The following is a 54,866-nucleotide window of genomic DNA, read 5'->3' on the forward strand; positions in this document are numbered from 1 at the left end:
AAGCCCTCTATCAGCAAGCCATCGATGCAGGCAGCACCGATGCGATGGTCCAACTGATGAGAATGCGCGAGGCAGCCGGGGACAGTGATGGTGCCGAAGCCCTCGCACAGCGGGCTGCCAACGATGGCAACACCGACGGGCTGCTAGACCTGGCGGTGATGCGTGGATGGGACCGCGCCGAAGCCCTTTACCGGCAAGCTGTTGAGGCGGGCAGTACCGAAGCCGTGGTTCGTCTGGCGATGATGCGGGAGCTCGAAGGGGACCTCGACGAGGCCGAAGTCCTTTACCAGCGTGCCGTTGAAATCGGCGACGCCAACGCCCTGGCTTTGGTGGCGGTGATAAAGGAAAAGGTCGGGGACCGCCATGGCGCCGATGCCTTTGCCGAACGCGCCCTCGAAGCAGGCTCCACCGGCCTTTTGGGTGTCCTATCCCAACTTGCCTGGGAGCGGGAGGAGGCTGGCGACCTCGACGGTGCCGAAGCGCTCTACCGAAGAGCCGTCGCTTCCGGGGATAGCGACGCCTTGTTCGACCTGGCGCTGGAACGAGAGCAGGCAGGTGATCGCGCAAGCGCTGAAGCGCTCTATCGGCAAGCCGCCGACATCGGCGACAGTCGGGTGAACGCCATTGGACACCGCTGGTGGCCGCATGGGCTTGACCCAGATGGCACACCCACAGCCCGGTGGTAGGTCAAGCATGAAGGGCGCACGACCGTACTGATTGGACTGGACAACAAACGCCCCCCCGGGCTGCCGGCCGGGGGGTTCAACTGGATTGGCTGACCCGAATCGAAATGGCGCCCTCAGCTTGGGAAGCTACGCCACAGCGGGAGCCAGTCCGCACGCAGTCCGCAGGACACCCGTTCACGACCGCCGCACCCCCTCGCCAGCCATCAGCAAAAGGCCAGGTCAGCGCCCCAGAGGGACAATCCCCGCAGGTCACCGACCTGGCCGATTACTAGGAGACCAAGAAGGCTTGATCTCCGGTCGGGCCGACTGACCTGCGCTGCCGCAGGTCGCGTCGCCCGCACCTGACCGCACCCGGACCGCGTGACGCCGGCCCTTCGAGCCGGGCGGGGGCGGGCTATGCGCCGTCGCCGCTCTCGCGCAATGAGTGGATCATGCTCTGCAGGATCCGGAACGCGCCGGCCTGCTCGGGTTCGGTCAGCCCCGCCAGCATCCTGACCTCGACGGACCGGACCGCCGCGGTCGCCTTCTCCAGGCTCTGTCGGCCGCGTGGTGTGAGGCGAGCGGGAAGAACCTTTCCGACGGGCGCCTCCGCGGGCCTGGTCACGTAACCGTCCCGTTCCAGGGTCTGGAGCAGTACGTTCATCGACTGCCGCGTCACGAACGCCCCCCGCGCGAGCTCGGAGTTCGACAAGCCCGGCCGTTGGGCCAGCAGTTCGAGGCAGGAGTAGTGCGTCACGCTCATCCCGAGGGGCCGCAACACCTCCTCCATGGCGGCGCGCAGGGCGCTCGACGCCTCTTTCAGCAGGTAGCCCAGCGATTTGTCCAGGTCGATGCCGACACCCTTTTGACTCATGTCAGGATTCTGACATAGCGTGGCGCGTGTCAGGAATCTGACACGAAGAGAAGGAGCACGCCCATGCCCGCCACCGGCCCCGACTTCCTCTCGCTCCAGGCGCGCGACCTCGCCGCTTCACAGGCGTTCTACGAGCAGTACCTCGGCCTCGTCCGCTCACGGACCGGACCTCCGCATGCCGTCGTCTTCGACACGAAGCCGATCTCTTTCGCGCTCCGCGACGTCGTCCCCGGCACCGACCTCGCCTCCGCCGCCCAGCCCGGAATCGGCGCCGCGATCTGGCTCCACGCCACCGACGTCCAGGCCATCCACGACGCTCTCGCCGCTGACGGCCACACCATCGTCTCCGCACCGGTCGACGGCCCCTTCGGCCGGACCTTCACCTTCGCCGACCCCGACGGCTACCACGTCACCCTCCACGACCGCGCCTGATCCGCCCGGCGCCGGCACTCGGCCGGCTGCGGGCGCGGGAGCCGCGACGTGACGGCTAGAACGTGATGACGGTGGCCTGTTCGAGCGTGAAGCGCAGGAACTCGTCGCGCGCCACCCGCAGGTTGAGCCCGCGTCGTACGAGTTCGGCTTCGACTCCGTCGGCGCGCGCCGCGTTGACGCACGCACCGACGGCGACGCCTGCGGCGATCAACTCGTCGATCTGGCGGTTGTAGGTGACGCCCGCCTCGGAGGCGCCGCCGTCGGTCAGGCGGCGCTGGGCAGGCCCGAAGCACAGGACCTCGACCACGCAGTCGTGGTCCGACGCGACCTCGTGGATGCGCTGGGCCACGCGCGTCCCCGTAGTGATCGAGTGGTCGTCGTCGTGGAACACGTGAATGACCGTCTTGGGCATCTGCCGCCTCTTCCGTTCGTTCGATCCGGTCGCCGAGCAGGCCGACCGTAAACCCGATATCGATAGGCGAGACGATACGTCTTACATTTCGGAACGAGCGGTGGGGCTCGGGGTCCGGCCGCGGCCTGGGTCGCGAGCGACCAGAGACGCGAGGCCCCTGTGGCCTCGCGTCTTCGGTCCATGGGGCTGCGGACAGCGCGCCCACGCCCCCACCGTCATTCCCGCGCGCCGCCCCGCGCCCGCCGCGGCCCCAGGAACGCTCCGGCCAGCAGGGCTCCCGCCAGGACCAGGGCGGAGTTGACCAGGATGGCGAGCGAGACTCCGGAGAGGACGCCGTCGGGGCCCGCGTCGCCGAGGGCGGACATCCGGGCCGTGGCGATCGCGCTCATGACCGGGATGCCCATGGTGATGCCGACCTGCTGCGTCATCGTGGCAAGACCGGTGGCCAGGCCCTGCTCGTCGTCGGGGAGGCCGGAGGTGGCCGTGACCATGAAGCCGACGATCATCAGCATGTTGCCGATGCCCCCGATGAACGTGGCCGCCAGCAGCAGCCAGATCCACGCCCCCGAGGTGCCGAGCGCCACCAGGGAGAGCGTGGCGACGGCTTGGACGAGGCCGCCGGTCACGATGGTCGCCCGGTTGCCGAAGCGGCCGACGGCCCGGCCGCCGAGCGTGCCGCCGATCACCGTCCCGACGCCCAGGACACCGAAGGCGAGACCCGTCGCCAGCGGCGAGTAGCCGAGGACTTCCTGGAGGTAGAGCGTCAGCAGGAAGACCAGCGAGGTCTCGGTGACGAAGGCGATCAGACCGGTGGCGTTGCCCCAGATGACGCTGCGGCGCTTGAGGATGCGTACGGGAACGAGCGGCGCGGCGGCCCTCTTCTCGACGAACCAGAAGGCGATGAGCAGGGCGGCGCCGGCGAGCAGTGCGGTCAGGGTGGTCGGCGTGGTCCAGCCGGTCGCGCCGGCCTGGGTCAGTCCGTAGACGAGGAGCAGCAGCCCGCCGGTGACGGTCGCGGCGCCCGGGATGTCGAGCCGGGGGCGGCCGGCGGGGCGCGAGTCGGTGATGACGGACGGGGCGAGGGCGACGACGAGGGCGGCGACGGGGACGTTGACGAAGAAGGCCCAGCGCCAGGAGAGCAGATCGGTGAGGAGTCCGCCGAGGATGGCGCCCGCGGTGAAGCCCGCGGACATCAGGGCGCCGTTGAGGCCGAGGGCGCGTTCGCGCAGGGGGCCCTCCTTGAACGCGGTGGTCAGCAGGGCGAGTCCGGCCGGGGTGACGGCGGCCGTGGCGAGCCCCTGGAGGACCCGGGCGGTGAGCAGAACCTCGGGAGAGGTCGCCAGTCCGCCGAGCGCCGAGGAGAGGCCGAGGACGACCATGCCGCCCACGAAGAGGCGCTTGCGGCCCACGAGGTCGGCGATGCGGCCGAACAGGAGGGTGAAGCCCGCGGCGGCCAGGGCGAAGGCGGTGGCGATCCACTGAAGGTTCGGGAGCGAGAAGCCGAGTCCTTCGCCGACGACGGGCAGCGCGACGTTCAGGATCGAGAAGTCCACGGCGATCATGAACTGCGCGCCGAGGAGAAGGGCGAGGACGAGCTTCTGCCGTCCGGTCATACGGGAGTCGGCGTGCGGGGTCCCGGCCTGTTCGACAGGGGGGTGGAGTGCGGGCCGGCTGGGTGCGGACATGGTCGTCCTTCCTCGGACGGAGGTTTTAACGGGTCTCTGGTCCCGTTAAGATGGAATGACCGTAGCAGAGGATCGCTCATTAATGGAACTGGAGACCCGTTATGACGTCGGAGAGCCCTGAGAACGTGGAACCCGGTACGGTCCGGCCCGGCGGACGCACCGCCCGGGTCCGCGAATCCGTCCTGCGTGCGGCGGGTGACGCCCTCGCCGAGCAGGGCTTCGACCGGCTCGACCTCGCCGATGTCGCACGCCGCGCGGAGGTGGGCAAGACGACCGTCTACCGGCGTTGGTCCACCACCACCGGCCTGATCGCCGACCTCCTCGACGACATGGCCGCGCAGTCCTCACCGCGCGCCCGGACCGGCTCGCTGTCCGAAGACCTCCGGGCCAACGCCCGGCTCGTGCTGTCGACGCTCACCGACCCGCGCCAGGGCGCCCTGTTCCGCTCCGTGATCGCCGCGGCCACGTGCGACGCGCGCACGGCGCAGGCTCTGCACCGGTTCTACGCGGTCCGCATCCAGGAGTGGGCGGGCTGCGTCACCGAGGCCGTGGAACGCGGCGAACTGCCCGTCGGCACCGACGCGGACGAGGTGATCCGCGCCGTCTCCGCCCCCCTCTACTACCGGCTGCTGGCCAGCGGCGACCCGCTCGACGAGGCGGCCGCCGACCGGGCCGCCGAGGCCGCCGTCGTGGCGGCGAAGGCCGGTACGTACGTGCGCTGAAGTCAGCCCGCCCGCAACCGGGCAGCCCAGGGGTGGCCCGCGCCCTCGGCCAGGGTGATCGTCTCCGTCAGCCAGGCGCGCCCGTCCTCGCCGAGAACGGGCAGAGCGGCCTCGAAGTCCTGCTCGTCCTTGGGGCGGCGGGACCTCGCCTTGTAGAGGAGCTGGACCTCGGGTGCGAGGTAGGGGACGCCGTCGTCGGAGACCCTGCCGAGCCGCTCCAGCGGAAGGCGGATCCTCGGGTCGCGGCGGAACACCCAGTCGCCGTCCTCCGCGTCGTCGAGCATGAACTGCACCCGCCACGGTTCGCCCGCGCCCGGCCGGCACCAGATGTCATGCACCTGTGGCGGCAGGAGCTCGCCGGGAAGCCACGGCCGCAGCGTGCCGGGCGGATCGGCGGCCCACCACTGACCGTCCGGCAGCAGCCGCTGAACCGCGAGCTGGTCGCCGCGCAGCAGGAGCACGTCGATGTCGCCGTGGTCCCGGTAGGCGCGGCCCACGGCCAGTTCGACCGCGTACCCGCCCGCGATCCACCACGGCGCGCCCAGGGGGGAGAGCAGGCGTACGGCTTCGGGGAGGGACATCGGCTCCCAGGGACCCCAGGGAGTCTCCGTGCGCATCGGGGGCATGAGGGCTCCCGCCGGTTCGGTTCGTCGGTTGTCGGGTCGTCGGTTGACGGATCGCGCCCGCTGACGGGGGCGCCTGCTGCCGGGCGGACGGCTGACGGCCCCACGGCTGCGGTTCGTCGGCTGTCGGCACGGACACCGGTTCGTCGGCTGCCGCTTCGCCGGCCGCGGAACCCGGCCCGGGGCCCCGTGGTTCCGCGGCCCCGGCCCCCTTCGGAGCGGAGGTTCAGCCGCCGGTGAGGAGGTGGCGGTAGCTGTCCGGGTGTTCGTGGAGGTACGTGGCCAGGCTCATGGGGGGCCTGCCCGTGAGGGTGGCCACGGCATCCGAGACGGTGGCCATCTCCCCGGCCGCGATGGCCTCGTACGAGGTCACCCAGCCGGCCACCTCCCAGTCCGGCGCGCCGTAACCGGACCGCGAGGCGTAGGCCTCCTCCCGCGTCTCCGGCACATAGGTGATGGCCCGTCCGGTGACCCGGCTCAGCTCCTCGGCGGCCTCGGCGAGGGTGAACGCCTCGGGCCCGGTCAGTTCGTGCGTCTTCCCGTCGTGCGTGGGGCCGGAGGGGTCGGCGCCGGACAGCAGGACGGCGGTCGCCGCGTCGGCGATGTCCTCGTGGGCCACCGCGGCGACCCTGCCGTCACCGGCCGGTCCCCGCAGGACACCGTCGGCGCCGGTCATCGCCGGCAGGCCGGCCAGATACCAGCTGTCGCGCAGGAAGGTGTGCCGGACGCCGGAGACCCGGATGTGGGCCTCGGTGTCCCAGTGGTCCCGGGCGAAGGTGAACGTCGCGTCGGGCGCTGCGCCGAGGAAGGAGACGTACACGATCCGTTCGACGCCCGCCGCTACCGCCGCGTCCACGGCCGTCGTGTGCTCGTGCACCCGGTCCGGACTCTCGTGCGCGGAGACGAGGAACAGGGTGTGCGCCCCGGCCAGGGCCCGGCGCATGGCCTCCCCGTCCCCGTACGGGGCGGCCGGTGCGGCGTCGGCGCCGGGCAGTCCGGGCAGCCGGGACGGGTCGCGGCCGAGGAGCCGTACGGGAACGCCCGCCCGGGTCAGCCGCCTCGCGACCCGGCCGCCGAGCGCCCCGCTCGCTCCGGTGACGGCGGTGAGGGGACCGTTCGAGGCTCCGCCGGAACTCTGTGTGCGGTCGGTGGGGTTCATGCGGGGTCGCCTTCCTCGTGCGGCCAGGGGCGCACTTCCACGACCGCCTCGACCGGAACCGGTCCGTAGATGTGCGGGAACTCCTCGCCGCCGGGCGGGAGCGACTCGTAACGCACGGGGGCGGCCAGCCGATCGGTGTCGATGACGAGCACCACCAGGTCCTGGTCACCGGCCCCGGCCCGGCTCCCGGGGCCGTACAGGAACTCGGCCACACCGGCGAGCTGGTGCGGCAGTGAGCAGTGGATGAAGCCCTCCTCGTGCAGGGTGCGGCCGCGGGTGGACATCTCGTACGTCCCGATCCCGCGAGCCGCCTCCCACAACGGGCGTTCCGTCAGGTGCAGCAGTTCGGCCATGCGTCAAAACTAAGGGCTGACCCGCGATTCCCGGTGGATCAGCGCGCGGCTTCGGATGCGGTGCATCGCAAGGCGGAGAGGCGCCCCCACACGGGACGCGTGCGGGCGCTCCGGCCACACGGGGAGGCGCCGGGGCCCTCGTCGTGGGCCCGCCCGGAGTGGCGGGACAGCCCTCAGCCGCGCCGGCGCGCCCTGCGGGCCACCAGCGTGGCCGCCGTGCCGGCGATCAGCAGGGCCGCCCCGATCCCGCCGATCACCCATTCACCCCCGCGCGAACCCGTGTCCGGGAGCCGCCCTCCGGGGGCCGTCCATGAGGCGCCGCCCCGCTCCGCCGGGTCGGACTTCCCGGGGGCGACGATCCTTTCCCCCGCATCGGAGGCGACCGCCGTGACCAGGTAGCCGCCGTCGACGGACAGCGGATCGGCGGCGGCCATGGTGGGCGCCAGGGCTCCCACCATGGCCGTCGCCGCCACGACCGTCGCGGCCACGTGGCTCCTTTTGCCCCTTGTGCGCTTGTTTGATCCCATGCTGCGCAATATGCAGCGTGAGGGGAACCCGGGAGGCGTGCCACGCCGGGAAGCCGGACCGTTCCGCCGGCCACCGTCATCAGACCGTGTTCCTCCGGCGGCAGGCGGTGGTCAGCCCGCCAGCAGCTTCGCCTCGGTCGCCGGGTCGATGCCCTTCAGCGGCCGGTCGGCGCGCTGCGGGGCGGTACCGCCGATCTCGCGGAGCCAGGCCCAGGTGTCGGCGACCGTCTCCTCGACCGGCCGGCAGCGCAGCCCCGCTCCGTACGCCCGGCGGACGTCGCCCTGGTGGAGAGCGTCGTACAGCTCCCCCGGCGGCAGCCAGACCGGCAGGTCCGTCCAGGGTTCGACGCCCGCCGCGAGGATCCGGCCGGCGTCCGTCCAGCGCAGCTCCGCATCGGAACCGGTGGCGCGCACGCAGGCGTTCAACAGCCCGCCCATCGTGGTGTGACCGGGGCGGCTGACCAGGTTGTACGGGCCGTGCAGCCCCTCCTCGGAGGCGTCGAGCAGCCATCCGGCGAGGTCGCGGACGTCGATGTACTGCAAGTCCACGCCCGGTGTGCCGGGCGCGAGCACCGGGCCTCCGCGGGCGATCCTGGTCAGCCACCACGGCAGTCTGCCGACGTTCTCCCAGGGGCCGATGATCAGCCCCGCGCGCCCCAGGAGCGCCCGGTCCCCGAAGGCGTCCAGCACGGCCAGTTCACCGCCGCGTTTGGCCAGGGCGTACGGGACGTCGCCGTCGGCGTCCGGTGACGCCCCCTCCACCAGCGGGCCGTCCTCGGGCAGGCCGGCCGGGGTCGGGTAGGCGTACACCGACCGGCTGGAGACGTACGTGTACCGCGCGGCCCGGCCGGACAGCAGCCGGGCCGCGTCCCGTACGGCCGAAGGCGCACCGCTCCACGTGTCGACGACCAGGTCCCAGGTGTACGACCCGTCGCCCGGCTCCGCGACCCCGGCGAGCGCGGCGAGGCCGCCCTCCGCGGTGCGGTCGCCGAGCAGTTCGGCCACTCCGGGCGGCGGTGCGTGACGGCCGCGATGGAACACCGTGGTCTCCCAGCCACGCGCGAGCGCCGCCTCGGTGACGGCCCTGCCGACGAATTCGGTACCACCCAGGATCAGAAGCCTCATGCCCCGAACTCTGCCCGCTCGCGTCCCGGTCCGGGCCGGTCCTCGCTCTCGGCTGAACAACGCGGCGGTACCGCGGCAACGACGGACCGGCCCGACGGTGCCGAGCCGTCAAGCCGGCCGGGGCGGCACATCGGGCGACGGGACCGCCCGCCGGGTGCGGTCAGGCCGTTTCGAGCGGGAACGCGCCTCGGTGGCCGGTGCCCGCGCCCGCCTCCGGCCGGGGCTCGAACTCGCGGCAGCTCCAGATCTCCTGGACGAATCCGCTGCGCCGGTCCCACAGGTCGAGGACATCGTCCTCGCCGGCCGCCCCGCGGTAGGCGTCCTTGGCTCCCCGGAAGCAGGCGAGACCGCCGGAGAGTCCGCGACCGGGAGCCGGGAAGTAGTCCGAGAAGGCGCACGCGATGCACGTCTGGAGCCGGATCCCGGGCGGGAGCGACCGCTGGACGGTGGCGAGTGCGGCGCCGAAGTCGCTCTCGGCCCGGTGGGACCTGAAGGACGCGCCGCCGTACCGCAGCTCAAGGGAGAGGTACGGGTCCGGCCGGCGCAACGACAACAGGCAGCTCAGCGTGGCCTGGTGGACCTCGCCGTCCGCGGTGACGGGGAACGGCAGGTCCCACTCCAGGACGCAGTCGTTGAGCATCCCGTCGGCGAGGGCGAACATCCCGCTCTCCGGCGGCATGCCCGCGACCGGGCACAGGCCGTCGAAGCTCTCGCCCTCGAAATCGACTCCCCTGACGCGAAGGCGGAGTTGCTGTCCGTCGGTGGTGAGGATGACGGCATCGGAGCCCTGTCGGTCCCGGTACCACCCTGCCCACGACTCATCTGTCATGGGCAGGGACTGTAGCCCGTGGCTCGGACACTCCCGGTGCCGCCCTCCGCTTAGCCGCTCCACCCCTGTGACCTCGGCCTATCCCATCCCTTCCCTTCCTCCCGTTCCCTTCCGTTCCGTTCCCTTCTCCCCGTTCGGTTCCCTTCCGTTCGATTCCGTTCCGCTCAGTGAGTCCTGCGGGTGACGAACTCCGCCAGGGCGAGGAGATCGCCCGCCGCGGACAGGTCGGGCACGGCCCGCGACAGGTGGTGCACCGCGCGCGCCATCCGGTCCGCGGCGCAGACCTGCGCCCAGTCGCGGCCGCCCGCCCGGTCCACGGCCTCGGACGCACGGCTCACCTCGCCCACGGTGTTCATGGGGCCCCGGTAGAGCGCGGAGAGTTCCGCCGCCGCCGGGGTGCCCGAGGTCAGCGCGGCGACCACGGGCAGCGACTTCTTGTGTGCGGCGAGGTCCGCGCCGACCGGCTTGCCGGTCTGGGCCGGGTCACCCCAGATGCCGATCAGGTCGTCGATGAGCTGGAAGGCGAGCCCGGCCTCCCGGCCGAAACCGTCCATCGCTCCGACGGCACGCTCGTCCACGCCCGCGTAGAGCGCCCCCAGGGCGCAGGCGCAGCCGAGCAGCGCTCCCGTCTTCGCCGTCGCCATGGCGAGGCATTCGTCCAACGAGACCTCGTCCGGACCGCGTTCCTCGAAGGCGCAGTCCGCCTGCTGGCCCGCGCACAGTTCGATGACGCACGTGGAGAGCCGGGCCGAGGCGCAGGCCGAGACCGTGCGGGCGTCCTCGGCGAGGAGACGCTGGGCGAGAGCGAGCATGGCGTCACCCGCGATGACCGCGTCGGGGATGCCGAAGACCGTCCAGGCCGTGGCCCGGTGGCGCCGGGTGCGGTCCTCGTCGATGACGTCGTCGTGCAACAGGGTGAAGTTGTGGGCCAGTTCCACGGCGACGGCCGCCCGCACGGCGTCCCTCGGGTCACCGCCGAGCGCCCGGGCGGCGGCCAGGACGAGCGCGGGTCTGATCGCCTTGCCGGCGCCGCCGGCGGCAGGGCTGCCGTCCGCGTGCTCCCAGCCGAAGTGGTACATCGCGACACGCCGGATCGATCCCGGCAGTGAGGCGATCGCGGCCCTCAGATGCGGATCGACGAGGGTCCGGGTGTACTCCAGGAGCGCCGCGGCCTCGTTGCCCTCGGTGGCGGCGGCGTCGGTACGGGTCATGGTCAATCGGTCACCCCGGTCATTGCCGTCCCGGCCCCGGTGACTGTCGCCCCGGGGCCGGGACGTGGTTGCTGTGGTGCGCCGGCTGCTGCCGACGGGGTCCCGGACCCGGCGGGGCCGGGACCCCGTGGACTCACCGCCAGCGGCTGACCTCGACGTTCTCCAGGACACCGAGGGCGTCCGGGACCAGTACGGCCGCGGAGTAGTAGGCCGTCACGAGGTAGGAGATGATCGCCTGCTCGTCGATTCCCATGAAGCGGACCGAGAGGCTGGGCTCGATCTCGTCCGGGATGCCCGTCTGCTGGAGGCCGATGACGCCCTGTTCGGCTTCGCCGGTCCTCATGCAGATGATCGACGTGGTGCGGGCGTCCGTGACCGGGATCTTGTTGGACGGGAAGATCGGGACGCCGCGCCAGGCCGGCACATGGTGTCCGCCGATGTCCACGCTCTCCGGTACCAGACCCCGCTTGTTGCACTCCCGGCCGAAGGCGGCGATGGCGCGGGGGTGGGCGAGGAAGAGCTTCGATCCGCGCCGGCGCGACAGCAGTTCGTCCATGTCGTCGGGGGTGGGCGACCCGTCGTGCGGCTGGAGCCGCTGCCCGTAGTCGCAGTTGTTGAGCAGGCCGAACTCCCGGTTGTTGATCAGCTCGTACTCCTGGCGCTCACGCAGCGCCTCGACCGTGAGCCGCAACTGCTGCTCGGTCTGGTTCATCGGCTGGTTGTAGAGGTCGGCGACCCTGCTGTGGACCTTCAGAACGGTCTGCGCGACGCTCAGTTCGTACTCGCGGGGCGCCGCGTCGTAGTCCACGTACGTGTGCGGGACGACGGCCTCGCCGACATGGCCGGCGGAGAGGTCGATCTCCGCCTCGCCGTACTTGTTGGTGCGCTGGTGCGGGATGGCGAGCAGTCCGGCGAGATGGGTGCGCAGTGATTCCGCGCGCTCGGCGAGGTTGAGCACATCGGCCCGCCTCAGGGTCAGGACGGTGCACGCGGTGACAGCACGGGCCGAATACTCCCAGAGGGCGTCTCCCTCGATCAGGGAGTGGTCTCCGAAGTAGGCCCCGTCCGCGTGGACCCCGAGCACCGTCTCGTCCCCGTAGGGCCCGGTGCCGATCTTCTCGACCTTTCCGTGCGCCAGCAGGAAGACCCGGTCCGCGGCCTCTCCGGCGGTGGCCAGGAGCTGTCCTGCGGGAATGTCGCGCTGCTCGCACCGCCTGGCCAGTTCGGCCAGGACCTCCTCGTCCCCGAAGTCCCTCAGGGCCGGGAGTTCACCGAGCTCGGCGGGGATGACCGAAACCCGGTCCCCGGTCTGCACGAACGTGACCCGGCCGTCCCCGACCGAGTAGCTCAGCCGGCGGTTCACCCGGTACGTGCCGCCCTGCACCTGGACCCACGGCAGCATCTTCAGCAGCCACCGTGAGGTGATCTCCTGCATCTGCGGAGCGGACTTGGTGGTCGTCGCGAGGTTCCGCGCGGCTGCCGTGCCCAGACTCTGCTGCGGCGGCACCTGCGCGTTCTGAACCTCTTCACCAACGGACATCTGGGGTCCTCTCGATTCATCGGCTGACCTGCGAGAACAACCTTTCAGCATGGTGACTCGGCGCGCCATTACACAAAAGAGTGTGACTAATCGGGCTTTGGGCTGGGCACAACGCTGCGCGATGCCCGCCCGCCCGCTCAATTGCATCTGGAATGCGCATTCACCTACCGTGACCGTCATGCGGCTGACGAGATTCACGGACGTGGCCCTGCGCGTGCTGATGCGTCTGGCCGTCGTGGAGCACGAGGATCCGCCGACCACCCGCGAGGTGGCGGCGGCCATGCACGTGCCGTACTCCCACGCCGCGAAGGTCGTGGCCCGCCTCCAGCACCTCGGTCTGGTCGAGGCCCGGCGGGGCCGTGGCGGCGGACTCGCCCTCACCGCCGCCGGCCGCTCCGCCTCCGTCGGCGGCCTCGTCCGCGAACTGGAAGGACCGGGCGACGTCGTCGAGTGCGAAGGGGCCGCTCCCTGCCCGCTGCGGTCGGACTGCCGACTGCGCAACGCCCTGCGTGCGGCCGCCGAGGCCTTCTACGCCTCGCTCGACCCGCTCACCGTCACCGAGCTGGTCTCCTCCCCCACCGGGCCGCTGCTGATCAGCCTCAGCGGCAGGCCGCCGGCGGACGTCTGACCCACCCCCGCCACACCGGGCCCCCGGCCCGGTTCCTACACTGACTTTAAATACGCATCTCAGATACCAATTCTGAATCCGAGGAGTCACCGATGCTCTCCGAGCCGTCGACCGCCACCGTCCGTGCCACCCTCCCCGCCGTCGGGGCGGCCATCGGAGACATCGCCGACCTCTTCTACCGCAAGCTGTTCGACGCCCATCCCGAGCTGCTGCGCGACCTGTTCAACCGGGGCAACCAGGCGTCGGGCGCCCAGCGTCAGGCGCTCGCCGGCTCCATCGCCGCGTTCGCGACCCAGCTGATCGAGCACCCCGGCACCCGGCCCGACGTGATGCTCGAACGCATCGCGCACAAGCACGCCTCTCTCGGCGTCACGGCCGGCCAGTACGAGGTCGTGCACACGCACCTGTTCGCGGCCATCGCCGAGGTGCTCGGCGACGCGGTGACCCCCGAGGTCGCGGCCGCCTGGGACGAGGTCTACTGGCTGATGGCCAACGCCCTGATCGCCATCGAGGAGCGGCTGTACGCACAGCAGGGCGTCGTCGCCGGCGACGTCTGGCGCGACTGGGAGGTCGTCTCGCGCACCGAGGAGACCGCAGACGTCGCCACGTTCCGGCTCCGCCCGGCCGACGGCGCCCCCGCCCCCGCCTTCCGCCCCGGCCAGTACGTGTCCGTGCAGGTCGAACTCCCCGACGGCGCCCGCCAGATACGCCAGTACAGCCTCTCCAGCGCCCCCGGTGCGGCACTCCGCTCGTTCACCGTCAAGCGGGTGCACGGCGGCGGCGCCCCCGACGGCGAGGTCTCGCGCCTGCTGCACGCAGAGGTCCGCGCGGGCGACCGGCTCCGCGTCTCTGCCCCGTACGGCGACCTCGCGCTGAAGTCCGCCGACGCCCCGCTGCTGCTCGCCTCCGCGGGCATCGGCTGCACCCCGATGCTGTCGGTGCTGGAACACCTCGCGAACTCCGGCCACCGCGCGCCGGTGACCGTGGTGCACGGCGACCGCTCCCCCGCCGACCACGCCCTGCGGGCCGACCATGCCCTGTTCACGGCCGAACTCCCCGACGCCACGGCCCACTTCTGGTACGAGAGCCCCGAGCAGGGCCACCCGGCGGACCGCACCGGCCTGGTCGACCTGACCGGCGTCGTGATCCCGGCCGGCACCCACGCCTACCTCTGCGGTCCGCTGCCCTTCATGCGGGCCGTGCGCACCCAGCTGCTCGCCAAGGGCGTCCCCGCGGCCGACATCCACTACGAGGTGTTCGGCCCCGACCTGTGGCTCGCCCAGGGCTGAGCGGAGAGCCGGCCGGCGGTGAACCGGGGACGGTGCCCGGGGAATTGTCCGGATCGGCTCGCACACCGTCCGAACAGCGCCCCGGATGCCTCCCGTGAATGGTCCGCGACCCGGTGCGTCGGGTACAAGCGCTGTAAGGACACATCCCCCCACGCACGAAGGAGCCGGCCATGTCCTCACCCATGTCCGCGAGCACCTTTCTCGACGCCTTGAAGGACGAAGGACTCACCGTCGTCCAGGTCGGCGCCTGGCGCACCCACAACCGCAACCACAAGGGCCCCTGGGGGCCGGTCAACGGCGTGATGATCCATCACACCGTCACCCGGGGGACCGCCGCGACGGTCCGCACCTGCCGTGACGGCTACCCCTCACTGCCGGGGCCGCTGTGCCACGGCGTCATCGCCAAGGACGGCCGGGTCCACCTGGTCGGCTACGGACGGACCAACCACGCGGGGCTCGGCGACGACGACGTGTTGCGCGCCGTCGTCGCCGAGAAGCGCCTGCCGTCGGACAACGAGGCCAACACCGACGGGAACCGGCACTTCTACGGCTTCGAGTGCGAGAACCTCGGCGACGGCGAGGACCCGTGGCCCCCCGCCCAGCTCGAAGCCATCGAGAAGGCCGCGGCCGCGATCTGCCGCCACCACCACTGGACCTCCCGGTCGGTCATCGGCCACCGCGAGTGGCAGCCCGGCAAGGTCGACCCGCGGGGCTTCTCGATGACCGCGATGCGGGCGCGGATCCACGACCGCCTGAAGTAGCCCGGGACCGCTCCGGGCGCGGGCGGCCGCACCGCCCCGGACCGCTCTGCCGCGGGCGGCCACAATGGAGGCATGCCCTCCTCGCCCCCCGACGCGCTCGGCCTCTCCGGGCTGCGGCCGGTGCTCCCGTCGCCGCTGCAGCCGGCCGAGGACGAGCGCTTCGCGCGTCACGGCGTGACGCTGCTCCTCAAGCGTGACGACCTGATCCATCCGGACCTGCCGGGCAACAAATGGCGCAAGCTCGCGCCCAACCTCCGTGCCGCGGCCGGCCGCCCCGTGCTGACCTTCGGCGGGGCGTACTCCAACCATCTGCGGGCCACGGCCGCCGCGGGCCGCCTGCTGGGCTTCCGCACCATCGGCGTCGTCCGGGGCGACGAACTCGCGCACCGTCCGCTCAACCCCTCGCTCGCCCGGTGCGCGGCCGACGGCATGCACCTGCACTTCGTGGACCGCCGGACGTACCGCGACAAGGCCGATCCTCAGGTCCTGGCGGCCCTGCTGAGCGCCCACGGGGAGTGCGAGGTCATCCCGGAGGGCGGCAGCAACGCCCTGGCCGCACAGGGCTGCACAGAGCTCGGCCGTGAGCTGCGGGGAGCGGCCGACGTGGCGGCGGTGGCCTGCGGCACCGGCGGCACCCTCGCCGGTCTCGCCGCGGGCCTGGCGCCGGAACAACGCGCCCTGGGCGTCCCGGTCCTGCGCGGCGGCTTCCTGGGGGACGCGGTAGCGAACCTGCAGCGGGAGGCGTTCGGCGGCCCGGCCGGGGCGTGGTCCCTGGACGAACGCTTCCACTTCGGCGGGTACGCCCGCACCACGCCGGAGCTCCACGCCTTCGCCGACGACTTCGAGGACCGCCACGGGCTGCCGGTCGAGCGGCTCTATGTGGCCAAACTCCTGTACGCGCTCACCGCGCTGGCCGGGGAGGGCGCGTTCCCCCCGGGAACCGCCGTCGCGGCCGTGGTCACGGGGCGCCCGGACGCCGCCCCGGACACGCCCGCCGACGCTCAGCCGTCCGACTCCTCCCGGTAGGCCGCGGCCTCCTCCAGGTCGAGCCGCCTCAGCAGGGTCCGCATCATCTCGTCGTCGATGCGGCGCTCGTCCCGCAGCCGGACGAAGACCTCGCGCTCGGCCTCGATCATCTCGCCGGCCAGTCGCCGGTAGGTGTCGTCCGCCGACTCCCCCGTCACCGGATTTGCCGCACCGAGCCGTTCCCAGACGGCGTTGCGGCGGCGCTCCAGGACGGTCCGGAGGCGGTCGGTGAGCGGCTGGGGCAGGCAGTTGCGCCGGTCGGTGAGCAGTTCCTCGAGACGCGCCTCGGCGGCCGTGGACGCCTCGCTCTGGGCCTGCGCCTCCGCGAGCGTCTCGGCCTGCCGGTCGCGCCCCGGGAGCTTCAGCACGCGCACCAGGACGGGCAGCGTGAGCCCTTGGACGACGAGCGTGCCGATGACCGTGGTGAACGTCAGGAACAGCACCAGGTTGCGCGCCGGGAAGGCCTCGCCGTCGCTCGCGACGAGCGGGATGGAGAACGCGATGGCGAGCGAGACGACGCCGCGCATCCCGGCCCAGCCGACGATCAGCGGCGAGGTCCAGTTGGTCTCGGGTTCCCTCTCCCGGATGCGTTTCGACAGCAGGCGGGGCACGTAGGTCGCCGGATAGACCCAGAGGAACCGGACCACGACGACCGCGAGGAACACCGCCACCGCGTACCAGAGGGCCTCGGCGACGGCGTACGTGCCGAGCCCCTTCAGCACGAAGGGCAGCTGGAGGCCGATCAGGGCGAAGACGGCGGACTCCAGGATGAAGGCGACCATCTTCCAGACGGCGGCCTCCTGGAGCCGGGTGGCGAAGTCGACCTGCCAGGAGCGGTGACCCAGGTAGAGCGCGACGACGACCACGGCGAGGACCCCGGAGGCGTGCACGCGCTCGGCGGCGGCGTACGCGACGAACGGGATCAGGAGCGACAGGGTGTTCTGGAGCAGGGGCTCCCTGAGGTGCGTACGGAGCCAGTGCAGCGGGACCATGAGCACGAGCCCGACCCCGACGCCGCCGACCGAGGCCAGCAGGAACTCGCCGATCCCGGCGCCCCAGCTCATGCCCTCGCCCACGGCCGCCGCGAGCGCCACCTTGTAGGCGGTGATCGCGGTCGCGTCGTTCACCAGGGACTCACCCTGCAGGATCGTCGTGACCCGGGCGGGCAGCCCCACCCGGCGCGCGATCGCCGCGGCGGTGACGGCGTCCGGCGGGGCGATGACCGCACCCAGCACGAGCGCCGCGGTGAGCGGCAGGTCGGGCACGAGCCGGTACGCCAGCCAGCCCACCGCGACGGTGGCGAACAGCACGTAGCCGACGGAGAGCAGGGCGACGGGGCGGATGTTGGCCCGCAGGTCCAGGTACGAGCTGTCCACGGCGGCCGTGTACAGCAGCGGCGGCAGCAGGAGCGGCAGCACGATGTGCGCGTCCAGCGTGTACGCGGGCACTCCCGGCAGGTACGAGCCGAGGAGTCCGAGGACCACTAGAAGGAGAGGGGCCGGCACCGGGGTGCGGCGGGCGAGACCCGCCACTGCGGCACTGGCCGCGACCAGTGCCACCAGGGGCAATGCGTCCATCCCATGATCCTCTCATCCGTCGTAACCTGGCCATCATGAGCGAGTGCCCGCATGTACCGGACCTGCCGCGCCCCGAGCCCGCGCCCCTCTCCGAGACGTGTCTCGAGTGCCGGGCGGCGGGCACCCATCCCGTGCAGCTGCGACTCTGCCTGGTCTGCGGCCACGTCGGCTGCTGCGATTCGTCACCCCGCCGGGACGCCACGGCGCACTTCAAGGAGACCGGCCACGCGGTGATGCGGAGCTTCGAGGCCGGCGAAAGCTGGCGCTGGTGCTTCGAGGACGGTTCGATCGTCTGACGTCTGGGTACGTCAAACCGGCGCTTGTTGTTCGTAATTGAGCGCCGCAGACCCCTAGCCACTGTGTGTACTCATGGGCCTACCATGAGTGACAGTCATGGGATGGGGTCTCGGCGACACGGCATCATGGATCGCGATAGCGTCGCCGGACCAGAACCGAAGACGTACCGCATGGCTCCGGGCGACCCTTCCCGGATCCTCGAAGAGTTTGTGCCACCTTGGAGGTGAGGGTGTCCCAGATCGCAGGCGAGCCCGGGAATCAGGACTTCGTAGAGGTCCGGCTGCCCGCTGCGGGTGCCTACCTGTCGGTGCTGCGTACGGCCACGGCCGGCCTCGCAGCGCGTTTGGACTTCACTCTCGACGAGATCGAGGATCTCCGCATCGCGGTCGACGAGGCCTGCGCGATCCTGCTCCAGCAGGCCGTGCCCGGTTCCGTCCTCAGCTGCGTGTTCCGGCTCGTCGACGATTCTCTCGAGGTGACGGTCTCGGCCCCGACGACGGACGGCCGGGCCCCGGAGCGCGACACGTTCGCCTGGACGGTGCTCTCCGCACTGGCCGGAAAGGTCGACTCCTCGGTCGCCGACGACCGTACGGTCAGCATCAGCCTGTACAAACAGCGCGGCGCGGGACCCGGGCCGGCGTGAGCAACGGGAACGGGGACGGTCCTGTGCGGGACGAGACGATCCGACCAGGGGTGGTGCGCGCAGCAGGCATCCCGGAACAGCAGGCCCTGCCTCATCCGGTGGACGAGGCGGATCTGCCCCGTGCGGTGGACGGGGCGGAGGGGCCCGCCGGCATTACGGTCGCGGTGGAGCAGTCGCAGGCGGAGCGGGCAGGCCAGATGAGCGAGCACGGGCACCACGATCCACACGACCGCAGCGGGGCGCGGGCGTTGTTCATCGAGCTGGGCAAGCTGCCGGACGGGTCACCCGAGAAGGCGGAGCTGCGCAACCGGCTGGTGCGGATGCACCTGCCGCTGGTGGAGCACCTGGCGCGGCGGTTCCGCAACCGCGGCGAGCCGCTGGACGATCTGACCCAGGTCGCCACGATCGGTCTGATCAAGTCGGTGGACCGGTTCGACCCGGAGCGCGGCGTCGAGTTCTCGACGTACGCGACGCCCACGGTCGTCGGCGAGATCAAGCGGCACTTCCGTGACAAGGGCTGGGCGGTGCGCGTGCCGCGCCGGCTCCAGGAGCTGCGGCTCTCCCTGACCACGGCGACCGCGGAGCTCTCCCAGCAGCACGGCCGCTCGCCCACGGTGCACGAGCTGGCGGAGCGCCTCGGCATCTCCGAGGAAGAGGTCCTGGAGGGTCTGGAATCAGCCAATGCGTACAGCACGCTCTCGCTGGACGTCCCGGACACGGACGACGAGTCCCCCGCGGTCGCGGACACGCTCGGCTCCGAGGACGAGGCCCTGGAGGGCGTCGAGTACCGGGAGTCGCTCAAGCCGCTGCTGGAGGACCTGCCACCGCGAGAGAAGCGGATTCTCCTGCTCCGCTTCTTCGGGAACATGACCCAGTCGCAGATCGCCCAGGAGGTCGGCATCTCGCAGATGCACGTCTCCCGGCTCCTGGCCCGCACCCTGGCCCAGCTGCGCGAGCGACTGCTCGTCGAGGAGTAGGCGGGCACGGGGGCGCCGGACGGTGTCCGTCCGGCGCCCCGGGGCCGCCGGGCCGCCGCACCCTCAGGCGTCGGCGCCGTCCGCGTCGGGCGCCGTGCCCGGCCTGCGGATGCCGAGTGCCTCGATGGTCGCCGGCCTCACCAGCTGATACAGCGCGGTCACCGCCACCACGGCGAGCACGATCCCGGCCGGGATCAGCGCCCCGTGGGACCGCAGCAGCGTCCAGGCCACCGGGAGCGCGATGATCTGCGTGATGAGCGCCGGTCCGCGGCTCCAGCTGCGCCGCCGGAGCAGCCCGCGGGCGGCGAAGAGCGGGATCAGCCCCAGCGCGATCACCGTCAGACCGCCCATTTCGGCCTGCTGCGGGCTGTCGGGGCGGCCGAGCAGCCCCATCACCAGCATGAGGACACCGCCGGCGACGAGGGCCACGCCTTCGAGGGCGCTGATCCCGGCCACCAGCGTGAGCCTGGCCGGCTTCGGCGGTTCGGCCGAGGGCATCGACGAGGGCGCGTTCTGCTGAGTACTCACCCTTGCAGGTTGGCATCCCGGGCACACGAAAGCGAAGCCGGGGTCGAAACGCCGCCCGGTCGCCGGGCAACGCCCCACGGCGACCGGCGCACCGCGCCCGATTCGTCACTCAGCGTGAAGGCGTCCGGGCAGGACTTCAGGCCGATACCTCGCGGTAGGTAGTCTGGCGGACATGCGCGCACTTCTTGTGGTCAACCCAGCTGCTACCACCACCAGTGCGCGGACCCGTGACGTGCTGATTCACGCGCTGGCCAGTGAGATGAAGCTGGAGGCGGTCACCACCGAGTACCGCGGCCACGCCCGTGACCTGGGGCGACGGGCCGCCGACAGCGACGACATCGATCTCGTGGTGGCGCTCGGCGGCGACGGCACGGTCAACGAGGTCGTGAACGGCCTGCTCCACGACGGCCCCGACCTCGACAACCTGCCGAAACTCGCCGTGGTCCCCGGCGGCTCGACCAACGTCTTCGCGCGCGCCCTCGGCCTCCCGAACGACGCGGTGGAGGCGACCGGCGCCATCCTGGACGCACTGGCCAACCGCACCGAGCGGACCGTGGGCCTCGGCCTGGCGGCCGGCACCCCCGGGACGGAGGACGAATCGGTCCCGGAGCGCTGGTTCACCTTCTGCGCCGGCCTCGGATTCGACGCCGGCGTGATCGGCCGCGTCGAACAGCAGCGTGAGCGCGGCAAGCGTTCGACCCACGCGCTGTACGTACGCCAGGTGATGCGCCAGTTCCTGGAGGAGCCGCACCGGCGACAGGGACTGATCACGCTGGAGGTGCCCGGCCAGGACCCGGTCACCGACCTCGCGCTCTCCATAATCTGCAACACGGCCCCCTGGACCTACCTGGGGAACCGGCCGATGTACGCCTCCCCGAAGGCCTCCTTCGACACCGCCCTGGACGTCCTCGGCCTGCAGCGTCTGTCCACCGCCGCGGTCACCCGGTACGCCACCCAGCTGCTCACGTCGAGTCCGGAAAAGGGTCCACGCGGCAAGCACGCGGTTTCACTGCATGACCTCACGGACTTCACCTTGCATTCAAAGGCTCCACTGCCCTTCCAGATGGACGGTGACCACCTGGGGCTGCGTACCAGTGTGACGTTCACAGGCGTACGCCGTGCACTGCGTGTGATTGTGTGAGTGGAAGGGACCAAAGTCCTTTAACTCGAACGTTTGGACTGGCTTCCACCCTCTAGAAGTACGGCTGTGACCTAGCCGACACCGAGGAATCAAAAAAAACTTTCCAGAAGGGGTTGTATCCGCCGCCGAGGTTTGCGAATCTCTACATGGCGATCGGGACGGCCCGCAACAACGGCCTCCACTGAAAGCCAGAACCCCTCCTCACTGCACAGGACCACAACCAGTTCATCTGGGCGTCGGCCCGACACTTGTGGGGGGATTCGTGAAAGCGTTCACATTCACAAGCCACCGTTACGTAATACCAAGGAGAGGTAGCAGCCATGGACTGGCGTCACAACGCCGTTTGTCGTGAGGAAGACCCGGAGCTGTTCTTCCCCATCGGCAACACCGGTCCTGCGCTGCTGCAGATCGAGGAAGCCAAGGCCGTCTGCCGTCGCTGCCCCGTCATGGAGCAGTGCCTGCAGTGGGCGCTCGAGTCCGGCCAGGACTCCGGCGTCTGGGGTGGCCTCAGCGAGGACGAGCGCCGCGCAATGAAGCGCCGCGCCGCTCGCAACCGGGCGCGCAACGCCAGCGCCTGACCGACGCCACCGCTACGAGCCTCAGCCAGGCGGCGCGTACAGAGCGTACGCATCACCCCGCCCCCCGAGTCGCAGCGCGCAGTACCCCCGAAGCGCATGCTTGACCAGAGAGCCCGGACCGTTCACCCACGGTCCGGGCTCTCTGCTGTGCCGGCGCTCCGCTGCGCGCGGGGGTTGCTACTTGTCGGCGCGGACCGGGATGTCGAGGACCACCTGCGTGCCGCGTTCGGGCGCCGGCACCATGCCGAACGAGCCGCCCAGTTCGCCCTCCACCAGCGTCCGCACGATCTGGAGTCCCAGGTTTCCGGCGCGCTGCGGGTCGAACCCCTCGGGCAGACCGCAGCCGTCGTCCTGAACGGTGATCAGCAAGCGTCCCTCGGCGGGCGAACCGCCACGCACCGCCGAGACCTCGACCGTGCCGGTCTCGGCCACGCCGAACGCGTGCTCCAGGGCGTTCTGCAGCACCTCGGTGAGGACCATCGCCAGGGGTGTGGCCACTTCGGCGTCGAGGATGCCGAAGCGCCCGGTGCGGCGGCAGGTGACCTTGCCCGGCGAGATCTCGGAGACCATGGCGATGACCCGGTCGGCGATCTCGTCGAACTCCACCCGTTCGTCCAGATTCTGGGACAGCGTCTCATGGACGATGGCGATCGAACCGACGCGCCGTACGGCCTCGTTGAGCGCCTCGCGGCCCTGCGGGGAGTCCATCCGGCGAGACTGGAGGCGCAACAGGGCGGCAACGGTCTGGAGGTTGTTCTTCACCCGGTGGTGGATCTCCCGGATGGTGGCGTCCTTGGTGATCAACTCGCGCTCTCGGCGGCGCAGTTCGGTGACGTCGCGCAGCAGGACCAGGGAGCCGATGCGGACGCCCTTGGGCTTCAGCGGGATCGCGCGGAGCTGGATCACGCCGCCCGCGCACTCGACCTCGAACTCCCGGGGCGCGTAACCGCTGGCCAGTTTGACCAGCGCCTCGTCCACCGGGCCGCGGGAGGGCGCGAGTTCCGCGGTGATTCCGCCGAGGTGCTGGCCGACCAGGTCGGACGCGAGGCCCAAGCGGTGGTAGGCGGAGAGGCCGTTGGGGCTGGCGTACTGGACGACGCCGTCCGCGTCGAGGCGGACCAGCCCGTCGCCCACCCGCGGCGAGGCGTCCATGTCGACCTGCTGGCCGGGGAAGGGGAAGGACCCGGCCGCGATCATCTGGGCGAGGTCGGAGGCCGACTGGAGGTAGGTGAGCTCCAGCCGGGACGGGGTGCGCACCGTGAGCAGGTTGGTGTTCCGCGCGATGACGCCCAGGACGCGGCCCTCCCGGCGTACGGGGATCGACTCCACCCGTACGGGGACCTCCTCACGCCACTCCGGGTCGCCCTCGCGCACGATCCGGCCCTCGTCCAGCGCCGCGTCGAGCAGCGGACGGCGGCCGCGCGGGACCAGATGGCCGACCATGTCGTCCTGGTAGGAGGTGGGGCCGGTGTTGGGCCGCATCTGAGCGACGGACACGTAGCGGGTACCGTCACGGGTGGGGACCCAGAGCACGAGGTCGGCGAAGGACAGGTCGGAGAGCAGTTGCCACTCCGAAACCAGCAGATGGAGCCACTCGAGGTCGGTGTCACTCAGGGCTGTGTGCTGGCGGACGAGGTCGTTCATGGAGGGCACGTGTGCGAGCGTACCTGTGGATGTGCACGGGTTCCGAACCGGACGGCCCGCGCGTACGTGCAAGCAGAAGGACCGGAAATCGTCATGCCTCACGGATGGACACCGGTAATGGTCTAGTCCACAATGCTCAAGACACAGCCTCCGCTCTCCCCGCACAGGAGAGCGGAACGAGGTACCCGCGCTCTCTGCCCTGACTGCGCGGGCACCTCCCCCGGCCGGGGGCACCGCACACCGCCGGCCGATCCGATCGCCCCTCGCGGGCGGTCCTGCTCCGGGCTGCGGTGCTGGTCGGGCTGAGGGTCCCGGCCCGGCGCCGCGGCCCGCGGGTGTTCTCCGGGCACTCGCGGTTGTTTGCCGGGCGCCCGACTCCGCCGGCCGACAGCCCTTCAGCGGGTCTCCGTGACCTTCGCGAGTGCGCGCGGCGCGTCCGGGTCCTGACCGCGGGCGATCGTCACCTCGTAGGCCAGCATCTGCAACGGCAGGATCTCCAGGATCGGCTGGATCTCCTCGGCGACCCCGGCCGTCGGCAGCACGAAGCCCGCGGAGGCCGCTTCCACCTGGGCCTTCGGGCCGACCACGAACAGGTCCGCCCCGCGGCCGCGCAGCCGGTCGAGCACCGGCTGGAGGGCCTCGCCGCCCCGGCCGTCGGTGACCACGGCGATCACCGGGGAGATGTTGTCGACCATGGCGAGCGGGCCGTGCAGCAGATCGGCGCCCGAGTAGGACAGGGCGGGGATGTAGCTCGTCTCCATCAGCTTCAGGGCGGCTTCCTTGGCCGTGGGGTAGCCGTAGCCGCGTGAGGTGATGACCATGCGCTCGGCGAAGCGGTAGCGGGAAGCCAGGGTCCTGACCTCGTCCTTCCGGGCCAGGATCGCCTCGGCGAGGTCCGGCAGCACGGCGGCCGCCGCGCCGTCGCCGCCGCGCAGGCCCTCCACGAAGAGGTACAGGCAGAGCAGCGAGGCGGTGTACGTCTTGGTGGCCGGAAGGGCCTTCTCGGGACCCGCCAGGATGTCGATGTGGTACTCGGAGACCGCGGCGAGCGGGGAGTCCGGGTTGTTGGTCACCGCCAGCGTGACCGCGCCGGCCTCCCGGGCCGCCTGCGTCGAGGCCACCAGGTCGGGCGATCCGCCGGACTGGCTCACGGTGATGACCAGGACGTCCCTGAGATCCGGCTTCGCGCCGTACGCGGTGGTGGTGGACATCGAGGCCAGGCCGCAGGGCAGGCCGAGGGTGATCTCCAGCAGGTACTTCGCGTACAGCGCGGCGTTGTCCGACGTACCGCGCGCGGTGAGCAGGACGAAGCGCGGCCTCCTGGCGGCGATCTCGGCGGCCACCGCCCGGATGGCGGGCGCCCCGCGGTCCAGGATGCGCCGGAACGTCCCCGGCTGCTCGGCCATCTCGCCGGACATGATCCGGCCCGGCTGCTCGCCCTCGCCGGCCGGGTACGTGACGGACATGTCTGGTGCCTCCCGGGTGTCGCGTTGCGTCGGTCAAGTCGAACACGGGGCACCGCGGGGCCGCCAGCGGACGACCCCGGCGCGGGCGGGGCCGGGCGGTCCCGAAACGTCTGTGCGCCGGGCGGCCGGGAGCCGTGTCCGGGGGCGCGAGTTCTGCTAGATTGGGACCTAGATTGGTCTATACCACAGGTCCTTTTCTTCACTCCAGATCGGCAGGCCCCGCGTGGAAGTTGTCATCGTCCCGGACGCCAAGGCAGGCGGCGAACTGATCGCGGGGGCCATCGGCGCCCTGCTGAGCCGTAAGCCCGACGCCCTTCTCGGCGTTGCCACCGGATCGACCCCGCTGCCCATCTATCAGGCGCTGGCCGAGAAGGTCCGCTCCGGCGCGGTGGACGCGTCGCGCGCCCGCATCTGCCAGCTCGACGAGTACGTCGGCCTGCCGGCGGGCCACCCGGAGTCGTACCGCTCGGTGGTGCTGCGCGAGGTCGTCGAGCCGCTCGGGCTCTCCGAGGCGTCGTTCATGGGCCCGGACGGTTCCGCCGAGGACGTCCAGGCCGCCTGCGAGGCGTACGACAAGGCGCTCGCCGAGGCGGGCGGGGTGGATCTCCAGCTGCTCGGCATCGGCACGGACGGACACATCGGCTTCAACGAGCCGTGTTCCTCGCTCGCCTCGCGCACTCGGATCAAGACGCTGACCGAGCAGACCCGGATCGACAACGCGCGCTTCTTCGACGACGACATCGAACAGGTGCCGCACCACGTCATCACCCAGGGCATCGGCACGATCCTGGAGTCCCGCCACCCGATCCTGCTCGCGACGGGCGAGGGCAAGGCCGACGCCGTGGCGCAGACGGTCGAGGGGCCGGTCGCGGCGATCGTGCCCGCGTCGGCGCTGCAGCTGCATCCGCATGCGACGGTCGTGGTCGACGAGGCGGCGGCGTCGAAGCTGAAGCTGGGGGACTACTTCCGCGCCACGTATGCGGCGAAGCCGCTGTGGCAGGGTCTGTAGTTCTGCCGGTACGGCGTGGGGCCGGGGCACCGTGTGGTGTCCCGGCCCCACGCCGTGCGGGGCGCCCCCCTGGGCGCTCTGCCCTCAATCGCCGGGCCGGCTCGACCCTTCCGGTGCCACACCGGGTGCGGGTTCGTCCTCAAGCGCCGGACGGGCGTGAAAGAGCGGGCTCGGACGAACCGGCATCCCCCACCCAGCGCAAGGCTTCGTCCTCAAACGCCGGACCGGCTTGAAGGCGCTGGGCGGGTGGGCCGGAACCAGAGGGATGGTCAGACGATCGCTTCCGCCGCCGCTCGGCCGCAGACTCTGGCCGCGCCGTGGGTGGCGATGTGCGGGGCGCCCCTGGGGGGCGCCTGGGGGACGCCCATTTCGATCACGATCGTGTCCGGGCGCGCCGCGAGCAACGCGTCGAGGGCCTCGGTCATCCACGGATGGCGGTGCTCGTCGCGGACGACCGCGACGATGCGGCGCTCCCCCGCGGCCCCCAGCACACCGGCCGCGGAGTCCTCGGTCTCGCTGCTGTACGTGCCGGTGTCCGTACCCGGCACCAGCCGGGCCAGTTCCGCTCCGACGCCCCACGGGGTCTCGTCGCCGACGGCGATGTTCGCGAGCGGGGTGAACGCGGCGACGTACGCCGGTCCCGTGAGCGGCTCGCCCGTGCCGGTCACCTTCACCGCGCGGCGCGCGGCGACGAGGCCGATGTCCGAGCCGATGCCCGTGCTGTGTCCGGTGCCGGGCGCGGTCCCCTCCTGCGCTGCCGCGCCCGGCTCCGGGGCAGCCCCCCCGGCCCGCCGCGTCCAGGACGCGAGGGACCGTACCCGGGCCGCGGCGTCGGCCAGCCGCTCCTCGGGCAGTTCGCCGGCCCGTACCGCCGCGACCAACGCGTCGCGCAGCCGCAGGACCGTGCTGTCGTCGTCGAGACCACCACCGACGCAGAGCGCGTCGGCACCGGCCGCGATCGCGAGGACCGAGCCGCGCTCGATGCCGTACGTCGAGGCGATGGCCTGCATCTCCACGGCGTCGGTGACGATCAGGCCGTCGTAGCCCAGCTCCTCGCGCAGCAGACCGGTGAGGATCTGCGGGCTGAGGGTCGCCGGGCGGTGCGGGTCCAGTGCGGGGAGCAGGATGTGCGCGCTCATCACCGATTTGGAACCCGCCGCGATGGCCGCCCGGAAGGGCACCAGTTCACGGGCGTGCAGGGTCTCCAGGTCCACGTCGATGCGCGGCAGCGCGTGGTGCGAGTCGACCGCGGTGTCGCCGTGTCCCGGGAAGTGCTTGGTGCAGGCGGCGACGCCGGCGGCCTGCAGGCCCTCGACGTACGCGGCGGTGTGCCGGGCGACCAGGTGGGGGTCGGCGCCGAAGGACCGCACCCCGATCACCGGGTTGCCGGGGTTGGAGTTGACGTCCGCGGACGGCGCCCAGTTGAGGTTGACCCCGCAGTCGGCGAGCCGGCGGCCCAGCTCCTGGGCGACGGCGCGGGTCAGAGCGACGTCGTCGACGGAGCCGAGCGCCAGGTTGCCGGGGAAGGACGAGCCGTGGCGCACCTCCAGCCGGGTGACGTCGCCGCCCTCCTCGTCGATCGCGACGAGCACGTCGTCCCGCTCGGTACGGAGCTGGGCGGTCAGCGCGGCGAGCTGCTCGGGCGTCTCGATGTTGCGGCCGAACAGGCCGACGGAGGAGAGGCCCTCACCGACGCGGCGCAGCAGCCAGTCCGGTGCGGTGGTGCCGGTGAAGCCCGGCTGCAGGACGGCGAGAGCGTCGCGGGTGACGGTGTCCGTGGTGGAGATCAGGGTGGTCATGGGAGGCGTTATCCCTTCACTGCGCCGTCGGTAAGACCGCTGACGGCCTTGCGCTGCAAGTAGATGAAGAGGATCAGGATCGGGATCGCGAAGAGCGAGGAGGCGGCCATGGTCGCTCCCCAGTCGTCCCCGAACGCGGTCTGGAACTGGGAGAGCCAGAGCGGCAGGGTCTGGGACTCGATGTCCTTGTTGAGGATGAGGACCAGCGGGAACTCGTTCCAGGCGGTGATGAAGCCGAAGAGCGAGGTCGCCATGAGCCCGGGACCGAGCAGGGGCAGGATCACCTTCCTGAACGCCTGCGGCCGGGTGCAGCCGTCGACCATGGCGGACTCCTCCAGCTCCTTGGGCACGGCGGCGACGTAGCCGCGCAGCGTCAGAATGGTGAAGGGCAGGACCATCATCATGTAGAAGGCCGTCAGCGGGACCAGGCTGTTCAGCATGTCCGCATCGCGGACCAGCATGTAGATCGCGATGACCATGACTTCCCAGGGGGCCATCTGCGCGATCATGAACGTCAGCAGGATGCCGCGCCGGCCCTTGAAGCGCATGCGCGCCATAGCGAAGGACGCCAGCAGCGCGATCACCAGCGAGGCGACCACGGAGACGATGGTCACCGTGAAGGAGTTGCCGACCAGGGTCCAGAAGTGGTCGGCCGCCATGGCCTTCTTGAAGTGCTCGAATGTGATCTCGGTCGGGAACCACACGGGGGTGTCGGTGATGATGTCGCCGGTCGGCTTGAAGGCCGTGCTGAACATCCAGTAGACGGGGAAGGCGAAGCCTATGAAGAGGACGACAGCAGTCAGGTTGGGCCAGATCCGGCCGAACAGTGAGCGCTTCACAGCTCGTCCTCCTCTTGCTTGAGTACGGTGCGCAGGTAGTAGGCGGTCATCGCCAGCAGGACGATGATCGTCAGGAACGAGATGGCCGCACCCATGCCGAAGTGCTGGTTGCCGACGCCTTCGACGAACGCGTAGACGGGCAGGGTCTCGGTGAGCCGGTCCGGGCCGCCGCCGTTGATCGCGAAGAGCTGGGCGAAGGACTTGAAGACCCAGATGACTTCGAGGAACGTCGTGGCCAGCAGGAACGGCCTGAGGAAGGGGAGCGTCACCAGGGTGAAGCTCTTCCAGGAGTTGGCGCCGTCGAGCGAGGCGGCCTCGTACAGCTCCTTGGGGATCGTCGTCGACGCGGCGTACAGGTTGATCGCCACGAACGGGATGGACTGCCAGACGATCACCAGGGTGACCAGCGAGAAGGTGGAGAGCTGGCTGCTCGTCCAGTTGAAGTCGGCCATCGAGTGCCAGCCGAGGCTGTCGAGGACGTAGTTGACGACTCCGAACCGCTGGGCGAACAGCCACTGGTAGACCGTGGTGGCCGCGATCATGGGCATGGCCCAGGCGAGCACCAGGCCCAGCATGAGCACCAGGCGCATCTTCTTGCCCAGGCGCGCGAGCAGGAGGCCGACCATCATCCCGAGCACCATGATCAGGACGACGTTGGCGGCGGTGAAGACGACCGACCGCTCGACGACCCTCCAGAAGTCCGAGCTGCCGAGGACTTCCTTGTAGTTGTCGACGCCGTTCCACTCGGTGAGGTGGAGGATCAGCTGGCGCGGGTTGAGGTTCTGGAACGACAGCATGCCGTTCTTGACCAGGGGGTAACCCAGGAGCACCGCTGTGACGAGCAGTGCGGGCACGAGGAGGAGGTAGGGCGCGGAGCCACCGGACCGCTCCTTGCTCGATGCGACGGGGCCACCGGAGGGGGCGTCATCCTTGCGGACGCCGGCTGCCGGGACCGAGTCCACTTTTTCGGTCTGCACTGACATGCTCGCCATCTCTGTCTTGGGCCGTACGGTCGAGTCACGCGAGTACGCCGGGGGGCGGTTGCCCGCCCCCCGGCGCGTGCGATCAGCTCTTCTGCGAGAGACGCTTGTTGATCTCCGCCTCGACCGCCTTGGCGGCTTCGGCCGGGGACTTTCCGTTCAGAACCGCGGTCATGTAGCTCTTGATCGGGTTCGGCGCGTTCTCGACAGCGGCCCACTCGGGGATGAGCGGGGTGGTGCCACCGGCGGCGGCGGCCGGGGCGGCGGCCTCGGCGGCTCCGTTTCCGGTCAGGTTGGAGTTGAGCGACTCCTTGTTCGGGATGACGCCGTTCTCCTTGGCCAGCTGGCCCTCGAACTGGTCGGACAGTGAGAGCTTCAGGAACTCCTTGGCGAGGTCCTGCTTCTTGCTCCCCGCGGCGACCGCGAAGTTCGAGCCACCGAGGAAGACGCCCTCGGGCTTGTCGGCGGTCTCACCCGGGATGGTGAAGTAGCCGATGTCGCTCTCGATCTTCTTGTTGGCCGCGATGGCCGTGCCGGCCTCCCAGCCCATGCCGATGAAGGCGCCCACGTTGCCCTTGGCGAAGACCTCCGCCTGCTGCGGGGTGGCCTCGTCCTTGTCCTTGGGGGCCTTGGAGTAGGCCTGGTACTTCTTGTAGAGCTCCATGGCCGCGGTGACCTTGGGGTCGGAGAGGTTGGAGACGTACTTGTCGCCTTCCTTCTTCACGAGGTCCGCGCCCTGGCCGATGGTCAGGCCGTCGAAGAAGTACCAGTTCTGGCCGGGCAGGTAGATCGGCTCGGCCTTGCCCTTCTTCTTGATGGCTTCCAGGTCCTTGAAGAACTCGTCCCGCGTCTTCGGGGTGTCCTTGATGCCGGCGTCGGCCCAGACCTTCTTGTTGTAGATGACGACGCGGTTGGCGAAGTACCACGGGGCGGCGTACTGCTTGCCGTCGAAGACCGAGGACTCGTTGAGCGCCTCGACCCAGTCGCCGCCGATCTCCTTCTTGAGCTCGCTCAGGTCGGAGAGGCCGCCCGTCGCCGCGTAGGCCGGGGTCTGGGTGTTGCCGACCTCGATGACGTCCGGCGGGGTCGACTCGGAGAGCGCCGTCGTGATCTTCTGCTGAATGCCGTCCCACTTCTGGGTCTCGAACTTCAGCTTCGCGCCGGTCTTCTTCTCGAAGGCGGCGGTCAGGTCCTTGGTCCAGCCGGGAGGCGTCGAGCCGTCCATGGCCCAGACCGTCAGCGTCTGGCCCTTGTAGCTGTCGGGGCCGGTCTTCTTGCTGCTGCTGTCGGTCTTGTCGTCCGAGCCACACGCAGTGGCACCGGCCAACAGAGCCACGACGCCAATGGCCGCGATGAGTCCGCGCTTCACGACACCCTCCTCAGGGATGCAAGAGAATTCCCCCCACCACCCGAGAACGCCCACCGTCGCACAATGAGGCGACGGGTACTGCCCGTGGGGCTGGGACCTGGTCTTTAATGGTTTAGACCAGTACCGGGAGCTTGGCCTAGACCTTTAGGGGTGTCAAGGGTGTATAAGAAGTGCACTCGCGTCCGTTACAGGACCGACACCTGAGGGAGGGCGACGAGCCGTGACCGGACCGTGCCACCATGTGAGCCGCGACAGACGGAGGAGCCGGTGACGGCAGCAACGCAGCAGTCGGGAAGGCGGGCCATGGGTGCCGACGGGGGCAGTGCGGGCAACGAGACGGGCGCGGGCACGCGCACCGCACGCGTCCCGAAGTACTACCGGCTGAAGCGCCATCTCCTCGACATGACGGACACGATGCCGCCGGGCACCCCCGTGCCCCCGGAGCGGACCCTGGCCGCCGAGTTCGACACCTCGCGCACCACCGTGCGCCAGGCGCTCCAGGAACTGGTCGTCGAGGGCCGGCTGGAGCGCATCCAGGGGAAGGGGACCTTCGTCGCCAAGCCGAAGGTCTCGCAGGCCCTGCAGCTCACCTCGTACACCGAGGACATGCGGGCCCAGGGACTGGAACCGACGTCCCAGCTCCTGGACATCGGCTATGTGACGGCCGACGACACCCTCGCCGGACTGCTCGACATCACCACCGGCGGGCGGGTGCTCAGGATCGAGCGGCTGCGCCTGGCGAGCGGTGAGCCGATGGCGATCGAGACCACCCACCTCTCGGCCAAACGCTTTCCCGCGCTGCGGCGTTCGCTGGTGAAGTACACGTCCCTCTACACGGCCCTGGCCGAGGTGTACGACGTGCGCCTGGCCGAGGCGGAGGAGACCATCGAGACCTCCCTCGCCACCCCGCGCGAGGCCGGCCTGCTCGGTACGGACGTGGGGCTGCCGATGCTCATGCTGTCCCGGCACTCCGTGGACGGTCAGGGTGAGCCGGTCGAGTGGGTCCGCTCGGTCTACCGGGGCGACCGCTACAAGTTCGTGGCCCGCCTGAAGCGGCCGCTGGACTGATCCGGCCACCGGACGGGCCACCCGCACCGCCGCACGCCCGCACGGCCCCCGTGGAAGCGTTCCCACGGGGGCCGCGCCCTGGGCGCTTGGCCTGGACCAACCCCCCGACGTTTGACGTCAATTCGGTCAGGCGCCCGAGGCCACAGGACCGTTGCCGGACCGCAATGCGGACAGGGGGTGACGGTGGGCGGGACCCTCGCCTAGATTTCGTGCGCATTACACGAGGTGATCAGCGAGGGAGTCGCCGCCATGCCAGCAGCCCCAGAAGGAAAACCACCCACCGTCACACCGATGCGGGTGGTCATCGCCCTCTGTCTCGTCGCGCCGTTCGTGGCGATGCTCTGGGTGAGTTCGTACGCCAAGGTCGATCCGGCCTTCATCGGGATCCCGTTCTTCTACTGGTACCAGATGCTCTGGGTGCTGATCTCGACCGCGCTCACCATGGTCGCGTACAAGCTGTGGCAGCGTGACCAGCGCTCCCGCAAGGGAGGTGCGTCAGCATGAAGGACGGCGTGAACGGCGTCGCGCTCGGCGTCTTCATCTTCTTCTTCCTGGCCGTCACGGTCGTCGGCTTCATGGCCGCCCGCTGGCGCAAGGCCGAGAACGAGGCCAGCCTCGACGAATGGGGCCTGGGCGGCAGGTCGTTCGGCACCTGGGTCACCTGGTTCCTGCTCGGCGGCGACCTCTACACCGCGTACACCTTCGTCGCCGTCCCCGCGGCGATCTACGCGGCGGGCGCGGCCGGCTTCTTCGCGGTGCCCTACACCATCCTGGTGTACCCGCTGATCTTCACGTTCCTGCCGCGCCTGTGGTCGGTGTCCCACAAGCACGGTTACGTCACCACCTCGGACTTCGTCCGCGGACGCTTCGGCTCCAAGGGGCTCTCGCTGGCGGTCGCCGTCACCGGCATCCTCGCCACGATGCCCTACATCGCCCTGCAACTCGTCGGCATCCAGGCGGTGCTGGACGTGATGGGCGTCGGCGGCGGCGAGAACACCCACTGGTTCATCAAGGACCTGCCGCTGCTGATCGCGTTCGCGGTGCTCGCCGCGTACACCTACTCCTCGGGGCTGCGCGCACCCGCGCTGATCGCCTTCGTCAAGGACGGCCTGATCTACCTGGTCATCGCCGTGGCGATCATCTACATCCCGATCAAGCTCGGCGGATTCGACGACATCTTCACCAAGGCGAGCGAGGCCTTCTCGGCGAAGAACGAGGCGGCCGGCAAACCGGTGGCCGGACTGGCCCCCGGCGAGGCCGGGCAGTGGGGGTACGCCACCCTGGCGCTGGGCTCGGCGCTGGCGCTGTTCATGTACCCGCACTCGATCACGGCGACGCTCTCCAGCCGCAGCCGTGACGTGATCCGCCGCAACACGACGATCCTGCCGCTGTACTCGCTGATGCTGGGCCTGCTCGCACTGCTCGGGTTCATGGCGATCGCCGCCGGAGTCAAGGTGGACAACGGTCAGCTGGCGATCCCCCAGCTGTTCGAGAACATGTTCCCCGACTGGTTCGCGGGCGTGGCCTTCGCCGCCATCGGCATCGGCGCGCTGGTACCCGCCGCGATCATGTCGATCGCCGCGGCGAACCTGTTCACCCGCAACATCTACAAGGACTTCCTGAAGCCGGACGCCACACCCGCGCAGGAGACCAAGGTCTCCAAGCTGGTGTCGCTGCTGGTGAAGGTCGGCGCGCTCGCCTTCGTCCTCACCATGGACAAGACGGTCGCGATCAACTTCCAGCTGCTCGGCGGGATCTGGATCCTCCAGACGATGCCGGCCCTGGTCGGCGGCCTGTTCACCCGGTGGTTCCACCGCTGGGCGCTGCTCGCGGGCTGGGCGGCCGGCATGCTCTACGGGACGCTCGCCGCCTACGGGGTCGCCAGCCCGACCCAGAAGCACTTCGGCGGGTCCTCCAAGGAGATCCCGGGCATCGGCGAGATCGGCTACATCGGCCTCACGGCCTTCGTGCTGAACGTCGTGGTCGTCGTCGTCCTCACCTTCGTCCTGAACGCCGTGAAGGCGCCCGCCGGGATCGACGAGACCTCTCCGGGCGACTACACCGCGGACGCGGGCGACCCGGGCGTGGTGACGGAGCTCCCGCCGGCCACCGTCGGTGCGCCGGGCGGCCACTGACCGACGCGTACGTGAACGGAACGGGCCGCCGCATCCCTCCGGTAGGGATGCGACGGCCCGTTCGCGCGTACGGCGGAAAAGCCCTTGCGGCCACGGCCCCGGCGTGCGGCACACTGCACCGTATGGACATGACGATCCGGCCGGTCGAGCCCGCCGACTACGCACTCCTCGGCGAGATCACCGCCGAGGCCTATCTCGGCGACGGGCTCCTGGACTTCGGCATCGGCGATCCGTACCTGGAGAAGCTCCGCGACGTCCCCCGCCGCGCGGCCGAGGCGGAGGTGCTGGTGGCCGCCGACGCGCGGGGCCGCGTCCTGGGCGGGGTCACCTACGCCCCGCCGGGCAACCCGTGGGCCGACATAGCCGCGGCGGACGAGGCCGAGTTCCGGATGCTGGCGGTCTCCCGCGAGGCCCGTGGCGCCGGGGCGGGCGAGGCGCTCGTGCGGGCCTGCATCGACCGCGCACGGGCCACCCCGGGGGTCACCGGGCTCGTACTGTCGACGCAGCCCGCGATGCACGGGGCCCATAGGCTCTACCAGCGCCTCGGCTTCGTACGGACCCCCGAGAGGGACTGGGACCCCATCGACGACCTGAGGCTGCTGGCCTACCGGCTGGAGTTGCTCCCTCCGGCGTGACAGCGCGCACGACCGGAGCCGCTCACTAGGAGCTGACAGCGAGCACGACACAACATGTGGGGGCTGCCGTATCCGGCAGCCCCCACATGTATGCTCATGCTCGCTGTCGCCGCAGGGAAATCCGGTGCGAATCCGGAACTGTCCCGCAACGGTGTGTTCGGTGCGCTTTTGCGCACCCCCGAGTCCGAGGTCCTGCCGACAGCGCATCCGGTTCGACCGATCCGGATGCCCAGACGTCCGGGCCTCGTGGATGGGCCGGTGGACGCCGCACGGAGCGCTGCCCCGCCGGGTCCCGCTCCGCCCGGCTGCCCCCGCTCCCCGAAGGCCCCGAGCCGAGCGAGGGAGAGCACCGCGTGACCATCGCGCCAGCCGATCCGGTTTCCGTGGCCGAGTCAACGGGAAGCACGAGCGACGGACCGGGGACCGCACTGCTGCGGACCCTGACCGGCCTCACCGCCGATCTGCCCGACACCGACCCCGGACGCGTCGCCGCCGCCGCGCTGCGCGGCCGCAACGCCCGGTCGGACGAGGCCGAGCTGCGCTCGCTGGCCACCGAGGCCGCCGCGGGCCTGATCTCCGAGGACCCCGCCTACTCCCGGCTCGCCGCCCGCCTCCTCACCCGCACGATCGCGGACGAGGCGGCCGGGCAGGGCGCGACGTCGTTCTCCGCCTCCGTCGCCGTCGGGCACCGCGAGGGGCTGATCGCGGACCGCACCGCCGAGTTCGTGACGCTGCACGCGGAGACCCTGGACGCGCTGGTCGCGCGGTCGCTCGCCGACGGCGCCGACGACCGCTTCGGCTACTTCGGTCTGCGCACCCTGCACAGCCGTTATCTGCTGCGCCACCCGCACACCCGTCAGGTCATCGAGACGCCGCAGCACTTCATGCTGCGCGTCGCCGCCGGCCTCGCCGAGGACACCTCCGCGCGGGCCCTGGACGAGGTCGCGGCGCTGTACGGGCTGATGAGCCGGCTGGACTACCTGCCCTCCTCCCCCACGCTCTTCAACTCCGGCACCCGCCACCCGCAGATGTCCTCCTGCTACCTGCTGGACTCTCCGCTGGACGAGCTGGACTCGATCTACGACCGCTACCACCAGGTGGCGCGCCTCTCGAAGCACGCGGGCGGCATCGGCCTCTCGTACTCCCGTATCCGCGCCCGGGGTTCGCTGATCCGCGGCACCAACGGGCACTCCAACGGCATCGTGCCGTTCCTGAAGACGCTCGACGCCTCCGTCGCCGCCGTCAACCAGGGCGGCCGGCGCAAGGGCGCCGCGGCCGTCTACCTGGAGACGTGGCACGCGGACATCGAGGAGTTCCTGGAGCTGCGCGACAACACGGGCGAGGACCAGCGGCGTACCCACAACCTCAACCTGGCGCACTGGATCCCCGACGAGTTCATGCGCCGGGTCGACGCGGACGGCTCCTGGTCGCTGTTCTCCCCGGCCGACGTGCCCGAGCTGGTCGACCTGTGGGGCGACGCGTTCGACGCCGCGTACCGGGCGGCCGAGGACAAGGGCCTGGCCCGCAAGACCATGCCGGCCCGCGAGCTGTACGGTCGCATGATGCGGACCCTCGCCCAGACGGGCCAGGGCTGGATGACGTTCAAGGACGCCTCCAACCGCACCGCGAACCAGACCGCCGAGCCCGGCCGCGTCGTGCACTCCTCGAACCTCTGCACGGAGATCCTGGAGGTCACCGACGACGGCGAGACGGCGGTCTGCAACCTCGGCTCGGTCAACCTCGGCGCGTTCGTCGAGGGCGGCACGATCGACTGGGAGCGCCTGGACGCCACGGTCCGTACCGCCGTGACGTTCCTCGACCGGGTCGTCGACATCAACTTCTACCCGACCGAGCAGGCCGGCCGGTCCAACGCCCGCTGGCGGCCCGTGGGCCTGGGCGCCATGGGCCTCCAGGACGTCTTCTTCCAGCTGCGGCTGCCGTTCGACTCCCCCGAGGCCCGCGCCCTGTCGACGAAGATCTCCGAGCGGATCATGCTCGCCGCGTACGAGGCGTCCTGCGATCTCGCCGAGCGCTCGGGTCCGCTCCCCGCCTGGTCCGAGACGCGTGCCGCCCGCGGGGTGCTGCACCCGGACCACTACGACACCGAGCTGCACTGGCCGGAGCGCTGGGACGCGCTGCGGGCGCGGGTCGCCACGACCGGCATGCGCAACTCGCTGCTGCTGGCCATCGCGCCGACGGCGACGATCGCCTCGATCGCGGGCGTGTACGAGTGCATCGAGCCCCAGGTCTCCAACCTGTTCAAGCGCGAGACGCTCAGCGGTGAGTTCCTCCAGGTCAACGCCTATCTGGTGGACGAGCTGAAGAAGCTCGGCGTGTGGGACGCGCGGACCCGCGAGGCGCTGCGCGAGGCGAGCGGCTCCGTGCAGGGCTTCGCCTGGATCCCCGAGGAGGTGCGGGCGCTGTACCGCACGGCCTGGGAGATCCCGCAGCGCGGTCTGATCGACATGGCCGCGGCCCGTACGCCGTTCCTCGACCAGAGCCAGTCGCTGAACCTGTTCCTGGAGACGCCGACGATCGGCAAGCTCTCCTCGATGTACGCGTACGCCTGGAAGCAGGGGCTGAAGACGACGTACTACCTGCGCTCGCGCCCGGCGACCCGGATCGCGCGCGCCGCGTCCGCCGCCCCGGTGCCCGCGCAGGCGTCCGCGCCCGACGCGGACGCGATCGCCTGCTCCCTGGAGAACCCCGAGTCCTGCGAGGCCTGTCAGTAATGAGCACCGACACCGGCAAGAACCTGCTCGACCCGGGTTTCGAACTGACCCTGCGGCCGATGCGCTACCCGGACTTCTACGAGCGCTACCGCGACGCGATCAAGAACACCTGGCACGTGGAGGAGGTCGACCTCCACTCCGACGTGGCGGACCTCGCCAAGATGACGCCCGCCGAGCAGCACCTGATCGGCCGGCTGGTCGCGTTCTTCGCGACCGGCGACTCGATCGTGTCCAACAACCTCGTGCTGACGCTGTACAAGCACATCAACTCCCCCGAGGCACGGCTGTACCTGTCGCGGCAGCTGTTCGAGGAGGCCGTGCACGTCCAGTTCTATCTGACGCTGCTCGACACGTATCTGCCCGATCCCGACGACCGGGCGGCGGCCTTCGACGCGGTCGAGGAGATCCCGTCGATCCGCGAGAAGGCGCAGTTCTGCTTCCGCTGGATGGACTCGGTCGAGAAGATCGACCGGCTGGAGACGAAGGCCGACCGCCGCCGTTTCCTGCTCAACCTGATCTGCTTCGCGGCGTGCATCGAGGGGCTGTTCTTCTACGGCGCCTTCGCCTACGTGTACTGGTTCCGCTCGCGCGGGCTGCTGCACGGCCTCGCCACGGGCACCAACTGGGTGTTCCGTGACGAGACGATGCACATGAACTTCGCGTTCGAGGTCGTGGACACCGTCCGCAAGGAGGAGCCCGACCTCTTCGACGACGCCCTCGAACAGCAGGTCACCGACATGCTGAAGGAGGCCGTCGAGGCGGAGCTGCAGTTCGGCCGCGACCTGTGCGGCGACGGGCTGCCCGGGATGAACACCGAGTCGATGCGCCAGTACCTGGAGTGCGTCGCCGACCAGCGGCTCACCCGGCTGGGCTTCCCGGCGGTGTACGGGTCGGAGAACCCGTTCGCGTTCATGGAGCTCCAGGGCGTCCAGGAACTGACGAACTTCTTCGAGCGCCGCCCGTCCGCCTACCAGGTGGCCGTCGAGGGCACGGTCGGCTTCGACGACGACTTCTAGTCCCCGGGCCCGGGCGTCAGATTCTCGCCCAGCTCCTGACGTACGGACGCCGTGCGGCCCTCACCGGCCGCGCGGCGTCCGCCGTTTGCGGGGGCCGGGCGCTCCGGGCCCGTTCCGCCTCCCGCAGCCGGCGGTCGATGCGGCGTTCGCGGGCGATGCCGACCAGCACCGGCGCCAGGAAGAGGGTGAAAACGACTGTTACGGCCAGGTAGTTCAGGAATGTGTTCATGTCTCTACTGTCGTCGGTTCCGGCCGATCGCGGCAGTGGCAGGACTGTCATGGAGCATCGAATTACTGCCACACTGGGGACATGCTGAAAAATGTCGCCGCTCTGCTGCTCGACGAGGTCCACCCCTTCGAACTCGGCGTCCTGTGCGAGGTGTTCGGCCTGGACCGCAGCGACGAGGGTCTGCCGGTGCACGACTTCGCCGTGGTCTCCGCCGAGGGGCCGACGCTGCGCACGCACGCCGGGTTCACCCTCACCACCCCGCACGGCCTCGACCGCCTGGAGGAGGCCGACCTCATCGCCATCCCGGCCGGCAGCCGCTTCGGGGACCGGGAGTTCCCCGAGGAGGCCCTGGACGCACTGCGCCGGGCCGTGGACCGGGGGGCCAGGGTGCTGAGCGTCTGCTCGGGCGCGTACATGCTCGGTGCGGCCGGCCTCCTGGACGGCCGGCGCTGCACCACCCACTGGCGGCACGCGGACGAGCTGGCCCGCCGCTTCCCGCGGGCGATCGTCGAGCCGGACGTGCTGTACGTGGACGAGGACTCCGTCATCACCTCCGCGGGGACGGCCGCGGGGATCGACGCCTGCCTGCATCTGGTGCGCCAGGAGTACGGCACCGCCGCCGCCAACACCATCGCCCGCCGCATGGTGGTGCCGCCGCACCGCGACGGCGGTCAGGCGCAGTACATCCAGCGCCCGCTGCCCCGGAACCGCTGTGACACGGTCGGCGACACCCTGGCCTGGATGGAACGGCACCTCGACCAGGAGATGACGGTCGAGCAACTGGCGGCCCAGGCGCACATGTCACCGCGCACCTTCGCCCGCCGCTTCCAGCAGGAGACGGGCACCACGCCGTACCGCTGGCTGCTGCGCCAGCGGGTGCTGCTGGCCCAGCACCTCCTGGAGACCTCCGACGAGACGATGGACACGATCGCCGGCCGGACCGGCTTCGGGAACGCGGCCGCGCTCCGGCACCAGTTCGTACGTTCCCTCGGCACCACGCCGAACGCGTACCGGCGGACCTTCCGAGGGCCGGCCGCGTTGACCGAAGTCGCCTGATTCACCGGCCGCGGGCGGCCGAAGCCGCCCGGCAGCCGGCCGCGGCGGCGCCGGGCGGTCACGCGTCCGGCCGGCCCGCCGTCACCGGCGGCACCGGCCGGTGCGGGTCAGATTCCGCAGTTGGGCGCGGACCAGTAGTGGCTGGGGCCCTGGTTCACGTGGACGTGGTCGTTGTGGTCGGGGTAGCCCGGGCCGAGGATGCCGTTGAAACCGTGGTAGCGGGCCTGCTGGGCCAGGGTGCAGAAGGCGATGCCGCCCAAGTCGGCCGCGTCGCCGTACAGATGGCGGCTGTTCGAGGCGCCGCCGACCGCGCTGTTGCAGGAGACGGAGCGGAAGCCGCTGTTGACGGTGATCGGACGGTCACCGAGGGCGTGGCGCAGCGCCTCCAGCTTCCACATGGTGCTCAGCGCGTTGGCCTTGGCCGTCCCCGCCGCGACGGCACCACCCGCCCAGGTGCTGTTGCAGTGGTTGAGCTCGGCGTACGTGAAGTGGGCGGGCGTGCAGTCGTCGTCCTGGAGGGCGTAGAGCTTGGACTGGGTGGCGGGGCCCGCGATGCCGTCGGCGGCCAGTCCGTAGGCGGCCTGGAAGCGTTTGACGGCGGCGGTGGTGGCGGGCCCGTAGGAGCCGTCGACGGCGAGTACGGAGTTGTAGCCGGGGTATCCCGCCACCCGGATCTGGAGCTGGACGACATCGTTGCCGGTGGCGCCCGGGGACAGGGTGCGGGTCCAGGTGTAGCAGCCGTCGGCGTGCGCGGTGCCTGCGGTGACCACCGCCCCGCCCAAGGCGAAAGCCATGGTCATGACAAGGCCGAGAAGGAGGCGTGCGGAACGTCTGAGCATGGGGGCTCCCTACCACGGTGAAGGTGTGGGGGTGAGCCTGGCGGACGAGTCGACGCGCGTCAACTACGCGTGAAGGTACATCAGTTGACGACGAAGGCCCTGACCCGGCGTACCGGGTCAGAGCCCTCGCGGCAGGCGCGCCGGCCCGGTCAGTCGTTCGGGACGACCTCGTAGCGCGGAGTGTTCTCCGCCATCTGCCGCAGCGCGTCCTTGCGGTCGCGCTTGGACAGGCGGTCGATGTACAGGTAGCCGTACAGGTGGTCCGTCTCGTGCTGGAGGCAGCGGGCGAAGTAACCGGTGCCGCGCACCTTGACCGGGTTCCCCCGGGCATCCTGGCCGCGCACCACCGCGTAGTCCGGGCGGGCCAGCGAGGCGTACGCCGTGGGGACCGAGAGACAGCCCTCGTTGGAGTCGTCCAGCACGCGCTCCTCGGGCGCCAGCTCCTCGAGCACCGGGTTGCAGATGACGCCGGTGTGGCGGACCCCGTCGTCGTCCGGGCAGTCGTAGACGAAGACCTTGAGGTCGACCCCGATCTGGTTGGCGGCCAGGCCGACGCCCTCCGCCGTGCGCTGGCTGGCGAACATGTCGTCGATCAGCCGGGCCAGCTCGTCGTCGAACGCGGTGACGTCCTTGCACTCCTTGTGCAGGACCGGGTTGCCCACGACCGTGATCGGGCGGGAGGTGCCGCGCTCGCGGTGGGCCGCCTCACGCGCCTCACAGTCCTCGGTGTCGATGAGGAAACCGTCCTCGTCGACGCTGATCTGCTCGTCCGTCTCCTGCTGCGCCATGTCCGCCGTACGCCTTCCTCACAACGTGAAACCCGGGATCCGCGGCTCACCGGAACCGGGGCGCCCGAGCACCGGAATCGGTGCGCGTACAGCCTACGGGCACCGCTCGGCACCGATCAGCAGACTTCTTCCAGATCCCGCCACTCGCGGCTGTCCGGACTGTCCGCGACCCAGCCGTCGAGCAGCCCCCGCACCAGCCCCGAGGGCGCCGCGAGGCCGCACTCGCGTTCGGGCACCCACAGCTCGCCGGCCGTGCGGTGGCCCAGCGGACCGGGATGGCCCGGCTCGCTGTGGTCGTGCGGGTCCAGGTGCTCGCCGTCGCCCTCGTCGCTCTCCATCCGGCTCTCCGAACAGGCCCGGCACAGCAGCCGGACGGACGACGACCAGTCCTCGGCGGCGAAACCGGCGTCGGACGCCAGCTGCTCCAGCGCGTCCCGGTCCGCCTCGGTGGCCGCCTCCAGGAGCACCACCCAGGTGGGGACGGGGGACGGGGCCCACAGCTCGATCTCGTCGAACACCGGGTAGGAGGGCCCGGCCGCGGTGATCCGCTCACCGTGCGGCACCCCGTCGTGCAGGACGACCTCGCCCCACCGCCGCCCGGACGACGGCAGCGGAATCGACAGCACTTCGATCCGTGCCGGATCCAGCCTGCGGCCCCAGACGACCTCGGCCTCGCCCTCGGGCGACAGCCGCACCGCCGCGCTTCCCAGCTCCATGCCGACCGGCTCGCTGCCCGACGCCGGGGTCTGCTGACCGCCGCCGGGCACCTTCAGCCCGTACGCCTGCCAGGCCCGGCGGGCCAGCGGCCAGTCCTGGAGCGCGGTGGCGGCGATCCCGACGTTCCACCAGTCGGGGGCGCCGGACTCCTTGTCGAGCAGCGCGACGGCCCGCAGGCCCGCGGCTCTCGCCTGCTCCCAGTCGTGCCGGAACTTGTGCAGCAGCGCCAGGTTGAACCACGACTCGGAGAGCCAGGGCTCCAGATCCGCCGCACGCGTCAGCAGTGCGCCCGCGTCCTCGTACCGGCCGTCGCCGATCAGCGTGAACGCGCGGTCCGTGGCCTGCCGCCAAGAGGCGGAGGGCCGATGCCGTACCTTCCCGAAGATCCTCACGATTCCCGCCTGTCCCGACTGGACACCCTCGTATTTCCGCTCTCTTCGCATCCAACCATGCCCGGCCGGACGCCCGCTCATTACCCATGGGTTACCCAGGTGGGACGGGGGTCAGACCGCCCCTGGCCAGAACCCTGGCGAGCGATTCCACGACCTGGGGCTGGTAGTCGCGGCCGGTCCCGAGCCTGAGCTGTTCCAGTGCGCCGAGCGGCCCGCTGAGACCTTCCCCACACAGGTCGTCGTATGCGTTGACCGCCCGGACGATCCTGGCGGACAGCGGCTGCTCGCGGTAGGGGTCGGCCTGCCGCTCCACGACGACGGCGACCTCGGTGTCCACTCCGGTCTGGCGGACCACCGCGCCGCCCAGCAGGGCGATCCGGCGCTGCTCGGCGGGCGGGAGCAGGGCGGTCGCCCCGTCCGGCACCGGGTCGACGAGCGAGAGCTGGCCGATGTCGTGCATCAGTGCCGCGTACTCCAGGACGGTCAGCTCGGGTCCGGAGAGGCCCATCTCGCGCCCGACGGCCGCGCAGAGCACCGCCACCCGGCGGGCGTGGCCGTGCCGGGTGTACCCGGCGATCTCGGTGGACCGGGCGAGCGAGGCGATGGTCTGCCGGTAGGTGGTCCGTACGGCGGCGAACCGGCGGAAGGAGATCTGGGCGAGCAGCAGCGGTACGCACAGCACGGGCAGCGCCCACAGCCCGGCGACGGCGACCCCGAGCGCCATCACGGCCCCGGTGGCGCAGACCGCCGATCCGATGCCCCGCAGCGCCCTCAGCTCGTCGCGGAGCAGTGGTCCGTACGGTACGGGTGTGGCGCCTGCCGCACGGAGGCTGCGGGGCAGCGTGCGGGCCCGCAGCAGCAGGGCGCCCAGTACCGCGTCGCACAGGGCGGTGAGGCCGAGCAGCACGAGCAGGAAGGCCGCGTAGTACGGGCCGTCGCCGAACCAGCTCTCGGACCGGCCGGAGTTGTACAGCGGCTGGAAGCAGACGGCGGCGAAGGCGACGGTCAGGACGCGCCGGGCCACCTGGTCGGGGCCGGGTCCGCTGCCGCGCGCGACGTGGGGCACGGAGGCGGCGAGCTGCGCCGCGACGAGCACGGTGAGCACCTGGAGCATCCCGTGGCTGGTCGGCTCCCCGCCACTGCGGCCGAGCAGGGCGTACGCGAGCGCCCCGGCGGCCCCGAGCGGCGCGGGTTCCCGCTCCCCCGGCCGGGCGCCCCAGCGGGCCAGCTCACCGATGGTGATGAGCACCCCGAAGGCGAGGGCGTGCCCCGGTTCTCGGACGCCGTGCCAGAGCGTGTGTCCGAGCGCGGCGGCGGTGAGCGCGAGGGCGGCGCCGCGAACGGCCAGGACGACGGGGGACAGCCGGGCCCACCGGGGGCTCACCGGGGACGGTCCGGCGTCCTGGACGACCGCGCCGACGCCGGCGCCGGCGCGCAGGCATCGGGCCCGTCCGGCGGTCGAGGACGAACCGGCCCCGGGAGGGACCCGGCGCCCTCCCCCTCACCCCGCGGCGGCGGAACCGGCACGTCGTCCGCCGTCACGGCCCCCGACCACCCGTGCCGTTCCAGCCCCCGCGCCAGCGCCCGTACCATCTGCGGATCGAACTGGGTGCCCGCGCACCGCTTGAGCTCCTCCACGGCCACCGGGACCGGGCGCCCCGGCCGGTAGGAGCGGGTCGAGGTCATCGCGTCGAACGCGTCGGCCACGGCGACGACGCGGGCGAACTCGGGGATGCTGCGGCCGGCCAGCCCGTACGGATACCCGCTGCCGTCGAGCCGTTCGTGGTGGTGGAGGATCGCGGCCCGGGCCTCGCCGAGGAAGCCGATGCCGCGGACGATCTCGTGCCCGTACTCCGGGTGCAGCTCGATGACCCGGCGTTCCTCGGGCGTCAGCGGCCCCTCCTTGCGCAGCACCCGCGTCGGCACCCCGAGCTTTCCGACGTCGTGCAGGATCCCGGCGAACCGCAGCACCTCGATGCGCTCCTGCGCCATGCCCAGCTCCCGGGCGATGAGCACGGACGCGTGCCCCACCCGCTCGCTGTGGCCCCGGGTGTAGGTGTCCTTGATGTCGACGGCCTGCACCAGGGCCCTGATCGTGGCGCGGTGCGCGGCGTGCTCGCGGTGGTACTGGGCGAACACCCAGCAGGAGATGTACATCGGCAGCAGGACGAAGAGCGCGGCCAGCGGCCCGTACGAGCTCGTCCACAGGATCGCCATCATCAGCCCGGCCAGACCGTGCACCAGGTGCGGCCCGAGCGAACGGGGCAGCAGGCCGCTCCAGGCGCGCCGCGGGGGCAGCTGTTCCGCCACCACGAGGATGGACCCGTCCAGGGCGGTCAGGACGAGGCTGAAGGCCAGCGCCGCCGCGCAGGCGGGCACCAGCGCGTACGGGAGGTCGGGCAGCACGCCCGGCCCGGGGCCGCCGAGCGCGGCGGGACCGCCGAGCAGGGCGTACACGGACGAGGCCGCCCACACGGTGACGGGCAGCTGGCCGGCCCGCCAGATCCGGCGGGCGGCGGCGGGCGGCTTCTCGGCGCGGCCGGCGAGCGAGCCCGGGACCGCGACCAGCGCGGCGGCCGGAGGCGGCAGCAGGAAGGCCGCGGCGAGCAGCAGGGGGAAGAACGATCCGGCACTGATCGGCACGGAGCTGCCGAAGAACGGGCAGCGGCCGGGCAGTTCACAGACGAGATAGAGCCCGGCGAGCAGTCCGAGGGTGGTCCACGGGGTCTGCGCGCCGGGACGCAGCGCGGGCAGCACACACAGAGCGGCGCCGAGCGCGACGGTCAGGATGTACGCCCGCGCCGCGCCACGTGTGGCTCTCACCCGTTCCGCCCGCCCCCCAGCATCGCCAATGGAGGCGTCAGGCTAGCGAGTTGGGCGTCCCGGCTGAGTGCCGACGACTGCGATTAGCACGTTCGGGTGATGCGTCACTCCGCGGCGGTGGCCCGCTGTTCGGTGTCGGAGACCGTGACGTCCTGTTCCGGCACCGCCTGCCCCGACCGGATCAGGTCGATCCGGCCCATCACCTTCGAGCGCAGGTCGGCCGGGACGTCGTCCTGACCGCAGCAGCGCTTGACCAGCTTCTTCACGGCCTGCTCCAGGCCGTACTTCTCCAGGCAGGGGGAGCACTCGCCGAAGTGCACCTCGAACTTGGTGCAGTCACTGTCGGGCATCTCCCGGTCGAGGAACTCGTAGAGGTGATCGAGTACCTCGGCGCACTCCGTCTCGTGCGGCTCTCCGCAGCTCATGAGCCCGAGCCTTTCCGATCGTCCGACTCACCGGCGCCGGCCGGGACGAGCCCGCGGTCACGGGCGTAGTCCTCCAGCATGCCGCGCAGTTGACGGCGGCCCCGGTGCAGTCGGGACATCACCGTACCGATGGGAGTCCCCATGATGTCCGCGATCTCCTTGTAGGCAAAGCCCTCTACATCCGCGAGGTACACCGCGATGCGGAACTCTTCGGGGATCGCCTGCAGCGCAGACTTCACATCGGAGTCGGGCAGGTGGTCGAGGGCCTGTGACTCGGCGGAGCGCAGACCGGTGGACATGTGCGACTCGGCGCGGGCCAGCTGCCAGTCCTCGATCTCCTCGGCCGCACTGCGCTGGGGTTCGCGCTGCTTCTTGCGGTACGAGTTGATGAAGGTGTTGGTGAGGATGCGGTACATCCACGCCTTGAGGTTGGTGCCCTCACGGAACTGATGGAAGGAGCCGTACGCCTTGGCGTACGTCTCCTGGACCAGGTCCTCGGCGTCCGCGGGGTTGCGCGTCATGCGCAGCGCGGCCGAGTACATCTGGTCGAGGAAACCGAGGGCGTCGCGCTCGAAACGCGCGTTGCGCTCGGCCGTCGTCTCCTGCGGGCGGCCGTCGTCGGTCCCTGTGTCGGTCCCAGTGACCGGACCCACCTCCTCCAACGCTGTGGCGGAGCCGAAACCGGACCCGCTCGAATCGGAGAATAGTCGACCTTGGTCCGACGCGGGCAGTCGATCCGATCCGCTCAGTGCCCGCTCGGGAGTGGTCTTGGCCGCATGCAGCACCGTCCACTCCAGGTCAGCGGCGTTCGAGCGACGCGGGCAGATGGTCGAACCCATGCGACGGACTCCCTCTCCACATACGACGTTGGTGTACCGACGTCCCGAACAACAGCGGCCCTCCGTCCCGCATTCCCGGGGTGCGCGTCACGTGATTCCGGCCAGCCAGGCGGTCACGGATGTGGTGAGGATCTCCATGGCCTGAGCCTCGGTCAGCCCGGACCGCTTGGGGACGGCGAAGCCGTGGTCCCCGTGCGGCACCTCGGCGATGCGGTACTCCCCGGGAGGGAATTCGGCGGGCCTGCCGAACGGGTCGTTCCCGCCCTGGACGACGAGCGTGGGGAGGCCGGAGCCCAGGAGCTCGTCGGCGCGGGACTTCTCCGGGCGGCCCGGCGGGTGCAGCGGGAAGCTGAGCGCGAGGACCGCGCGGGCCCCGAGCCCGGCCGCCGTGCGGCAGGCGACCCGGGCCCCCGCACTGCGCCCGCCGGCGACGACGGGGAGCCCGGGGGCCGCCAGCGCCGGCCACAGGCCGCGCCAGCCCGTGTCCAGGGTCCTGGGGGCGGGAGCGAGCTTCTTCCCGGCGACCCGCCAGGGCTGCTCGACCAGGGCGACGCCGACGCCGCCGGCGGGCAGGGCGCCGGCCAGGGCGCGCAGGTCCCTGGCCTCGATGCCGCCGCCGGCGCCGTGTCCGAGCGCGAGCAGGAGGCGCGGTTCCCGCGCCGGGAACCAGGTGATCCGGGCGGTTCCGGTGCCGGTGTCGACCGTCTCGGTGTGCGGTGCGTTCTCGTTGGGTTTCACGGCCCCATCCAACCAATCCGCGGCGGACCGTCCGGGGTGCGGCGCGTGGCTCAGAAGAGGGTGCCGACCTCGGGGGCGGCCAGCTCGTCGAGCAGCTCGGGGCCGTTGTTGCGCACGTTGCTGACGGCGGTGGCCACGGGGTAGGCGCGCATCAGCCCGCCGGGCGGGGGCGCGAGCAGCCCGCGCAGCTCCTCGACGTCGGTGCGGGAGGGGTCCAGCCAGTCGTCCCAGCGGTCCGGGGTCAGCATCAGCGGCATCCGGGGATGGATGTCGGCGAGCGCGCCGGGGCCCTCGGCGGGGGCGACGGCGAGCGGGCTCGTCTCCGCCTCGGTCGTGATCACCGAACAGGTCGCCCACCACGCCTGGGGGTGGTCGTCCGGCAGGGTCCGGTCGCGCCAGAACTCGTACAGACCGGCCATGGCGAAGACCGATCCGTCGGCGGGCGTCACGAAGTACGGCTGCTTGCGGGGCCTCTTCGTGCGCCCCTTCTCCTCCAGCCGGCGCTCCTCGGCCCCGGTCACCCACTCGTAATAGCCGTCGGCCGGAAGGATGCAGCGCCGGGAGACGAAGGGGCGGCGGAAGGACGGCTTCTCGTGGACCGTCTCGGCGCGGGCGTTGATCATCCGGGCCCCGCCCTCGGGCGACTTGGCCCACGAGGGGACGAGCCCCCACTTCAGGGCGCGCAGCTGGCGAACCGGACGCTGGTCGCCGGCGTCCTTCACAGGACGTTCCAGTACGGCGTAGACCTCCTTGGTCGGCGCCACGTTGTAATCGGGTTCCAGCGTCTCGGCCGGTTCCCACTTCTCCACCTGGAAGAGTCCGGTCAGGTCCTCGGGCCGCCGACTCGCTGCATACCGTCCGCACATAGATGCCAGACTGCCACGACCGTCAAGCCGGCCGGACGCCCCTACCGCAAGGAGCCGCCCACACCATGGACAGCACCGACCTCGGCACTCTGTGGGACCGCGTCTTCGGCACCCAGCCCGCCCCCGAGCAGTGGCTGGTCGTGGTGACGGCCACGGCCGCGCTCATCGCCGTCGTGCCGAACTTCCTATGGCGGCTTGCGCGCAACACGATCACCATCGCCCACGAGGGCGGGCACGGGCTGGTCGCCCTGCTCACCGGGCGCCGGCTCTCGGGCATCCGGCTGCACTCGGACACCAGCGGGCTGACGGTGAGCCGGGGCAAGCCGACCGGGATCGGCATGGTCCTGACGGCGGCGGCGGGCTACACCGCACCCTCGCTGCTGGGTCTGGGCGGCGCCTGGCTGCTGGTGAACGGCCGGATCACGCTGCTGCTGTGGGTGGCGACGGCACTGCTCGCGGTGATGCTGGTGATGATCCGCAATGTGTACGGGGCGCTCACGGTCATCCTCACCGGTTCACTCTTCCTGCTGGTGTCGTGGCTGGCCTCGCCCGCCTGGCAGTCGCTGTTCGCCTACAGCGCGGTCTGGTTCCTGCTGCTGGGCGGTGTGCGGCCGGTGTTCGAGCTGCAGTCCAAGCGACGGCACGGCGGGGCGCCCGACTCGGACGCGGACCAGTTGTCCCGGCTGACGGACGTGCCGGCCGCGCTGTGGCTGTTCCTGTTCCACGCGGTGTCGCTCTGCTCGCTCATCGGCGGCGGCCGCTGGCTGCTGGGGCTGTGACCCGGCCGCCTTCCCCCTCTAGCGTTACATCCCGGTTTCATGCCGTTTGGTCAAAATCCAGACGCGTGCAGAGCCACTAAAGTGAGCCCCATGACCGAAAGTTCCGTGCAGCCCGCCCTCTGGCCCGCCCCCACCGCGAGGGGAGCCGTCGACGCGACCGTCACCGTGCCCGGATCGAAGTCGGTCACCAACCGTGCGCTGGTGCTCGCCGCGCTGTCGTCGGAACCCGGCTGGCTGCGCCGGCCGCTGCGCTCCCGCGACACTCTGCTGATGGCCGACGCGCTGCGCGCGATGGGTGTCGGCATCGAGGAGACCGTGTCCTCCAGCTCGGCCGTCGCCGGCGGCCCGGACGGGTCGGGCGAGGCCTGGCGGATCATCCCGGCCGGTCTGCACGGGCCCGTGACCATCGACGTGGGCAACGCCGGCACGGTCATGCGCTTCCTGCCGCCGGTGGCGACCCTGGCGAGCGGCGCGGTCCACTTCGACGGCGACCCCCGCTCCTACGAGCGCCCGCTGACCGGGGTGATCGACGCCCTGCGCGTCCTGGGCGCCCGGATCGACGACGACGGCCGCGGCTCCCTCCCGATGACCGTGCACGGCGGCGGGGCGCTGGACGGCGGTCCGGTGGCCATCGACGCCTCCTCGTCCTCCCAGTTCGTCTCGGCGCTGCTGCTGTCGGCGCCGCGTTTCAACCAGGGGGTGGAGGTGCGTCACACCGGCGCCCGGCTCCCCTCGATGCCGCACATCCGGATGACCGTCGACATGTTGCGGGCCGTCGGCGCCCAGGTGGACGAGCCGGAGACGGGGGGCGAGCCGAACGTCTGGCGCGTCTCCCCCTCGGCGCTGCTGGGCCGCGACCTGACCGTGGAGCCCGACCTGTCCAACGCCCAGCCGTTCCTGGCCGCGGCGCTGGTCACCGGCGGACGCGTCACCATTCCGGACTGGCCGCTGCACACCACGCAGCCCGGTGACGCGCTGCGCGAGATCTTCACCGCGATGGGCGGCAGCTGCGAGCTGACCGAGCAGGGACTGACCTTCACCGGCTCGGGCCGGATCCACGGCATCGACGTCGACCTCGGCGAGGTCGGCGAGCTGACCCCGGGCATCGCGGCCGTCGCGGCCCTGGCCGACTCCCCCTCGACCCTGAGCGGCGTCGCCCATCTGCGGCTGCACGAGACGGACCGGCTGGCCGCGCTCACCAAGGAGATCAACGAGCTGGGGGGCGACGTCACCGAGACCGCCGACGGCCTCCACATCCGGCCGAAGCCGCTGCACGGCGGTACCTTCCATACGTACGACGACCACCGGATGGCCACCGCGGGGTCGATCATCGGCCTTGCCGTCCCCGGAGTGGAGATCGAGAACGTGGCGACGACCGCCAAGACACTGCCCGACTTCCCGCAGATGTGGACCGGAATGCTCGGGGCCTGAGACATGCGCCGCTACGGCAAGAACCCCGACGAGGACGACATCCGGGTCCGCCCCAACCCCAAGGGCAACCGGCCTCGTACGCATACCCGTCCCAAGCACGAGGACGCCGAGGAGGGCATGGTCCTCACCGTGGACCGCGGCCGCCTCACCTGCCTCGTCGCCGGCCGCACGGTCACCGCGATGAAGGCCCGCGAGCTGGGCCGCAAGGCCGCGGTGGTGGGTGACACCGTCTCCATCGTCGGCGATCTGTCCGGCGAGAAGGACACCCTCGCGCGGATCGTCCGGATCGGTGAGCGCCGCTCGGTGCTGCGCCGGACGGCGGACGACGACGATCCGTTCGAGCGGGTGGTGGTGGCCAACGCCGACCAGCTGGCGATCGTCACCGCGCTGGCCGATCCGGAACCCCGCCCGCGCATGATCGACCGCTGTCTGGTCGCCGCGTACGACGGCGGGCTCTCCCCCCTCCTCGTGCTGACCAAGTCCGACCTGGCCTCCCCGGACAAGCTGCTGGAGGCGTACACCCCGCTGGGCGTGCCGTTCATCGTCACCAACCGCGAGGAGCTGGAGAACGGCGACGCGGCGGAGCGGGTCCGCGAGCAGCTGCACGACCGGGTCACCGCCTTCGTCGGCCACTCCGGTGTCGGCAAGACCACCCTGGTCAACGCCCTCGTCCCCAAGGACAGGCGGCGCACCACCGGGGTCGTCAACGCGGTCACCGGCCGCGGCCGGCACACGACCACCTCGGCGCTGGCGCTGCCGCTGCCGGACTACCGGGGCTGGGTGATCGACACCCCCGGTGTGCGGTCCTTCGGCCTGAACCACATCGACCCGTCCCGGGTCATCAACGCCTTCCCCGACCTCCAGCCCGGCACCGAGGAGTGTCCGCGCGGCTGCACCCACGACAGCCAGCAACCGGAATGCGCGCTGGACGCCTGGGTGGAGGCGGGGCACGCCGATCCGGCACGGCTGGATTCGCTGCGGCGGCTGCTGTCGACCCGGGAACGGCGCGAGGGCGACTGACCGCCGGGTGCCCGGTCGTCGGGGCCCGGCGCCCGGCCGGCGTGGGGCACCCGGCTCCCTGGGGCCGACGCGTGGCGGTCCGGCCCGCCACGTTTGCGATCACCCGTCGCTGGTAAGTGCATAATCGCACCCAGCGGTACGAGGCGGTCACCTACGCGGGAGGGGCACGGACGATGGCGTGGCTGCTGGTCGTGGTCGCGGGACTTCTGGAGACCGGATTCGCGGTCTGCCTCAAGCTCTCGCACGGCTTCACCCGGCTCTGGCCGACCATCGCCTTCTGCATCTTCGCCCTCGGCAGTTTCGGACTGCTGACCCTGTCGCTGAAGAAGCTCGACGTCGGCCCCGCCTACGCGGTGTGGACCGGCATCGGCGCGGCGGGCACCGCGATCTACGGCATGGTCTTCCTGGACGACGTGGTCTCCACGCTCAAACTGGTCTCGATCTCGCTGGTGATCCTCGGCGTGATCGGGCTCCAGCTCTCCGGCTCGTCGCACTGACCGGGACCGGCTTCCCGACGCCTCCTGGACTCACACCGCCGCAGCCGGCCGATGCCGACCCCCTTCCGCCCTACGGGGAAGAAGCCTGGCGGTCCGGTCACCCTGACGCGTTGCACCCGGCCGGCACGGACCGCACCAGGGCGGGCCGGCTCACGGAGCCGCACCCGCGGCCCGCTCCACCACGTCCCGCACCAGCGGCACTCCGTCCTCAGGCCCGCCCGCGGGCGGGGGGACCAGCGCGTAGGACAGGGCGAGCCGCAGCACGAGCTCGCAGGTCGAGGCCAGGGCCTCCCGCTCGTGCGGCGGACGCCCCTCGTCCAGTGCCGCCACCGCGCGGTCCCCGACCTGGCGGAGGAGGTCGGCGGGGGTCGGCGCTCCGGCGTCGGCCCGGCGCTGGGCCGGCACGGCTGAGGCGGGACGGCGTACCGGGCCGAGCGTGGCGGGGTGGGGTAACCGCTCGCTCCAGCATCCTGTGAGCAAGGCCCTGACCAGGGCGTTCGCCCGGGTGGCGCGGACCGTCCAGGCGGCGGTGGCGGCCAGCCTGTCGCCGGTAGCGCCGGCGGATCCCAACGCCCCTTCGACACCGGCCAGATAACTGTCGGCGGCGTGCCGGAGCAGGGCCCGGGCCAGCCCGTCCTTGCTGCCGAACTCGTTGTAGAGCGTCTGGCGGGACACGTCGGCGGCCGCCGCCACGTCGACCATCCGCACGACGGGCCAGGGCCGGACGGCCAGCGCCGCGTGGGCCGCTTCCAGCAGTGCTTCCCGCGCTGTCGGCATCGTCGCCTCCCGCACCCAGGGCTCTGCGTTTCAGAGTTGAGGCGCTCCCCCGCACTGTCAAGGCTTCCCGCGCCTCCGGGGCCCTGTGGCTCCGTCCACCCGCGGTGGATACTGTGACGGCATGCCCGATTACCACGATGATCTGCGCCTCGCCCACGTGCTGGCGGACGCCGCCGACGCGACGACGATGGACCGGTTCAAGGCTCTGGACCTCAAGGTCGAGACGAAGCCGGACATGACGCCGGTGAGCGAGGCCGACAAGGCCGCCGAGGAGCTGATCCGCGGCCACCTCCATCGGGCGCGGCCGCGCGACGCGATCCTCGGCGAGGAGTACGGGGTCGAGGGCACGGGCCCGCGCCGCTGGGTGATCGACCCGATCGACGGCACGAAGAACTACGTCCGCGGCGTGCCGGTCTGGGCGACGCTGATCTCGCTCATGGAGGCGGGCGAGGACGGCTTCCAGCCGGTGGTCGGTGTGGTGTCCGCCCCGGCGCTGCAGCGGCGCTGGTGGGCGGCGAAGGGAGCGGGCGCGTTCTCGGGCCGCAGCCTCACGTCGGCGACCCGGCTGAACGTCTCGAAGGTGGAGCGCATCGCCGACGCCTCGTTCGCGTACTCCTCGCTGACCGGCTGGGAGGAGCAGGGCCGGCTGGACGGCCTCATGGACCTGACGCGGGCCTGCTGGCGCACCCGGGGGTACGGGGACTTCTGGCCGTACATGATGGTCGCCGAGGGCGCGGTCGACATCTGCGCCGAGCCGGAGCTCTCGCTCTGGGACATGGCGGCGAACGCGATCATCGTCCAGGAGGCGGGGGGCCGGTTCACCAGCCTGGACGGGGTCAGCGGACCGGGGGGCGGAAACGCGGCGGCCTCGAACGGGATCCTCCACCACGAACTGCTGGGCTACCTGAATCAGCGCTACTGACCGAGCCGCGCCGGGCCCCACGGGGCCTGAGCATGCACAGGGAACCCACGAGGGGCGTGCCGCACCACCGCACGCCCCTCGAACGATCTTCGCTCCCCCTTGTTGCCATCCCGCATCGGTGCGACTCTGAGAGTTCCCCCACTTGTGAACTTGTGAATCGGCTCACGCGGTCGCTTCACCGAGGAGGTGGCTCCCTTCATGCTCGTCCGTGACGCCATGAGCACGGTGGTCCTCACCATCGGCCCGAACCACACCCTCCGACAGGCGGCCCGGCTGATGTCGGCGCGCCGTATCGGAGCAGCCGTCGTCCACGACCCGGACACCTGCGGGTTCGGCATCATCACCGAGCGCGACATCCTGAACGCGGTCGGATCGGGGCAGGACCCCGACGTCGAGACCGCCTCCACCCACACGACGACCGATGTGGTCTTCGCCGCGCCCGCCTGGACCCTGGAGGAGGCCGCCGAGGCCATGACGCACGGCGGCTTCCGGCATCTGATCGTGCTGGACGGTGACGGGCCGGCCGGCATTGTCTCGGTGCGCGACATCATCCGCTGCTGGACGCGTGCCAGGCGCCATCCGGTGGAGCTGGTCGTCTGAGGGAGCCGGACAGCCGACCGCCCCGGGTCCGGAAACGGACCCGGGGCGGTCTCCGGACAGCGGAACGGCCGGCCCCGGACCCGGGAACCGGCCGCCTCCGGACGCGAGGGCTCTACGAAGCGCGCAGAGCATGGACCGCGGCGTCCAGGCGCTTGCCGAAGTCGGCGTCCGCCTGGCGGAAGTTGCCGATCGCGCGCTCGATGATGTCGTCACGCGAGACCTTCGCGATGAACCCGGCGAGGTTGTCGATCAGCCGGTTCTTCTCGTCCTCGGAGTAGAGCCGGTAGAGGTTCCCCGCCTGCACGAAGTCGTCGTCCTCTGCGTGCCTGGGCGTCTCGTGGGTTCCCGTGCCGCCCGTGACCTGGGTGGACTCCCACAGCGGACGGCCGGTCTGGACCGGCCCGCCGAAGCTGTTCGGCTCGTAGTTCTTCGCACCCTTGTGGCGGCCGTCGTACAAGTAGCCGTCACGGCTGTTGGTGCGCGCCTCGGTGGCGTGCGGACGGTTGACGGGCAGGTGGTCGGCGTTGATGCCGACGCGGTAGCGGTGCGCGTCGCCGTACGCGAAGAGACGCCCCTGGAGCATCTTGTCCGGGGACGGCCCGATGCCGGGCACGAAGTGCGCGGGACTGAAGATCGACTGCTCGGTCTCGGCGAAGACGTTCTCCGGGTTCCGGTTGAGCTCCAGCTTGCCGATCTCGATCGGCGGGTAGTCCCCGTGCGGCCACACCTTGGTGAGGTCGAACGGATTGAAGCGGTACGTGGCCGCCTCGGCCGCCGGCATGATCTGGACCTGCACGGTCCAGGACGGGAAGTCGCCGCGCTCGATGGACTCGC

At 71.2% G+C, this 54,866-nt stretch carries 57 protein-coding genes and 1 riboswitch (1 of these 58 running past the window's edge); of the genes, 26 read left to right on the forward strand and 31 right to left on the reverse strand.

The window, feature by feature from the left end; genetic code table 11:
* Positions 1–686, forward strand: a 686-nt coding sequence (locus tag E6R60_RS27650) for a tetratricopeptide repeat protein (protein ID WP_136329409.1), incomplete at its 5' end; no start/stop codon positions are given.
* A gap of 394 nt (positions 687–1,080) precedes the next feature.
* Here E6R60_RS27650 and E6R60_RS27655 read toward each other — a convergent pair.
* Entirely contained in the window at positions 1,081–1,539 is a 459-nt protein-coding gene (locus E6R60_RS27655; RefSeq protein WP_136329410.1) for a MarR family transcriptional regulator, read from the reverse strand.
* 63 nt (positions 1,540–1,602) lie between these two features.
* On the opposite strand from E6R60_RS27655, the gene E6R60_RS27660 reads away from it, so the two are divergent.
* Positions 1,603–1,971, forward strand: coding sequence for a VOC family protein (locus tag E6R60_RS27660; protein ID WP_136329411.1), 369 nt, complete (start codon positions 1,603–1,605; stop codon positions 1,969–1,971).
* A gap of 55 nt (positions 1,972–2,026) precedes the next feature.
* Here E6R60_RS27660 and E6R60_RS27665 read toward each other — a convergent pair whose 3' ends face one another.
* A complete protein-coding gene (locus tag E6R60_RS27665; protein WP_136329412.1) occupies positions 2,027–2,383 on the reverse strand; it encodes a hypothetical protein in 357 nt (118 codons plus the stop codon).
* Between the two features lie 215 nt (positions 2,384–2,598).
* Positions 2,599–3,996, reverse strand: a complete 1,398-nt coding sequence (locus tag E6R60_RS27670; RefSeq protein ID WP_136329510.1) for an MFS transporter — start codon at positions 3,994–3,996, stop codon at positions 2,599–2,601.
* Positions 3,997–4,169: 173 nt separating this feature from the next.
* On the opposite strand from E6R60_RS27670, the gene E6R60_RS27675 reads away from it, so the two are divergent.
* A complete protein-coding gene (locus E6R60_RS27675) occupies positions 4,170–4,790 on the forward strand; it encodes a TetR/AcrR family transcriptional regulator (RefSeq protein WP_136329413.1) in 621 nt (206 codons plus the stop codon).
* Positions 4,791–4,792: 2 nt separating this feature from the next.
* Here E6R60_RS27675 and E6R60_RS27680 read toward each other — a convergent pair whose 3' ends face one another.
* The 8 genes from E6R60_RS27680 to E6R60_RS27715 all read right to left on the reverse strand — a co-directional run bounded on the left by E6R60_RS27680 (position 4,793) and on the right by E6R60_RS27715 (position 12,157).
* Entirely contained in the window at positions 4,793–5,407 is a 615-nt protein-coding gene (locus E6R60_RS27680) for an amino acid transporter (protein WP_136329511.1), read from the reverse strand.
* Positions 5,408–5,639: 232 nt separating this feature from the next.
* Complete coding sequence (locus E6R60_RS27685) at positions 5,640–6,572, reverse strand: SDR family oxidoreductase (protein ID WP_136329414.1); 933 nt, start codon at positions 6,570–6,572, stop codon at positions 5,640–5,642.
* Entirely contained in the window at positions 6,569–6,925 is a 357-nt protein-coding gene (locus E6R60_RS27690) for a DUF952 domain-containing protein (protein ID WP_136329415.1), read from the reverse strand. Before E6R60_RS27690 ends, E6R60_RS27685 begins: the two co-directional genes overlap by 4 nt.
* Positions 6,926–7,098: 173 nt before the next feature.
* Positions 7,099–7,413: a hypothetical protein gene (locus E6R60_RS37975; RefSeq protein ID WP_136329416.1), complete on the reverse strand. Its 315-nt coding sequence runs from the start codon at positions 7,411–7,413 to the stop codon at positions 7,099–7,101.
* Positions 7,414–7,563: 150 nt separating this feature from the next.
* Positions 7,564–8,577 (reverse strand): NAD-dependent epimerase/dehydratase family protein, encoded by a 1,014-nt coding sequence (locus E6R60_RS27700; RefSeq protein ID WP_206309534.1) that lies wholly within the window; start codon positions 8,575–8,577, stop codon positions 7,564–7,566.
* A 160-nt stretch (positions 8,578–8,737) separates the two neighbouring features.
* A complete protein-coding gene (locus E6R60_RS27705; RefSeq protein WP_136329417.1) occupies positions 8,738–9,406 on the reverse strand; it encodes a DUF6304 family protein in 669 nt (222 codons plus the stop codon).
* A 164-nt stretch (positions 9,407–9,570) separates the two neighbouring features.
* Positions 9,571–10,617, reverse strand: coding sequence for a family 2 encapsulin nanocompartment cargo protein polyprenyl transferase (locus tag E6R60_RS27710; RefSeq protein WP_136329418.1), 1,047 nt, complete (start codon positions 10,615–10,617; stop codon positions 9,571–9,573).
* A gap of 133 nt (positions 10,618–10,750) precedes the next feature.
* Positions 10,751–12,157 carry a family 2B encapsulin nanocompartment shell protein gene (locus tag E6R60_RS27715; protein WP_136329419.1) on the reverse strand — a complete coding sequence of 469 codons (1,407 nt, stop codon included), beginning with the start codon at positions 12,155–12,157 and terminating at the stop codon, positions 10,751–10,753.
* Between the two features lie 178 nt (positions 12,158–12,335).
* Here E6R60_RS27715 and E6R60_RS27720 point away from each other — a divergent pair, with 178 nt between their 5' ends.
* The 4 genes from E6R60_RS27720 (at position 12,336) to E6R60_RS27735 (ending at position 15,861) form a co-directional block, all read left to right on the forward strand.
* Complete coding sequence (locus E6R60_RS27720) at positions 12,336–12,785, forward strand: Rrf2 family transcriptional regulator (RefSeq protein ID WP_136329420.1); 450 nt, start codon at positions 12,336–12,338, stop codon at positions 12,783–12,785.
* Positions 12,786–12,877: 92 nt separating this feature from the next.
* Positions 12,878–14,074 (forward strand): globin domain-containing protein, encoded by a 1,197-nt coding sequence (locus E6R60_RS27725; protein ID WP_136329421.1) that lies wholly within the window; start codon positions 12,878–12,880, stop codon positions 14,072–14,074.
* Positions 14,075–14,244: 170 nt separating this feature from the next.
* Entirely contained in the window at positions 14,245–14,835 is a 591-nt protein-coding gene (locus E6R60_RS27730) for an N-acetylmuramoyl-L-alanine amidase (protein ID WP_168713691.1), read from the forward strand.
* Between the two features lie 72 nt (positions 14,836–14,907).
* Entirely contained in the window at positions 14,908–15,861 is a 954-nt protein-coding gene (locus E6R60_RS27735; protein WP_136329422.1) for a pyridoxal-phosphate dependent enzyme, read from the forward strand.
* Here the strand turns inward: E6R60_RS27735 and E6R60_RS27740 are convergent.
* On the reverse strand, positions 15,837–17,438 hold the full coding sequence (locus E6R60_RS27740) for a Na+/H+ antiporter (RefSeq protein WP_136329423.1): 1,602 nt from the start codon (positions 17,436–17,438) through the stop codon (positions 15,837–15,839). The two genes, E6R60_RS27735 and E6R60_RS27740, sit on opposite strands and share 25 nt — an antisense overlap.
* A 35-nt stretch (positions 17,439–17,473) precedes the next feature.
* Here E6R60_RS27740 and E6R60_RS27745 point away from each other — a divergent pair, with 35 nt between their 5' ends.
* The 3 genes from E6R60_RS27745 to E6R60_RS27755 all read left to right on the forward strand — a co-directional run bounded on the left by E6R60_RS27745 (position 17,474) and on the right by E6R60_RS27755 (position 19,355).
* Positions 17,474–17,734, forward strand: coding sequence for a UBP-type zinc finger domain-containing protein (locus E6R60_RS27745; protein ID WP_136329424.1), 261 nt, complete (start codon positions 17,474–17,476; stop codon positions 17,732–17,734).
* 230 nt (positions 17,735–17,964) lie between these two features.
* The gene (locus E6R60_RS27750) at positions 17,965–18,378 is read left to right on the forward strand and encodes an anti-sigma regulatory factor (RefSeq protein WP_067163834.1); all 414 of its coding nucleotides are present in this window, start codon (positions 17,965–17,967) and stop codon (positions 18,376–18,378) included.
* A gap of 23 nt (positions 18,379–18,401) precedes the next feature.
* The gene (locus E6R60_RS27755; RefSeq protein WP_136329514.1) at positions 18,402–19,355 is read left to right on the forward strand and encodes an RNA polymerase sigma factor SigF; all 954 of its coding nucleotides are present in this window, start codon (positions 18,402–18,404) and stop codon (positions 19,353–19,355) included.
* 63 nt (positions 19,356–19,418) lie between these two features.
* On the opposite strand, the gene E6R60_RS27760 is transcribed toward E6R60_RS27755, so the two are convergent.
* Positions 19,419–19,811, reverse strand: a complete 393-nt coding sequence (locus E6R60_RS27760; RefSeq protein WP_136329515.1) for a hypothetical protein — start codon at positions 19,809–19,811, stop codon at positions 19,419–19,421.
* Positions 19,812–20,055: 244 nt separating this feature from the next.
* Here E6R60_RS27760 and E6R60_RS27765 point away from each other — a divergent pair, with 244 nt between their 5' ends.
* Positions 20,056–21,024: a diacylglycerol kinase family protein gene (locus tag E6R60_RS27765; RefSeq protein WP_136329425.1), complete on the forward strand. Its 969-nt coding sequence runs from the start codon at positions 20,056–20,058 to the stop codon at positions 21,022–21,024.
* Between the two features lie 320 nt (positions 21,025–21,344).
* Positions 21,345–21,602, forward strand: coding sequence for a WhiB family transcriptional regulator (locus tag E6R60_RS27770; protein ID WP_003953983.1), 258 nt, complete (start codon positions 21,345–21,347; stop codon positions 21,600–21,602).
* A gap of 177 nt (positions 21,603–21,779) precedes the next feature.
* Here the strand turns inward: E6R60_RS27770 and E6R60_RS27775 are convergent, their stop codons facing one another.
* Both E6R60_RS27775 and E6R60_RS27780 read right to left on the reverse strand, forming a co-directional pair.
* Positions 21,780–23,246, reverse strand: coding sequence for a PAS domain-containing sensor histidine kinase (locus tag E6R60_RS27775; RefSeq protein ID WP_136329516.1), 1,467 nt, complete (start codon positions 23,244–23,246; stop codon positions 21,780–21,782).
* 395 nt (positions 23,247–23,641) lie between these two features.
* Positions 23,642–24,712, reverse strand: coding sequence for an SIS domain-containing protein (locus E6R60_RS27780; protein ID WP_136329426.1), 1,071 nt, complete (start codon positions 24,710–24,712; stop codon positions 23,642–23,644).
* A gap of 223 nt (positions 24,713–24,935) precedes the next feature.
* On the opposite strand from E6R60_RS27780, the gene nagB reads away from it, so the two are divergent.
* Positions 24,936–25,721, forward strand: coding sequence for a glucosamine-6-phosphate deaminase (nagB, locus tag E6R60_RS27785; protein WP_136329427.1), 786 nt, complete (start codon positions 24,936–24,938; stop codon positions 25,719–25,721).
* Between the two features lie 269 nt (positions 25,722–25,990).
* Here the strand turns inward: nagB and E6R60_RS27790 are convergent, their stop codons facing one another.
* From E6R60_RS27790 to E6R60_RS27805, 4 genes are all read right to left on the reverse strand, one after another.
* Positions 25,991–27,520 carry a glycoside hydrolase family 3 protein gene (locus E6R60_RS27790; protein WP_136329428.1) on the reverse strand — a complete coding sequence of 510 codons (1,530 nt, stop codon included), beginning with the start codon at positions 27,518–27,520 and terminating at the stop codon, positions 25,991–25,993.
* Positions 27,521–27,528: 8 nt separating this feature from the next.
* Positions 27,529–28,359, reverse strand: coding sequence for a carbohydrate ABC transporter permease (locus E6R60_RS27795; RefSeq protein ID WP_136329429.1), 831 nt, complete (start codon positions 28,357–28,359; stop codon positions 27,529–27,531).
* The gene (locus E6R60_RS27800; RefSeq protein ID WP_136329430.1) at positions 28,356–29,342 is read right to left on the reverse strand and encodes a sugar ABC transporter permease; all 987 of its coding nucleotides are present in this window, start codon (positions 29,340–29,342) and stop codon (positions 28,356–28,358) included. The genes E6R60_RS27795 and E6R60_RS27800 overlap by 4 nt, the downstream gene beginning before the upstream one ends.
* Before the next feature lie 82 nt (positions 29,343–29,424).
* Positions 29,425–30,708: an extracellular solute-binding protein gene (locus tag E6R60_RS27805; RefSeq protein ID WP_136329431.1), complete on the reverse strand. Its 1,284-nt coding sequence runs from the start codon at positions 30,706–30,708 to the stop codon at positions 29,425–29,427.
* Between the two features lie 303 nt (positions 30,709–31,011).
* On the opposite strand from E6R60_RS27805, the gene E6R60_RS27810 reads away from it, so the two are divergent.
* From E6R60_RS27810 to E6R60_RS27835, 6 genes are all read left to right on the forward strand, one after another.
* Positions 31,012–31,776, forward strand: coding sequence for a GntR family transcriptional regulator (locus tag E6R60_RS27810; RefSeq protein WP_136329517.1), 765 nt, complete (start codon positions 31,012–31,014; stop codon positions 31,774–31,776).
* A gap of 249 nt (positions 31,777–32,025) precedes the next feature.
* On the forward strand, positions 32,026–32,280 hold the full coding sequence (locus E6R60_RS27815; protein WP_206309535.1) for a DUF3311 domain-containing protein: 255 nt from the start codon (positions 32,026–32,028) through the stop codon (positions 32,278–32,280).
* Positions 32,277–33,911, forward strand: coding sequence for a sodium:solute symporter family protein (locus E6R60_RS27820; RefSeq protein ID WP_136329432.1), 1,635 nt, complete (start codon positions 32,277–32,279; stop codon positions 33,909–33,911). Before E6R60_RS27815 ends, E6R60_RS27820 begins: the two co-directional genes overlap by 4 nt.
* A gap of 122 nt (positions 33,912–34,033) precedes the next feature.
* Complete coding sequence (locus E6R60_RS27825) at positions 34,034–34,546, forward strand: GNAT family N-acetyltransferase (RefSeq protein ID WP_136329433.1); 513 nt, start codon at positions 34,034–34,036, stop codon at positions 34,544–34,546.
* Positions 34,547–34,629: 83 nt separating this feature from the next.
* Positions 34,630–34,761, forward strand: a riboswitch (cobalamin riboswitch).
* 138 nt (positions 34,762–34,899) lie between these two features.
* A complete protein-coding gene (locus tag E6R60_RS27830) occupies positions 34,900–37,278 on the forward strand; it encodes a ribonucleoside-diphosphate reductase subunit alpha (protein WP_136329434.1) in 2,379 nt (792 codons plus the stop codon).
* Positions 37,278–38,294 carry a ribonucleotide-diphosphate reductase subunit beta gene (locus E6R60_RS27835; RefSeq protein WP_136329435.1) on the forward strand — a complete coding sequence of 339 codons (1,017 nt, stop codon included), beginning with the start codon at positions 37,278–37,280 and terminating at the stop codon, positions 38,292–38,294. Before E6R60_RS27830 ends, E6R60_RS27835 begins: the two co-directional genes overlap by 1 nt.
* Before the next feature lie 16 nt (positions 38,295–38,310).
* On the opposite strand, the gene E6R60_RS27840 is transcribed toward E6R60_RS27835, so the two are convergent.
* Positions 38,311–38,523 (reverse strand): hypothetical protein, encoded by a 213-nt coding sequence (locus E6R60_RS27840; RefSeq protein WP_136329436.1) that lies wholly within the window; start codon positions 38,521–38,523, stop codon positions 38,311–38,313.
* A gap of 81 nt (positions 38,524–38,604) precedes the next feature.
* Here E6R60_RS27840 and E6R60_RS27845 point away from each other — a divergent pair, with 81 nt between their 5' ends.
* On the forward strand, positions 38,605–39,579 hold the full coding sequence (locus E6R60_RS27845) for a helix-turn-helix domain-containing protein (protein ID WP_136329437.1): 975 nt from the start codon (positions 38,605–38,607) through the stop codon (positions 39,577–39,579).
* 107 nt (positions 39,580–39,686) lie between these two features.
* On the opposite strand, the gene E6R60_RS27850 is transcribed toward E6R60_RS27845, so the two are convergent.
* The 9 genes from E6R60_RS27850 to E6R60_RS27890 form a co-directional block, all read right to left on the reverse strand.
* Positions 39,687–40,418: a D-Ala-D-Ala carboxypeptidase family metallohydrolase gene (locus tag E6R60_RS27850; RefSeq protein ID WP_136329438.1), complete on the reverse strand. Its 732-nt coding sequence runs from the start codon at positions 40,416–40,418 to the stop codon at positions 39,687–39,689.
* 149 nt (positions 40,419–40,567) lie between these two features.
* Positions 40,568–41,206 carry a peptide deformylase gene (gene def / locus E6R60_RS27855; RefSeq protein WP_136329439.1) on the reverse strand — a complete coding sequence of 213 codons (639 nt, stop codon included), beginning with the start codon at positions 41,204–41,206 and terminating at the stop codon, positions 40,568–40,570.
* A gap of 116 nt (positions 41,207–41,322) precedes the next feature.
* The gene (locus tag E6R60_RS27860; protein ID WP_136329440.1) at positions 41,323–42,315 is read right to left on the reverse strand and encodes a hypothetical protein; all 993 of its coding nucleotides are present in this window, start codon (positions 42,313–42,315) and stop codon (positions 41,323–41,325) included.
* 91 nt (positions 42,316–42,406) lie between these two features.
* Positions 42,407–43,699: an HD domain-containing protein gene (locus E6R60_RS27865; protein WP_136329441.1), complete on the reverse strand. Its 1,293-nt coding sequence runs from the start codon at positions 43,697–43,699 to the stop codon at positions 42,407–42,409.
* Positions 43,696–45,138 (reverse strand): HD-GYP domain-containing protein, encoded by a 1,443-nt coding sequence (locus E6R60_RS27870; protein WP_136329442.1) that lies wholly within the window; start codon positions 45,136–45,138, stop codon positions 43,696–43,698. Before E6R60_RS27870 ends, E6R60_RS27865 begins: the two co-directional genes overlap by 4 nt.
* Positions 45,139–45,242: 104 nt before the next feature.
* Entirely contained in the window at positions 45,243–45,563 is a 321-nt protein-coding gene (gene rsrA, locus E6R60_RS27875) for a mycothiol system anti-sigma-R factor (protein WP_136329443.1), read from the reverse strand.
* Positions 45,560–46,216, reverse strand: coding sequence for a sigma-70 family RNA polymerase sigma factor (locus E6R60_RS27880; RefSeq protein ID WP_018105559.1), 657 nt, complete (start codon positions 46,214–46,216; stop codon positions 45,560–45,562). Before E6R60_RS27880 ends, rsrA begins: the two co-directional genes overlap by 4 nt.
* Positions 46,217–46,489: 273 nt before the next feature.
* Complete coding sequence (locus tag E6R60_RS27885) at positions 46,490–47,140, reverse strand: alpha/beta family hydrolase (protein WP_136329445.1); 651 nt, start codon at positions 47,138–47,140, stop codon at positions 46,490–46,492.
* A gap of 50 nt (positions 47,141–47,190) precedes the next feature.
* Complete coding sequence (locus E6R60_RS27890) at positions 47,191–48,006, reverse strand: SOS response-associated peptidase (RefSeq protein WP_136329446.1); 816 nt, start codon at positions 48,004–48,006, stop codon at positions 47,191–47,193.
* Positions 48,007–48,071: 65 nt separating this feature from the next.
* Between E6R60_RS27890 and E6R60_RS27895 the strand changes: the two genes are divergently transcribed.
* From E6R60_RS27895 to E6R60_RS27910, 4 genes are all read left to right on the forward strand, one after another.
* Entirely contained in the window at positions 48,072–48,785 is a 714-nt protein-coding gene (locus E6R60_RS27895; protein WP_136329447.1) for a M50 family metallopeptidase, read from the forward strand.
* A 90-nt stretch (positions 48,786–48,875) separates the two neighbouring features.
* Positions 48,876–50,216: a 3-phosphoshikimate 1-carboxyvinyltransferase gene (gene aroA, locus E6R60_RS27900; RefSeq protein WP_136329448.1), complete on the forward strand. Its 1,341-nt coding sequence runs from the start codon at positions 48,876–48,878 to the stop codon at positions 50,214–50,216.
* A gap of 3 nt (positions 50,217–50,219) precedes the next feature.
* Complete coding sequence (gene rsgA, locus E6R60_RS27905) at positions 50,220–51,236, forward strand: ribosome small subunit-dependent GTPase A (protein ID WP_136329449.1); 1,017 nt, start codon at positions 50,220–50,222, stop codon at positions 51,234–51,236.
* Positions 51,237–51,409: 173 nt separating this feature from the next.
* Positions 51,410–51,733 (forward strand): multidrug efflux SMR transporter, encoded by a 324-nt coding sequence (locus tag E6R60_RS27910; protein WP_030915586.1) that lies wholly within the window; start codon positions 51,410–51,412, stop codon positions 51,731–51,733.
* Between the two features lie 150 nt (positions 51,734–51,883).
* Here the strand turns inward: E6R60_RS27910 and E6R60_RS27915 are convergent, their stop codons facing one another.
* Positions 51,884–52,510 (reverse strand): TetR/AcrR family transcriptional regulator, encoded by a 627-nt coding sequence (locus E6R60_RS27915; protein ID WP_136329450.1) that lies wholly within the window; start codon positions 52,508–52,510, stop codon positions 51,884–51,886.
* Positions 52,511–52,631: 121 nt separating this feature from the next.
* Here E6R60_RS27915 and hisN point away from each other — a divergent pair, with 121 nt between their 5' ends.
* Positions 52,632–53,432 carry a histidinol-phosphatase gene (hisN, locus tag E6R60_RS27920; RefSeq protein WP_136329451.1) on the forward strand — a complete coding sequence of 267 codons (801 nt, stop codon included), beginning with the start codon at positions 52,632–52,634 and terminating at the stop codon, positions 53,430–53,432.
* A gap of 198 nt (positions 53,433–53,630) precedes the next feature.
* On the forward strand, positions 53,631–54,032 hold the full coding sequence (locus E6R60_RS27925; protein ID WP_136329452.1) for a CBS domain-containing protein: 402 nt from the start codon (positions 53,631–53,633) through the stop codon (positions 54,030–54,032).
* A 112-nt stretch (positions 54,033–54,144) separates the two neighbouring features.
* Here the strand turns inward: E6R60_RS27925 and E6R60_RS27930 are convergent, their stop codons facing one another.
* Positions 54,145–54,866: the 3' end of a catalase gene (locus E6R60_RS27930; protein ID WP_136329453.1), read on the reverse strand. 733 nt of this gene lie beyond the right edge of the window; 722 of the gene's 1,455 nt are visible here — the last part of the coding sequence; its start codon lies beyond the right edge, outside the window; the stop codon is at positions 54,145–54,147.

The sequence above is a fragment of the Streptomyces sp. A0642 genome, assembly GCF_004795105.1.
Lineage (GTDB): Bacteria > Actinomycetota > Actinomycetes > Streptomycetales > Streptomycetaceae > Streptomyces.

What these genes read in the sequence shown, in the direction of transcription:
- E6R60_RS27910 (WP_030915586.1), top strand. Translation starts at nt 51,410, where the DNA reads ATGGCGTGGCTGCTGGTCGTGGTCGCGGGACTTCTGGAGACCGGATTC.
- E6R60_RS27680 (WP_136329511.1), bottom strand. Translation starts at nt 5,407, where the DNA reads ATGCGCACGGAGACTCCCTGGGGTCCCTGGGAGCCGATGTCCCTCCCC.
- E6R60_RS27685 (WP_136329414.1), bottom strand. Translation starts at nt 6,572, where the DNA reads ATGAACCCCACCGACCGCACACAGAGTTCCGGCGGAGCCTCGAACGGT.
- E6R60_RS27675 (WP_136329413.1), top strand. Translation starts at nt 4,170, where the DNA reads ATGACGTCGGAGAGCCCTGAGAACGTGGAACCCGGTACGGTCCGGCCC.
- aroA (WP_136329448.1), top strand. Translation starts at nt 48,876, where the DNA reads ATGACCGAAAGTTCCGTGCAGCCCGCCCTCTGGCCCGCCCCCACCGCG.
- E6R60_RS27850 (WP_136329438.1), bottom strand. Translation starts at nt 40,418, where the DNA reads ATGCTCAGACGTTCCGCACGCCTCCTTCTCGGCCTTGTCATGACCATG.
- E6R60_RS27915 (WP_136329450.1), bottom strand. Translation starts at nt 52,510, where the DNA reads ATGCCGACAGCGCGGGAAGCACTGCTGGAAGCGGCCCACGCGGCGCTG.
- E6R60_RS27740 (WP_136329423.1), bottom strand. Translation starts at nt 17,438, where the DNA reads ATGGACGCATTGCCCCTGGTGGCACTGGTCGCGGCCAGTGCCGCAGTG.
- E6R60_RS27655 (WP_136329410.1), bottom strand. Translation starts at nt 1,539, where the DNA reads ATGAGTCAAAAGGGTGTCGGCATCGACCTGGACAAATCGCTGGGCTAC.
- E6R60_RS27890 (WP_136329446.1), bottom strand. Translation starts at nt 48,006, where the DNA reads ATGTGCGGACGGTATGCAGCGAGTCGGCGGCCCGAGGACCTGACCGGA.
- E6R60_RS27820 (WP_136329432.1), top strand. Translation starts at nt 32,277, where the DNA reads ATGAAGGACGGCGTGAACGGCGTCGCGCTCGGCGTCTTCATCTTCTTC.
- E6R60_RS27810 (WP_136329517.1), top strand. Translation starts at nt 31,012, where the DNA reads ATGGGTGCCGACGGGGGCAGTGCGGGCAACGAGACGGGCGCGGGCACG.
- E6R60_RS27845 (WP_136329437.1), top strand. Translation starts at nt 38,605, where the DNA reads ATGCTGAAAAATGTCGCCGCTCTGCTGCTCGACGAGGTCCACCCCTTC.
- E6R60_RS27705 (WP_136329417.1), bottom strand. Translation starts at nt 9,406, where the DNA reads ATGACAGATGAGTCGTGGGCAGGGTGGTACCGGGACCGACAGGGCTCC.
- E6R60_RS27745 (WP_136329424.1), top strand. Translation starts at nt 17,474, where the DNA reads ATGAGCGAGTGCCCGCATGTACCGGACCTGCCGCGCCCCGAGCCCGCG.
- rsgA (WP_136329449.1), top strand. Translation starts at nt 50,220, where the DNA reads ATGCGCCGCTACGGCAAGAACCCCGACGAGGACGACATCCGGGTCCGC.
- rsrA (WP_136329443.1), bottom strand. Translation starts at nt 45,563, where the DNA reads ATGAGCTGCGGAGAGCCGCACGAGACGGAGTGCGCCGAGGTACTCGAT.
- E6R60_RS27700 (WP_206309534.1), bottom strand. Translation starts at nt 8,577, where the DNA reads ATGAGGCTTCTGATCCTGGGTGGTACCGAATTCGTCGGCAGGGCCGTC.
- E6R60_RS27835 (WP_136329435.1), top strand. Translation starts at nt 37,278, where the DNA reads ATGAGCACCGACACCGGCAAGAACCTGCTCGACCCGGGTTTCGAACTG.
- E6R60_RS27800 (WP_136329430.1), bottom strand. Translation starts at nt 29,342, where the DNA reads ATGTCAGTGCAGACCGAAAAAGTGGACTCGGTCCCGGCAGCCGGCGTC.
- E6R60_RS27710 (WP_136329418.1), bottom strand. Translation starts at nt 10,617, where the DNA reads ATGACCCGTACCGACGCCGCCGCCACCGAGGGCAACGAGGCCGCGGCG.
- E6R60_RS27715 (WP_136329419.1), bottom strand. Translation starts at nt 12,157, where the DNA reads ATGTCCGTTGGTGAAGAGGTTCAGAACGCGCAGGTGCCGCCGCAGCAG.
- E6R60_RS27670 (WP_136329510.1), bottom strand. Translation starts at nt 3,996, where the DNA reads ATGACCGGACGGCAGAAGCTCGTCCTCGCCCTTCTCCTCGGCGCGCAG.
- E6R60_RS27815 (WP_206309535.1), top strand. Translation starts at nt 32,026, where the DNA reads ATGCCAGCAGCCCCAGAAGGAAAACCACCCACCGTCACACCGATGCGG.
- E6R60_RS27775 (WP_136329516.1), bottom strand. Translation starts at nt 23,246, where the DNA reads ATGAACGACCTCGTCCGCCAGCACACAGCCCTGAGTGACACCGACCTC.
- E6R60_RS27895 (WP_136329447.1), top strand. Translation starts at nt 48,072, where the DNA reads ATGGACAGCACCGACCTCGGCACTCTGTGGGACCGCGTCTTCGGCACC.
- E6R60_RS27770 (WP_003953983.1), top strand. Translation starts at nt 21,345, where the DNA reads ATGGACTGGCGTCACAACGCCGTTTGTCGTGAGGAAGACCCGGAGCTG.
- E6R60_RS27825 (WP_136329433.1), top strand. Translation starts at nt 34,034, where the DNA reads ATGGACATGACGATCCGGCCGGTCGAGCCCGCCGACTACGCACTCCTC.
- hisN (WP_136329451.1), top strand. Translation starts at nt 52,632, where the DNA reads ATGCCCGATTACCACGATGATCTGCGCCTCGCCCACGTGCTGGCGGAC.
- E6R60_RS27665 (WP_136329412.1), bottom strand. Translation starts at nt 2,383, where the DNA reads ATGCCCAAGACGGTCATTCACGTGTTCCACGACGACGACCACTCGATC.
- E6R60_RS27780 (WP_136329426.1), bottom strand. Translation starts at nt 24,712, where the DNA reads ATGTCCGTCACGTACCCGGCCGGCGAGGGCGAGCAGCCGGGCCGGATC.
- E6R60_RS27725 (WP_136329421.1), top strand. Translation starts at nt 12,878, where the DNA reads ATGCTCTCCGAGCCGTCGACCGCCACCGTCCGTGCCACCCTCCCCGCC.
- E6R60_RS27765 (WP_136329425.1), top strand. Translation starts at nt 20,056, where the DNA reads ATGCGCGCACTTCTTGTGGTCAACCCAGCTGCTACCACCACCAGTGCG.
- def (WP_136329439.1), bottom strand. Translation starts at nt 41,206, where the DNA reads ATGGCGCAGCAGGAGACGGACGAGCAGATCAGCGTCGACGAGGACGGT.
- E6R60_RS27790 (WP_136329428.1), bottom strand. Translation starts at nt 27,520, where the DNA reads ATGACCACCCTGATCTCCACCACGGACACCGTCACCCGCGACGCTCTC.
- E6R60_RS27660 (WP_136329411.1), top strand. Translation starts at nt 1,603, where the DNA reads ATGCCCGCCACCGGCCCCGACTTCCTCTCGCTCCAGGCGCGCGACCTC.
- E6R60_RS27730 (WP_168713691.1), top strand. Translation starts at nt 14,245, where the DNA reads ATGTCCTCACCCATGTCCGCGAGCACCTTTCTCGACGCCTTGAAGGAC.
- E6R60_RS27690 (WP_136329415.1), bottom strand. Translation starts at nt 6,925, where the DNA reads ATGGCCGAACTGCTGCACCTGACGGAACGCCCGTTGTGGGAGGCGGCT.
- E6R60_RS27735 (WP_136329422.1), top strand. Translation starts at nt 14,908, where the DNA reads ATGCCCTCCTCGCCCCCCGACGCGCTCGGCCTCTCCGGGCTGCGGCCG.
- E6R60_RS27720 (WP_136329420.1), top strand. Translation starts at nt 12,336, where the DNA reads ATGCGGCTGACGAGATTCACGGACGTGGCCCTGCGCGTGCTGATGCGT.
- E6R60_RS27925 (WP_136329452.1), top strand. Translation starts at nt 53,631, where the DNA reads ATGCTCGTCCGTGACGCCATGAGCACGGTGGTCCTCACCATCGGCCCG.
- E6R60_RS27840 (WP_136329436.1), bottom strand. Translation starts at nt 38,523, where the DNA reads ATGAACACATTCCTGAACTACCTGGCCGTAACAGTCGTTTTCACCCTC.